Source organism: Enterobacter sichuanensis, from assembly GCF_002939185.1.
In the GTDB taxonomy this organism is placed as follows: domain Bacteria; phylum Pseudomonadota; class Gammaproteobacteria; order Enterobacterales; family Enterobacteriaceae; genus Enterobacter; species Enterobacter sichuanensis.
This window is the reverse complement of the sequence record NZ_POVL01000036.1, coordinates 1-53,677: the sequence shown is the minus strand read 5'-3', so window position 1 is coordinate 53,677 and position 53,677 is coordinate 1. Positions and strand designations below refer to the sequence as shown.

54 protein-coding genes are annotated in these 53,677 nt (G+C 57.8%); 34 read left to right on the top strand and 20 right to left on the bottom strand.

Annotated features, from left to right (window positions below; translation table 11 throughout):
- Positions 1–481: 481 nt before the first annotated feature.
- The 10 genes from C5687_RS16195 (at position 482) to C5687_RS16150 (ending at position 8,503) form a co-directional block, all read left to right on the top strand.
- Positions 482–1,258 carry a threonine/serine exporter family protein gene (locus C5687_RS16195; RefSeq protein WP_025757466.1) on the top strand — a complete coding sequence of 259 codons (777 nt, stop codon included), beginning with the start codon at positions 482–484 and terminating at the stop codon, positions 1,256–1,258.
- Positions 1,249–1,722, top strand: a complete 474-nt coding sequence (locus tag C5687_RS16190; protein WP_045286457.1) for a threonine/serine exporter — start codon at positions 1,249–1,251, stop codon at positions 1,720–1,722. The genes C5687_RS16195 and C5687_RS16190 overlap by 10 nt, the downstream gene beginning before the upstream one ends.
- A gap of 67 nt (positions 1,723–1,789) precedes the next feature.
- A complete protein-coding gene (locus C5687_RS16185) occupies positions 1,790–2,422 on the top strand; it encodes a TetR/AcrR family transcriptional regulator (RefSeq protein ID WP_104557362.1) in 633 nt (210 codons plus the stop codon).
- A gap of 41 nt (positions 2,423–2,463) precedes the next feature.
- Positions 2,464–2,916 carry a MarR family winged helix-turn-helix transcriptional regulator gene (locus C5687_RS16180; protein ID WP_045286455.1) on the top strand — a complete coding sequence of 151 codons (453 nt, stop codon included), beginning with the start codon at positions 2,464–2,466 and terminating at the stop codon, positions 2,914–2,916.
- An 84-nt stretch (positions 2,917–3,000) separates the two neighbouring features.
- The gene (locus C5687_RS16175; protein ID WP_008502092.1) at positions 3,001–3,429 is read left to right on the top strand and encodes an organic hydroperoxide resistance protein; all 429 of its coding nucleotides are present in this window, start codon (positions 3,001–3,003) and stop codon (positions 3,427–3,429) included.
- Positions 3,430–3,579: 150 nt separating this feature from the next.
- Positions 3,580–4,125 (top strand): primosomal protein DnaT, encoded by a 546-nt coding sequence (gene dnaT / locus C5687_RS16170; RefSeq protein ID WP_025757460.1) that lies wholly within the window; start codon positions 3,580–3,582, stop codon positions 4,123–4,125.
- Entirely contained in the window at positions 4,122–4,859 is a 738-nt protein-coding gene (dnaC, locus tag C5687_RS16165) for a replicative helicase loader DnaC (protein ID WP_014168503.1), read from the top strand. Before dnaT ends, dnaC begins: the two co-directional genes overlap by 4 nt.
- 84 nt (positions 4,860–4,943) lie before the next feature.
- A complete protein-coding gene (locus C5687_RS16160; RefSeq protein ID WP_047957701.1) occupies positions 4,944–5,426 on the top strand; it encodes a YjjA family protein in 483 nt (160 codons plus the stop codon).
- 270 nt (positions 5,427–5,696) lie between these two features.
- Positions 5,697–7,988, top strand: a complete 2,292-nt coding sequence (gene opgB, locus C5687_RS16155; RefSeq protein ID WP_146086287.1) for a phosphatidylglycerol--membrane-oligosaccharide glycerophosphotransferase — start codon at positions 5,697–5,699, stop codon at positions 7,986–7,988.
- Entirely contained in the window at positions 7,988–8,503 is a 516-nt protein-coding gene (locus C5687_RS16150; protein WP_104557360.1) for a GNAT family N-acetyltransferase, read from the top strand. Before opgB ends, C5687_RS16150 begins: the two co-directional genes overlap by 1 nt.
- A 76-nt stretch (positions 8,504–8,579) precedes the next feature.
- Here C5687_RS16150 and tsr read toward each other — a convergent pair whose 3' ends face one another.
- Together tsr and hpaR are read right to left on the bottom strand one after the other, a co-directional pair.
- Positions 8,580–10,244 carry a methyl-accepting chemotaxis protein gene (gene tsr, locus C5687_RS16145; RefSeq protein ID WP_025757452.1) on the bottom strand — a complete coding sequence of 555 codons (1,665 nt, stop codon included), beginning with the start codon at positions 10,242–10,244 and terminating at the stop codon, positions 8,580–8,582.
- Positions 10,245–10,327: 83 nt separating this feature from the next.
- A complete protein-coding gene (gene hpaR, locus C5687_RS16140; protein WP_025757450.1) occupies positions 10,328–10,768 on the bottom strand; it encodes a homoprotocatechuate degradation operon regulator HpaR in 441 nt (146 codons plus the stop codon).
- Between the two features lie 270 nt (positions 10,769–11,038).
- On the opposite strand from hpaR, the gene hpaG reads away from it, so the two are divergent.
- The 14 genes from hpaG (at position 11,039) to yjiA (ending at position 25,925) form a co-directional block, all read left to right on the top strand.
- Positions 11,039–12,316 carry a 4-hydroxyphenylacetate degradation bifunctional isomerase/decarboxylase gene (gene hpaG / locus C5687_RS16135; RefSeq protein WP_104557359.1) on the top strand — a complete coding sequence of 426 codons (1,278 nt, stop codon included), beginning with the start codon at positions 11,039–11,041 and terminating at the stop codon, positions 12,314–12,316.
- Positions 12,313–13,779: a 5-carboxymethyl-2-hydroxymuconate semialdehyde dehydrogenase gene (gene hpaE / locus C5687_RS16130; protein ID WP_104557358.1), complete on the top strand. Its 1,467-nt coding sequence runs from the start codon at positions 12,313–12,315 to the stop codon at positions 13,777–13,779. Before hpaG ends, hpaE begins: the two co-directional genes overlap by 4 nt.
- Before the next feature lie 2 nt (positions 13,780–13,781).
- Positions 13,782–14,633 (top strand): 3,4-dihydroxyphenylacetate 2,3-dioxygenase, encoded by an 852-nt coding sequence (gene hpaD, locus C5687_RS16125; RefSeq protein ID WP_014830538.1) that lies wholly within the window; start codon positions 13,782–13,784, stop codon positions 14,631–14,633.
- Between the two features lie 9 nt (positions 14,634–14,642).
- On the top strand, positions 14,643–15,023 hold the full coding sequence (locus tag C5687_RS16120; RefSeq protein ID WP_025757445.1) for a 5-carboxymethyl-2-hydroxymuconate Delta-isomerase: 381 nt from the start codon (positions 14,643–14,645) through the stop codon (positions 15,021–15,023).
- 78 nt (positions 15,024–15,101) lie between these two features.
- Positions 15,102–15,905 carry a 2-oxo-hept-4-ene-1,7-dioate hydratase gene (gene hpaH / locus C5687_RS16115; protein WP_025757444.1) on the top strand — a complete coding sequence of 268 codons (804 nt, stop codon included), beginning with the start codon at positions 15,102–15,104 and terminating at the stop codon, positions 15,903–15,905.
- Positions 15,906–15,914: 9 nt separating this feature from the next.
- Complete coding sequence (hpaI, locus tag C5687_RS16110) at positions 15,915–16,712, top strand: 4-hydroxy-2-oxoheptanedioate aldolase (RefSeq protein WP_095441756.1); 798 nt, start codon at positions 15,915–15,917, stop codon at positions 16,710–16,712.
- 21 nt (positions 16,713–16,733) lie between these two features.
- Positions 16,734–18,080, top strand: a complete 1,347-nt coding sequence (hpaX, locus tag C5687_RS16105; RefSeq protein ID WP_104557357.1) for a 4-hydroxyphenylacetate permease — start codon at positions 16,734–16,736, stop codon at positions 18,078–18,080.
- Positions 18,052–18,978, top strand: coding sequence for a 4-hydroxyphenylacetate catabolism regulatory protein HpaA (hpaA, locus tag C5687_RS16100; RefSeq protein WP_047957695.1), 927 nt, complete (start codon positions 18,052–18,054; stop codon positions 18,976–18,978). The genes hpaX and hpaA overlap by 29 nt, the downstream gene beginning before the upstream one ends.
- A gap of 184 nt (positions 18,979–19,162) precedes the next feature.
- The gene (gene hpaB, locus C5687_RS16095) at positions 19,163–20,725 is read left to right on the top strand and encodes a 4-hydroxyphenylacetate 3-monooxygenase, oxygenase component (RefSeq protein ID WP_025757441.1); all 1,563 of its coding nucleotides are present in this window, start codon (positions 19,163–19,165) and stop codon (positions 20,723–20,725) included.
- Between the two features lie 17 nt (positions 20,726–20,742).
- The gene (locus C5687_RS16090; RefSeq protein WP_025757440.1) at positions 20,743–21,252 is read left to right on the top strand and encodes a 4-hydroxyphenylacetate 3-monooxygenase reductase subunit; all 510 of its coding nucleotides are present in this window, start codon (positions 20,743–20,745) and stop codon (positions 21,250–21,252) included.
- 177 nt (positions 21,253–21,429) lie between these two features.
- Complete coding sequence (locus tag C5687_RS16085) at positions 21,430–22,347, top strand: helix-turn-helix transcriptional regulator (RefSeq protein WP_047957694.1); 918 nt, start codon at positions 21,430–21,432, stop codon at positions 22,345–22,347.
- Positions 22,348–22,538: 191 nt separating this feature from the next.
- Positions 22,539–24,692 carry a carbon starvation CstA family protein gene (locus C5687_RS16080; protein WP_025757437.1) on the top strand — a complete coding sequence of 718 codons (2,154 nt, stop codon included), beginning with the start codon at positions 22,539–22,541 and terminating at the stop codon, positions 24,690–24,692.
- A 65-nt stretch (positions 24,693–24,757) separates the two neighbouring features.
- On the top strand, positions 24,758–24,961 hold the full coding sequence (locus C5687_RS16075) for a YbdD/YjiX family protein (RefSeq protein ID WP_003856610.1): 204 nt from the start codon (positions 24,758–24,760) through the stop codon (positions 24,959–24,961).
- A gap of 10 nt (positions 24,962–24,971) precedes the next feature.
- Complete coding sequence (yjiA, locus tag C5687_RS16070; RefSeq protein ID WP_104557356.1) at positions 24,972–25,925, top strand: GTPase; 954 nt, start codon at positions 24,972–24,974, stop codon at positions 25,923–25,925.
- Between the two features lie 69 nt (positions 25,926–25,994).
- On the opposite strand, the gene C5687_RS16065 is transcribed toward yjiA, so the two are convergent.
- Positions 25,995–27,353 carry an esterase-like activity of phytase family protein gene (locus tag C5687_RS16065; RefSeq protein WP_146086286.1) on the bottom strand — a complete coding sequence of 453 codons (1,359 nt, stop codon included), beginning with the start codon at positions 27,351–27,353 and terminating at the stop codon, positions 25,995–25,997.
- A gap of 412 nt (positions 27,354–27,765) precedes the next feature.
- Here C5687_RS16065 and C5687_RS16060 point away from each other — a divergent pair, with 412 nt between their 5' ends.
- On the top strand, positions 27,766–28,311 hold the full coding sequence (locus C5687_RS16060; RefSeq protein ID WP_104557354.1) for a YfaZ family outer membrane protein: 546 nt from the start codon (positions 27,766–27,768) through the stop codon (positions 28,309–28,311).
- Positions 28,312–28,360: 49 nt separating this feature from the next.
- Here the strand turns inward: C5687_RS16060 and C5687_RS16055 are convergent, their stop codons facing one another.
- Complete coding sequence (locus C5687_RS16055) at positions 28,361–29,731, bottom strand: NAD-dependent succinate-semialdehyde dehydrogenase (protein ID WP_104557353.1); 1,371 nt, start codon at positions 29,729–29,731, stop codon at positions 28,361–28,363.
- A gap of 149 nt (positions 29,732–29,880) precedes the next feature.
- Between C5687_RS16055 and C5687_RS16050 the strand changes: the two genes are divergently transcribed.
- Both C5687_RS16050 and C5687_RS16045 read left to right on the top strand, forming a co-directional pair.
- Positions 29,881–30,624 carry an AraC family transcriptional regulator gene (locus tag C5687_RS16050; RefSeq protein ID WP_104557352.1) on the top strand — a complete coding sequence of 248 codons (744 nt, stop codon included), beginning with the start codon at positions 29,881–29,883 and terminating at the stop codon, positions 30,622–30,624.
- A gap of 48 nt (positions 30,625–30,672) precedes the next feature.
- Positions 30,673–31,299: a LysE family translocator gene (locus tag C5687_RS16045; RefSeq protein ID WP_104557351.1), complete on the top strand. Its 627-nt coding sequence runs from the start codon at positions 30,673–30,675 to the stop codon at positions 31,297–31,299.
- Between the two features lie 21 nt (positions 31,300–31,320).
- Here the strand turns inward: C5687_RS16045 and tssD are convergent, their stop codons facing one another.
- Positions 31,321–31,812, bottom strand: a complete 492-nt coding sequence (gene tssD / locus C5687_RS16040; RefSeq protein WP_104557350.1) for a type VI secretion system tube protein TssD — start codon at positions 31,810–31,812, stop codon at positions 31,321–31,323.
- Positions 31,813–32,325: a hypothetical protein gene (locus C5687_RS16035; protein WP_104557349.1), complete on the bottom strand. Its 513-nt coding sequence runs from the start codon at positions 32,323–32,325 to the stop codon at positions 31,813–31,815.
- Positions 32,326–32,929: 604 nt separating this feature from the next.
- On the opposite strand from C5687_RS16035, the gene C5687_RS16025 reads away from it, so the two are divergent.
- Positions 32,930–34,201: a DUF445 domain-containing protein gene (locus C5687_RS16025; RefSeq protein WP_104557348.1), complete on the top strand. Its 1,272-nt coding sequence runs from the start codon at positions 32,930–32,932 to the stop codon at positions 34,199–34,201.
- Here the strand turns inward: C5687_RS16025 and C5687_RS16020 are convergent.
- The 6 genes from C5687_RS16020 to C5687_RS15995 all read right to left on the bottom strand — a co-directional run bounded on the left by C5687_RS16020 (position 34,198) and on the right by C5687_RS15995 (position 39,621).
- Positions 34,198–35,274, bottom strand: a complete 1,077-nt coding sequence (locus tag C5687_RS16020) for a DUF2955 domain-containing protein (protein WP_104557347.1) — start codon at positions 35,272–35,274, stop codon at positions 34,198–34,200. The two genes, C5687_RS16025 and C5687_RS16020, sit on opposite strands and share 4 nt — an antisense overlap.
- The gene (locus C5687_RS16015; RefSeq protein WP_104557346.1) at positions 35,264–36,331 is read right to left on the bottom strand and encodes an HlyD family secretion protein; all 1,068 of its coding nucleotides are present in this window, start codon (positions 36,329–36,331) and stop codon (positions 35,264–35,266) included. Before C5687_RS16015 ends, C5687_RS16020 begins: the two co-directional genes overlap by 11 nt.
- Entirely contained in the window at positions 36,328–36,798 is a 471-nt protein-coding gene (locus C5687_RS16010; RefSeq protein ID WP_047957685.1) for a MarR family winged helix-turn-helix transcriptional regulator, read from the bottom strand. Before C5687_RS16010 ends, C5687_RS16015 begins: the two co-directional genes overlap by 4 nt.
- Before the next feature lie 146 nt (positions 36,799–36,944).
- A complete protein-coding gene (locus tag C5687_RS16005; protein WP_104557345.1) occupies positions 36,945–37,640 on the bottom strand; it encodes an ArsR/SmtB family transcription factor in 696 nt (231 codons plus the stop codon).
- Positions 37,641–37,729: 89 nt separating this feature from the next.
- A complete protein-coding gene (locus C5687_RS16000) occupies positions 37,730–38,053 on the bottom strand; it encodes an antibiotic biosynthesis monooxygenase family protein (protein WP_104557344.1) in 324 nt (107 codons plus the stop codon).
- 152 nt (positions 38,054–38,205) lie between these two features.
- Positions 38,206–39,621, bottom strand: a complete 1,416-nt coding sequence (locus C5687_RS15995; protein WP_104557343.1) for an aldehyde dehydrogenase family protein — start codon at positions 39,619–39,621, stop codon at positions 38,206–38,208.
- Positions 39,622–39,721: 100 nt separating this feature from the next.
- Between C5687_RS15995 and C5687_RS15990 the strand changes: the two genes are divergently transcribed.
- Positions 39,722–40,624, top strand: a complete 903-nt coding sequence (locus tag C5687_RS15990; protein ID WP_104557342.1) for a LysR family transcriptional regulator — start codon at positions 39,722–39,724, stop codon at positions 40,622–40,624.
- On the opposite strand, the gene C5687_RS15985 is transcribed toward C5687_RS15990, so the two are convergent.
- Complete coding sequence (locus C5687_RS15985) at positions 40,611–41,090, bottom strand: carboxymuconolactone decarboxylase family protein (RefSeq protein ID WP_014882392.1); 480 nt, start codon at positions 41,088–41,090, stop codon at positions 40,611–40,613. The genes C5687_RS15990 and C5687_RS15985 overlap by 14 nt on opposite strands.
- A gap of 102 nt (positions 41,091–41,192) precedes the next feature.
- Between C5687_RS15985 and pdxR the strand changes: the two genes are divergently transcribed.
- On the top strand, positions 41,193–42,581 hold the full coding sequence (pdxR, locus tag C5687_RS15980) for a MocR-like pyridoxine biosynthesis transcription factor PdxR (protein ID WP_104557341.1): 1,389 nt from the start codon (positions 41,193–41,195) through the stop codon (positions 42,579–42,581).
- A gap of 86 nt (positions 42,582–42,667) precedes the next feature.
- Here the strand turns inward: pdxR and C5687_RS15975 are convergent, their stop codons facing one another.
- Complete coding sequence (locus C5687_RS15975; RefSeq protein WP_059386776.1) at positions 42,668–42,829, bottom strand: DUF1127 domain-containing protein; 162 nt, start codon at positions 42,827–42,829, stop codon at positions 42,668–42,670.
- 176 nt (positions 42,830–43,005) lie between these two features.
- Here C5687_RS15975 and C5687_RS15970 point away from each other — a divergent pair, with 176 nt between their 5' ends.
- On the top strand, positions 43,006–44,424 hold the full coding sequence (locus C5687_RS15970) for an aminotransferase-like domain-containing protein (RefSeq protein ID WP_095441771.1): 1,419 nt from the start codon (positions 43,006–43,008) through the stop codon (positions 44,422–44,424).
- Positions 44,425–44,517: 93 nt separating this feature from the next.
- On the opposite strand, the gene C5687_RS15965 is transcribed toward C5687_RS15970, so the two are convergent.
- From C5687_RS15965 to C5687_RS15955, 3 genes are all read right to left on the bottom strand, one after another.
- Entirely contained in the window at positions 44,518–45,639 is a 1,122-nt protein-coding gene (locus C5687_RS15965; protein ID WP_104557340.1) for a ribosomal protein uL16 3-hydroxylase, read from the bottom strand.
- Positions 45,640–45,774: 135 nt separating this feature from the next.
- Positions 45,775–46,377 (bottom strand): ATP-dependent Clp protease proteolytic subunit, encoded by a 603-nt coding sequence (locus C5687_RS15960; protein WP_024909504.1) that lies wholly within the window; start codon positions 46,375–46,377, stop codon positions 45,775–45,777.
- A 63-nt stretch (positions 46,378–46,440) separates the two neighbouring features.
- Positions 46,441–47,211 carry a DeoR/GlpR family DNA-binding transcription regulator gene (locus C5687_RS15955; protein WP_104557339.1) on the bottom strand — a complete coding sequence of 257 codons (771 nt, stop codon included), beginning with the start codon at positions 47,209–47,211 and terminating at the stop codon, positions 46,441–46,443.
- 81 nt (positions 47,212–47,292) lie between these two features.
- On the opposite strand from C5687_RS15955, the gene C5687_RS15950 reads away from it, so the two are divergent.
- The gene (locus C5687_RS15950; protein WP_104557338.1) at positions 47,293–47,679 is read left to right on the top strand and encodes a VOC family protein; all 387 of its coding nucleotides are present in this window, start codon (positions 47,293–47,295) and stop codon (positions 47,677–47,679) included.
- A 33-nt stretch (positions 47,680–47,712) separates the two neighbouring features.
- Here the strand turns inward: C5687_RS15950 and C5687_RS15940 are convergent, their stop codons facing one another.
- Together C5687_RS15940 and C5687_RS15935 are read right to left on the bottom strand one after the other, a co-directional pair.
- Positions 47,713–49,107, bottom strand: coding sequence for an MFS transporter (locus tag C5687_RS15940; protein ID WP_104557336.1), 1,395 nt, complete (start codon positions 49,105–49,107; stop codon positions 47,713–47,715).
- A gap of 50 nt (positions 49,108–49,157) precedes the next feature.
- A complete protein-coding gene (locus C5687_RS15935; protein ID WP_104557335.1) occupies positions 49,158–50,246 on the bottom strand; it encodes a cellulase family glycosylhydrolase in 1,089 nt (362 codons plus the stop codon).
- A gap of 185 nt (positions 50,247–50,431) precedes the next feature.
- Here C5687_RS15935 and C5687_RS15930 point away from each other — a divergent pair, with 185 nt between their 5' ends.
- Positions 50,432–51,439, top strand: coding sequence for a LacI family DNA-binding transcriptional regulator (locus C5687_RS15930; protein ID WP_104557334.1), 1,008 nt, complete (start codon positions 50,432–50,434; stop codon positions 51,437–51,439).
- Here C5687_RS15930 and fosA read toward each other — a convergent pair.
- A complete protein-coding gene (fosA, locus tag C5687_RS15925) occupies positions 51,425–51,850 on the bottom strand; it encodes a FosA/FosA2 family fosfomycin resistance glutathione transferase (protein WP_104557333.1) in 426 nt (141 codons plus the stop codon). The genes C5687_RS15930 and fosA overlap by 15 nt on opposite strands.
- A gap of 199 nt (positions 51,851–52,049) precedes the next feature.
- Here fosA and trpS point away from each other — a divergent pair, with 199 nt between their 5' ends.
- Positions 52,050–53,054, top strand: a complete 1,005-nt coding sequence (gene trpS / locus C5687_RS15920; protein ID WP_104557332.1) for a tryptophan--tRNA ligase — start codon at positions 52,050–52,052, stop codon at positions 53,052–53,054.
- The last annotated feature ends 623 nt before the right edge of the window (positions 53,055–53,677 follow it).

The window sequence follows — 53,677 nt, the reverse complement described above, 5'->3', positions numbered from 1 at the left end:
CCTAACCCGTTTTGCATGACGGGTATCCGGCTAATAACCACGCCATGCTTACCATGCAATGACAACATAGACCCTCCGTGTCCATTTTTCATAGAATGTGTAACGTCAAAACACATCGCTCTATCACTATTTTCGTCCCTGAGTATAAAACCGATTAATACAAGCAGAAGATGAGATATGTTTTTTAGTTTAGGAAATGCCTAAAACAACGGTAATATCTCACAAAGCGCAAATAAATTTAATTCCGAACCCATTAAAATAATGACAATATAAAATTAGAATAACTAAATACAAAGTATTTATATCTCTATATAAAGAATTCACTGCATTAATAGATTAATCCCCCACCCTTCAGCGATACGGGTTGCCACTGTTTGCATAAACCTTGATCTGACCCACAGCAAGAGACACTGCACTTTGTGCTAAAAGTAATCATCGTGAGCTAAACGGCAACTCTCCATCATCATCTTCGGGACAATACATGCAGGCAGATCGGTCAACGCAGCGTGCTATCACGCGGCTCTGTATAAAGTGCGGACTTTTTTTGCTCCAGCACGGCGCGGAAAGCGCGCTGGTTGAGGAGCTTTCAACCCGGCTGGGGCTGGCTTTGGGTATGGATAGCGTTGAAAGCGCCATCTCATCCAACGCCATTGTGCTGACCACCATCAAAGACGGTCAGTGCCTGACCTCTACCCGCAAAAATCATGACCGTGGCATTAACATGCACGTCGTGACCGAAGTGCAACATATCGTCATTCTTGCTGAACATAAGCTTCTCGATCTCAATGAGATAGAAAAAAGGTTCAACCAGATTAAGCCATTACGTTATCCGCGCTGGCTGGTCGTATTGATGGTGGGGCTCTCGTGCGCCTGCTTTTGTAAGCTCAATAAAGGCGGCTGGGATGGGGCGATCGTCACCTTTTTTGCCAGCAGTATCGCCATGTATGTTCGCCAGCTGCTGACACACCGGCAGCTACACCCGCAAATTAACTTCTGCATTACCGCATTTGTCGCCACCACGGTGTCTGGCCTGCTCCTGCGTCTGCCGCAATTTGCCAGCACCCCGACGATCGCCATGGCCGCCAGTGTCCTTCTGCTGGTACCGGGCTTCCCGTTGATTAACGCCGTCGCCGACATGTTTAAAGGGCATATCAATACTGGCCTGGCACGCTGGGCTATCGCCAGTCTGCTGACCCTGGCGACCTGCATCGGCGTGGTCATGGCCATGACACTCTGGGGGTTACGCGGATGGGCGTGATAGATTTTCTGCTGGCGCTGGCTGAGGATATGGCCCTGGCCGCCATTCCTGCCGTCGGCTTTGCGATGGTATTTAACGTTCCGCAACGCGCTCTGCCATGGTGTGCACTGCTGGGCGCCATCGGTCATGGATCGCGCATGGTGATGATGACGGCGGGTTTTAACATCGAATGGTCGACCTTTATGGCCTCTATGCTGGTCGGCAGCATCGGTATCCAGTGGTCGCGCTGGTATCTGGCGCATCCGAAAGTCTTCACCGTCGCCGCCGTGATCCCGATGTTCCCCGGTATTTCGGCCTATACGGCGATGATTTCGGCGGTGAAAATTAGCCATTTTGGCTACACCGAACCGCAGATGATCCTTCTTCTCAGCAACTTTCTTAAGGCCTCATCCATTGTCGGCGCGCTCTCTATCGGATTGTCGATCCCCGGACTCTGGCTCTACCGTAAACGCCCACGCGTTTGATATTTGTATTATCCCGCTGCCATGGAGATAATCTTTCTGGTCCGTTTGGTGAACATAAGGAAAGGATGTGGCTAACCCTGGCAGCGAACTCCCTGAAGAATCCAGCCTGAAAGAGAAAATTTTTCAGAGCGCTATCGCGCTTTTTGCCGAATATGGGTTGAACGGCGCCCGCATGGAGCAGATCGCAGAGAAAGCTGGCACCACCAAGCGGATGGTGGTTTACCATTTTAAGAACAAAGAAAACCTGTATCTCCTCGTACTGGAATATGTTTACACCCAGATCCGCGCCAGTGAAAAAGCGCTTAGCCTCGCAGACATGTCACCGGTCGAAGCGCTGGTCGAACTGGTGGAAGCCACCTTTGACTACCACGCCGACCACCCGGATTACATCCGGATTATCTGCATGGAAAACATGCAGCGTGGCCGCTTTATGCAGCAGTCGAATTACCTTCGCCAGGTCAACCGTAGCGCGCTCGATCTGCTGGAAGGGATCCTGCGCCGGGGGAAAGAAAAACAGTTATTCAGCCAGACGGTTGACGCGCGCGATCTGCATCGTCTGATCAGCAGTTTCAGCTTTCATTACGTTGCCAACAGCTACACCTTTACGCTGCTGTTTGAAGAGGGTGCAGACGAAGAGGCGCAGCGCCAGCACTACCGTAAAATGGCCGTTCAGGTGGCCCTGCGTTATACCTGCCCATAAAATTGCTTGCAATTAAATCGTGCGCTACCTATATTTATCTCATGAACGCGAAAACACACGACGCAACCGCTGCGCTCAGGCTGGATAACCAGCTCTGCTTTGCCCTTTATTCGGCAAATCTGGCGCTAAATAAGCTGTACCGGCAACTGCTGGCACCGCTGAACCTGACCTACCCGCAATACCTGGTAATGCTGGTGCTGTGGGAGCAGGATGACATCACGGTGTCGGACATCGGTGAACGGCTGTTTCTGGATTCTGCCACCCTGACGCCGCTGTTAAAACGTCTGGAAAGCGCCGGGCTGATAAACCGTCAGCGCTCGCGCCAGGATGAACGTCAGGTCGCCGTTACCCTGAGTGACGCGGGACGTGAACTTCAGCAGCAGGCTGCAGGAATCCCCCATGCGGTGGGATGCGCAGCGCAGTGTGATACCGACACCCTGCTGTCTCTCAAGCAGCAGCTGGAGCTTTTGCGACAACATATTCAGCGCGCGTAAGGCTATACTTTACGTATCTTTATTTAACCATATATATCGCACGCTATTTAATAGCACACATTAAAGCAAGATGAGGAACCTGCCATGTCTTTAGAAAAAGTTGTTTATACCGCCAAAGCAAAAGCAACCGGTGGCCGTGACGGCCGCGCGACCTCTTCCGATGGTGTACTGGATGTCAAACTGGGTGTGCCAAAAGAGATGGGCGGCATGGGCGGAGACGTCACCAACCCTGAGCAGCTGTTTGCTGCAGGCTACTCCGCCTGCTTCCTGGGTGCGATGAAGTTCGTGGCCGCGCGCGACAAATTTACCCTGCCAAAAGACGCCTTTATTGAAGGTGAAGTGGGTATTGGTCCACTGCCAACCGGCTTTGGTATTGAAGCAAAGCTGAACATCCATGTTGAAGGTATGGATCCGGCGGAAGCCAAAAAGCTGGTGGATGCCGCGCACATTGTATGCCCGTACTCTAACGCGACCCGCGGCAACATCGACGTGACCCTGAATATCATCGCGTGATAAATGCCTGATGGCGCTGCGCTTATCAGTCCTGCCACTGTAGCCCCGGTAAGCGCAGCGCCACCGGGGAAATCCCCCTCCATTCCCTCATCCTCTCTGTGCTACCATAAGCCCATATCACGCCCGAAGTCATTCAGTAGAGAAAGCGTTATGTCCTCCAGAATCCTGACCACCAGCATTGCTGGTATTGATGCCTTTATGCGCGACCCACGCGGTGTGTTGACCCACGCCGAAGGTGGCACGGTTGCGGTTTTTGCCGACAACGCTCCGGCGTTTTACGCAATCACACCGGAACGTCTGGCACAGCTCCTGGAAACTGAAGCGCAATTGTCACGCCCGGCGAGTGATATCACGCTGGATAACCAGTTCTTCGATGAGCCGGTTAACGCGCCCGTGACCGTTCCGATGGGAAAATTTGCCCTCTACGCGGGCTGGCAACCGGATGCAGATTTTCAGCGCCAGGCCGCGCTGTGGGGCATTGCGTTAACCCAGCCAGCTACCGCTGAAGAGCTCGCCGCATTTACCGCCTGGTGGCAGGCGGAAGGTAAAGTCTTCACCCATATTCAGTGGCAGCAAAAGCTCGCGCGTCACCTGCAAATTACCCGCGCCAGCAACAATGGCCAGCCAAAACGCGATATCAACGCGTTTTCCGAACCGGATAAACAGATCCCGAGTGGATTCCGAGGTGCGAAATGAAGAATGTCGGCGACCTGATGAAACGACTGCAAAAAATGATGCCTGCCAACGTAAAGCCCGCTTTCACGACGGGGGAAGAGCTGCTGGCGTGGCAAAAAGAGCAGGGAAAGATCCGCGCCGCGGCCCTCGCCCGCGAAAACCGGGCGATGAAAATGCAGCGCACCTTCAACCGTTCCGGTATTCGTCCCCTGCACCAGAATTGCTCGTTTGATAACTATAAAATCGAGACCAACGGGCAGATGAACGCGCTCGCCGCCGCACGTCAGTATGTTGATGAATTCGACGGCAATATCGCCAGCTTCATCTTCAGCGGTAAGCCGGGAACCGGTAAAAACCATCTGGCCGCCGCCATTTGCAACGAACTGCTTCTGCGCGGGAAGTCGGTCCTTATCATCACTGTGGCCGATATCATGTCTGCGATGAAAGACACCTTCAGCAACCGGGAAACCAGCGAAGAGCAACTGCTTAACGATCTGAGTAATGTGGATTTGCTGGTCATCGATGAGATCGGGGTTCAGACCGAATCCCGTTATGAAAAGGTGATCATTAACCAGATTGTCGATCGCCGCTCCTCCTCCAAGCGCCCCACCGGCATGTTAACGAATCACAATATCGATGAGATGACCCGCTTGCTGGGGGAACGCGTCATGGACCGCATGAAGCTGGGTAACAGCCTGTATGTCATCTTCGACTGGGAAAGTTACCGCAGCCGCGTCACCGGCAAAGAGTATTAAGACAGTTCCAGGAATCGCCGACAGGGCGCAGGTATATACTGGAACCCCTTCCGGCCCAAAACGGACCTTTTTGAGAAAGCCAATATGAAAAAACAGATTGTTATCAGCACCTTTTTAGGCGCGCTGCTGGTTACCGGCGCAGCGCAGGCAGCCTCCTGGCAGGAGTCGTTGTCAAGCGCCGCAAACCAGTTGACCAAAGAGAGCGGCAGCTCTCAGGGCGGACTCTCCGCCTCTTCCCTCACCAGCCTGCTGGGCAACAGCAGCCAGAGCCTGAGCGCGGGCACGATGAACAACGCGGCGGGGATTCTGGAATATTGCGCGAAGCAAAAACTGGCCTCCGTGACCGACGCGCAAAACGTGAAAAACCAGGTGCTGGGTAAACTGGGTCTGGATACCCAGGAGCAGAAAGCGGATACCAACTATATGGACGGTATTCAGGGCCTGCTTAACGCGCAAAACGGCCAGCAGCTTAACCTGAGCACTCTCGGCAACTCGTCACTGGCAAAAGAGGTGAAAACCAAAGCCTGCGATCTGGTGCTGAAACAAGGCGTTAATTTCATCTCCTGATCGGCCCCATTTTCTGCCACAACACGCCGCGTTTAATGCGATAGTCTTGCAACGCGGCGCTAAACGAACATTTTCCCTACCAGACACCGTCAGAGCGTCCGTTTGTCAGGATGCGACACCCTTCATAAAAACGATTTTCTAAACCAAATCCTAACAACAGCACACTTTCGTGACACTAAAATTGCAGCTAAACGACATCGCAATTACAGTGTATGACCTAAAAAATAAACAGTTAGCCAGCGAAGCACCTGGCGTCATGAGGATAGGCTGTTGTCAGAATTAATGTCCCTTGCCCTTTTTCTGGCTTCTGTCGGCGTCTATGCCTGGAAAGCCGGCCGTAACACCTGGTGGTTTATCGCCACGCTGGTGGTGCTTGGCATTTTTATTATTTTAAACATTACTTTATACGCCAGCGATTACTTTACCGGTGACGGCATTAACGACGCGGTGCTCTACACGCTGACGAACAGCCTGACCGGCGCAGGCGTAGGTAAGTACATAATTCCGGGGCTCGGCCTCGTCGTCGCGCTGGTGACGATTTTTGGCGCGCTTGCCTGGGTCTTGCGTCGACGTCGCCATCATCCGCACCACCATGGTTACAGCCTGCTGGCGTTAGTCCTGGCGCTGGCCTCCGTCGACGCCAGCCCGGCGTTCCATCAGATCACCGAGCTGGTGAAATCCCAGTCGCGCGACGGCGACCCGGATTTTGTGGCCTACTACAAAGAACCGTCGAAAACGATCGCCAACCCGAAACTCAATCTGGTCTATATCTACGGTGAAAGCCTGGAGCGCACCTACTTTGATAATGACGCCTTCCCGAACCTGACGCCAGACCTGGGCGCACTGAAAAACGAAGGCCTCGATTTCAGCCACACCATGCAGTTACCCGGTACGGATTACACCATCGCCGGGATGGTCGCCTCCCAGTGCGGTATTCCGCTGTTCGCCCCTTTTGAAGGGAACGCCTCAGCCTCAATGTCGACGTTCTTCCCCCAGAATATTTGCCTCGGCGACATCCTGAAAAACTCCGGCTACGAAAACTATTTTATGCAGGGGGCAAACCTGCGCTTCGCCGGAAAAGATGTGTTCCTGAAATCCCACGGTTTTGACCACCTGTACGGCTCGGAAGAGTTAAAAACGACGGTGGCCGATCCGGGCTACCGTAACGACTGGGGCTTCTATGACGATACCGTGCTGGACGAAACCTGGAAGAAATTCGAGGAACTCTCCCGCGCGGGCAAGCGCTTCTCGCTCTTTGCCCTGACGGTGGATACGCATCATCCGGATGGGTTCGTCTCACGCACCTGTAAGCGCAAACGCTATGATGTCGATGGCAAAAACAACACCTCCTTCAGCGCCGTGACCTGTAGCCAGGAGCACATCGCCGCGCTGGTCGAGAAGATCAAAGCCTCGCCCTGGTTTAAAAACACCGTCATCGTCGTCTCGTCTGACCATCTGGCGATGAAAAACAGCGCCTGGGATCAGCTCAACAAGCAGGATCGCAGCAATCTGTTCTTTGTCCTGCGCGGCGACCAGCCGCGGCAGGAGGTGATCGCCACCAAACGCAACTCCATGGATAACGGGGCGACCGTGCTGGACATTCTGGGCGGAGATAACTTTATTGGCCTTGGCCGCAGCACGCTGTCGGGGCAATCCCTGTCGGAAGTGTTTCTCAACATGAAGGAGAAAATCCTCGCCTGGAAGCCAGACATCATCCGCCTGTGGAACTTCCCGAAAGAGATGAAAGACTTCACCATCGATCGCGATAAAAACACCATTGCCTTCTCGGGCAGCAACTTCCGCCTGCCGCTGCTGTTACGCGTGTCGGAGAGTCGCGTCGAGCCGCTGCCGGAAAGCGAATATTCCGCGCCGCTGCGTTATCAGCTCGCCGATTTTGCCCCGCGTGATAACTTCGTCTGGGTCGACAGATGCTACAAAATGGGCCAGCTCTGGTCCCAGCCGCTGGCACTCTCTACCGACTGGTGCGTCTCTCAGGGCCAGCTTGGCGGGGAGCAAACCGTTCAGCATGTGGATAAAGCGGTATGGAAAGGCAAAACCGCTTTCAAAGACGCGGTGATTGATACCGCGCGCTATCAGCGTAACGTCGACATGCTGAAAATCGTCGATAACGACATTCGCTACAAGGCGGACAGCTTTATCTTTAACGTGGCCGGCGCGCCGGAAGAGGTGAAACAGTTTAGCGGCATCTCCCGTCCGGAGTCCTGGGGGCGCTGGTCGAACGCGCAACTGGGCAACGAGGTGAAAATTGAGTATACCCATCCTCTGCCGGAACAATTTGATCTGGTGATCACGGCCCGAGCGTACGGCCCCAACGCCAACAAGCCCGTGCCAGTCCGCGTGGGCGATAGCGAGCAGACGCTGACGCTTGGAAACGACGTGACCACACACACGCTGCATTTTGACAATCCCTCACGCAGCAATACCCTGGTGATTGTGCCACCTGACCCGCAGGCGACGAATGAGGGGAATATCCTTGGACACTCACCGCGTGAGATTGGGATTGGCATGGTAGAGATCAAAATTGTGAGAACCGCAGGCTGATGGTTGACCTTCACATTACCGTTCGTCCCACACGCTCCGGCGATGTGGCCGCCCTGTCCGCTATTGAACGCGCGGCGGCCGGACGATTCCGTGACATCCCGGAATTCGCCTGGCTTGCTGACGGCGAGGTCATTACCGCAGAGCAACACCTCGGCTATGCCGAACGCGGGTTCAGCTGGCTGGCGCTGGCGAACGGCCGCCCCGTGGGGTTTATCCTTACCGAAGCGCACGCGTCGTCGCTGTTTATTGTGGAGATTTCGGTTGATCGGGCCTGGCAGGGAAAAGGGATAGGTCGACAACTCATCGCCTGTGCGGCTGACCATGCCCGCAAAATGGGGCTGACAGCGTTGACGTTGACGACATTTCGCGAGGTGCCATGGAATGCGCCGTTCTATGCGCGGCTGGGGTTTGAATACGTCACTGAACTCACGCCTGAGCTGCGTCAGAAGAGGGAAGAAGAGGCAGCGCACGGTCTGGCGTATGACGCTCGCTGCGCCATGCGCCTGCCTCTGTAATATCGCCCACCGGGCCTAAAAAACCTGAACCGTAGGCCGGGTAAGGCGAAGCCGCCACCCGGCACCACACACGGCGTTAGAAGGTTTCCCAGTTATCACCGGCATCGGCAGTCGCGGTTTTACGCGTCATCACCGGCGCGGACACCGTTTTTGCGGATGCAAACTCGCGCGCTTTCATCTGCTCCTGCTGAATGCGGAACACCGCCACAGCCTGCGTCAGGCGGCTCGCCTGCTCTTCCAGCGCGGCCGCAGCCGCGGCAGACTCTTCTACCAGCGAGGCGTTCTGCTGGGTCACACGATCCATCTCCGCCACCGCCAGACCCACCTGGTCGATACCGCGGCTCTGTTCGTCAGACGCAGAGGCGATCTCCCCCATGATGTCCGTTACGCGGGTGACCGCATTCACGATCTCACCCATGGTTTCACCGGCACTTTCCACCAGGGTTGAGCCCACTTCCACGCGGCCCACGGAGTCTTCGATCAGGCTCTTGATCTCACGTGCCGCCTGGGCGCTGCGCTGTGCCAGGTTACGCACTTCACCTGCCACCACCGCAAAACCACGACCCTGCTCGCCCGCACGCGCCGCTTCAACCGCCGCGTTCAGTGCCAGAATGTTGGTCTGGAAAGCAATACCGTCGATCACGCTGATAATGTCGGCAATTTTCTGCGAACTGCCCGCGATATCGCGCATGGTTTGCACCACGTTATCCACCACTTTACCGCCTTTCTGCGCGGTTTCAGAGGCGCTCAGCGCAAGATGGCTCGCCTGACGGGCGTTCTCGGCGTTCTGCTTAACGGTCGCCGTCAGCTGTTCCATACTGGCAGCGGTCTCTTCCAGGGAAGCCGCCTGCTGTTCAGTACGGGAGGAGAGGTCGTTATTGCCCATCGCGATTTCGCTCGCGCCGCTGTAGATAGCATTCGCGCCGTTACGCACGTCACCAACGGTCCGCACCAGCTCACTCTGCATATGACGCAGCGAGTCGGCCAGTTCACCCATCTCGTTAGCGCCTTGCACCTCAATGCGCTTCACCAGGTCGCCGCTGGCGATATGGCGAATGTTGTCGATCAGACGCGTCAGCGGGGAGATCAGCGCCTGCTTGATACCCAGCCAGACAGCCACGATCACCACCAGCACGGCAATCAGCACGCTTACCAGCACCCAGATAGCCTGGCTGAAGGAGCTGTTGCTGTCTTCAACCGCAATCTGGTACAGCTTGTCGTTCTGTTGCAGGTAGCTCACATACTGCTTCTCAAAACCGTCCTGGTAGCTCTGGGTCGGTTGATCGAAGAAGGCGTTGATTTTGCCTGCACCCAGCAGCTGAATCAGCTCCGCCAGCGCACCGTGGTAAATGTCATAGTTACGTTTGATCTCCATCGCTTCAGCGTCGTTTTGACGCGGATCGCGCGGCAGGGCTTCGTAGGCAGCCCAGTTTTTTTCCGCCTGTTTCAGAGACGCAGATGCAATTTGCATCAAATCGTTAACGGTCGCGCCGCTGCCGATATTGCTCTGATCCATCATATAGCGGATACCCGCACGGTTCAGGGTATTACGGGTTTGCAGCAACGCTACCCAGCTGGCGTTCAGCGTGGACTGTTGCTGACGAATGGTTTGCAGAACAGTGAAATTCTCTTTGTCATGCTTAAGGGCATTGAAGAAAAGACCACCGGATGTGAGTTGTAAAAGGCCAAATATCGCTAAAACCAGCATTAAACTGGTGACAATCTTGATACGGTTTAACATGTTTTCTCTTTCCTCAGACAGATACAGAATTTTCGGCCTGGAAAGAGAAAACTTTACGAAAATCATCCTGGAATTTGGGGTTTTTACTCTTCTTCCCGCGCTGCGTTATGCCGGTTTCCGAGCGCAATAAACTCTTCCAGCAGCGCGGTCAGCTGTTTCATCTTCTCCGGGGTATATTCCGCCTCAATCTGCTGATACGCCTCTTCCACCTGTGCCTGGGCGTGCTCATACAGCGCAGTGCCCTCTTTGGTGAGCGACACGTACAGCTTGCGCTGGTCGTTCACCGGCTTTAAGCGCAGCACCAGGCCGTCGCGCTCCATCCGCGTCAGAATGCCGGTCAGGCTCGGGCGCAAAATACAGGTACGAAACGCCAGATCGTGAAAATCCATCGACGGATGTTCAGCCAGCACGCGCACAATCCGCCACTGCTGCTCGGTCAGGTTATGGCGCTTCACAATCGGTCGGAAGTACGACATCGCCGCTTCCCGCGCCTGTAACAGCGCAATGGTTAATGAGTCATGCATAGCTCTCCCCTTCACATCATTAACAAGTAAACAATCACTAAAAGATGTTTTTATAAACAACGCATTTTCTGTCAAAAAGTCTAACAGAAACCCGTCAATTTTATTAACATGCTGATTTACTTTGAAATAATGATTGATATGTAAATTTATTGTTATTCCTATCACAAATTCTTCACTTCTGATTGCGAAATAAACAGCAAAAGCTTAAAACCAGATCATTAACATATTAATGAAATCACCACCTGGACCACCGGGGTGAGGAGTATGTGAATGAAAGGTACTGTTTTTGCCGTGGCGCTGAACCATCAAAGCCAGCGTGAAGCCTGGCGTGAGGCGTTCGAAAAAGCCCCCTACAACACCCCGCCAAAAACGGCGGTGTGGTTCATCAAGCCACATAACACCGTGATTCGCACCGGCGAGCCGATCCCCTTCCCGCAGGGGGAAACGGTATTAAGCGGTGCGACGGTCGCACTGGTGGTGGGCAAAACCGCCAGCAGGGTGCGCGTCGAGAATGCCGCGGAGTACATCGCAGGATATGCGCTGGCCAACGAGGTGAGCCTGCCGGAAGAGAGCTTCTACCGCCCGGCCATCAAGGCCAAATGCCGCGACGGATTCTGTCCGCTCGGCGAGCTGGCCGCCGTTGATAACGTGGATAACCTGACCATCATCACCGAGATCAACGGTCGCGAAGCGGACCACTGGAACACTGCCGATCTGCAGCGTAACGCCGCCGAACTGCTAAGTGCCCTGAGCGAGTTCGCCACCCTCAATCCGGGTGATGCCATTCTGCTCGGCACCCCACACTCCCGCGTCGCGCTGCAGCCGGGGGATCGCGTGCGCATTCTGGCGAAAGGATTTCCCCCGCTGGAAAACCCGGTGGTGGCTGAACGCGACGTGGCCATCGCTCACGGCGCGCATCCGCATCCCACGCTGTTTGCCCTCGGTCTGAACTACGCCGATCACGCCAGCGAGCTGGACTTCAAGCCGCCGACCGAGCCGCTGGTGTTTATCAAAGCGCCGAATACCTTTAACGGCGACAACCAGACCTCGGTACGCCCGAACAACGTTGAGTACATGCACTACGAGGCGGAGCTGGTGGTGGTTATCGGGAAAACCGCGCGCAAGGTCAGCGAAGCCGAGGCGATGGACTATGTCGCGGGGTATACGGTCTGCAACGACTACGCCATCCGCGACTACCTGGAAAACTACTACCGCCCGAATCTGCGGGTCAAAAGCCGCGACGGGCTGACGCCCATTTCCCCGAACATCGTGCCGAAAGCGGCCATTCCCGACCCGCACAACCTCACCCTGCGCACCTTAGTCAACGGCGAGCAGCGCCAGGAAGGGACCACGGCGGATCTGATCTTCAGCATCCCGTACCTGATTGCGTATCTGAGCGATTTTATGACCCTGCAGCCGGGCGACATGATTGCCACCGGCACGCCGAAAGGACTCTCCGACGTGGTGCCGGGCGATGAAGTGGTGGTGGAAGTGGAGGGCGTTGGACGCCTGGTGAACCGGATTGTGAATGAGGAGACGGCAAAATGAAACAAATTAACCACTGGATCAACGGCAAAAACGTGGCGGGAAGCGACTACTTCCACACTACCAACCCGGCTTCCGGCGAGGTACTGGCAGAAGTGGCCTCCGGCGGTGAAGCCGAAGTCCATCAGGCCGTGGCGGCTGCAAAAGAGGCCTTCCCGAAATGGGCCAATCTGCCAATGAAAGAGCGCGCACGCCTGATGCGTCGCCTGGGGGAACTGATCGACCAGAACGTCCCGGAGATCGCCGCCATGGAGACCGCCGATACCGGCCTGCCGATCCACCAGACCAAAAACGTCCTCATTCCGCGCGCCTCGCACAACTTCGAATTCTTCGCCGAGGTGTGCCAGCAGATGAACGGCAAAACCTACCCGGTTGACGACAAGATGCTCAACTACACCCTGGTGCAGCCGGTGGGCGTCTGCGCGCTGGTGTCGCCGTGGAACGTGCCGTTTATGACCGCCACCTGGAAGGTCGCCCCCTGCCTGGCGTTAGGCAATACCGCGGTGCTGAAGATGTCTGAACTCTCCCCGCTGACCGCCGATCGTCTGGGCGAGTTGGCGCTGGAGGCGGGTATTCCGGCGGGCGTGTTGAACGTGGTGCAGGGCTACGGCGCCACGGCGGGCGACGCGCTGGTGCGCCATCATGACGTGCGCGCCGTCTCTTTTACCGGCGGTACCGCCACCGGGCGCAACATCATGAAAAACGCCGGACTGAAGAAGTACTCCATGGAGCTGGGCGGCAAATCTCCGGTGCTGATTTTTGAGGATGCCGACATCGAGCGCGCCCTGGACGCCGCCCTGTTCACCATCTTCTCCATCAACGGCGAGCGCTGCACCGCCGGCTCACGCATCTTCATCCAGCAGAGCATCTACCCGGAATTCGTGAAGCGCTTTGCCGAGCGCGCCAACCGCCTGCGCGTGGGCGACCCGACGGATCCGAACACCCAGATTGGCGCGCTGATCAGCCAACAGCACTGGGAAAAAGTCTCGGGCTACATTCGCCTTGGCATTGAGGAAGGTGCGACCCTGCTGGCAGGTGGTCCGGACAAGCCGACCGACCTGCCTGCGCACCTGAAGGGCGGCAACTTCCTGCGCCCGACCGTGCTGGCGGATGTCGATAACCGTATGCGCGTGGCGCAGGAAGAGATCTTCGGGCCGGTGGCCTGCCTGCTGCCGTTTAAAGATGAAGCGGAAGGCCTGCGCCTGGCCAACGACGTGGAGTACGGCCTGGCGTCATACATCTGGACCCAGGACGTCAGCAAAGTGCTGCGTCTGGCGCGCAACATCGAAGCCGGCATGGTGTTCGTCAACACCCAGAACGTGCGTGACCTGCGCCAGCCGTTTGGCGGCGTCAAGGCCTCCGGCACCGGGCGCGAAGGCGGCGAATACAGCTTTGAAGTGTTCGCGGAGATGAAGAATGTCTGCATCTCCATGGGCGACCATCCGATTCCAAAGTGGGGGATCTGATCATGGGGAAACTGGCGTTAGCAGCAAAAATCACCCACGTACCGTCGATGTACCTCTCCGAGCTGCCGGGTAAAAACCACGGCTGCCGTCAGGGTGCCATCGACGGGCATAAAGAGATCAGCAAGCGCTGCCGCGAGCTGGGCGTGGACACTATCATCGTGTTTGACACCCACTGGCTGGTGAACAGCGCCTACCACATCAACTGTGCGGACCATTTCTCTGGCGTCTACACCAGCAACGAGCTGCCGCACTTTATCCGCGACATGACCTACGACTACGACGGCAACCCGGAACTTGGCCAGCTGATCGCCGACGAGGCGGTGAAGCTCGGCGTGCGCGCCAAAGCGCACAACATTCCGAGTCTCAAGCTGGAGTACGGCACGCTGGTGCCGATGCGCTACATGAACGCGGATAAGCACTTCAAAGTGGTCTCCATCTCGGCGTTCTGCACGGTTCACGACTTCGCCGATAGCCGCAGGCTGGGCGAGGCCATCGTCAGCGCCATCGAAAAATACGACGGTACCGTGGCGGTGCTCGCCAGCGGCTCGCTGTCGCACCGCTTTATTGACGACCAGCGCGCGGAGGAAGGGATGAACAGCTACACCCGCGAGTTCGACCGCCAGATGGACGAACGGGTGGTGAAGCTCTGGCGCGAGGGCCAGTTCAAAGAATTCTGCAGCATGCTGCCGGAGTATGCCGACTACTGCTACGGCGAGGGCAACATGCACGACACGGTGATGCTGCTGGGGATGCTCGGCTGGGACAAATACGACGGCAAGGTGGAGTTTCTCACCGAGCTGTTCGCCAGCTCCGGCACCGGCCAGGTTAACGCCGTTTTCCCCCTGCCCGCCTAAGGAGCCACCATGCCGCACTTTATTGCTGAATGCACCGACAACATCCGCGAGCAGGCCGACCTGCCGGGGCTTTTCGCCAAAGTCAACGAGGCGCTGGCCGCCACGGGCATCTTCCCGCTCGGCGGTATCCGCAGCCGCGCCCACTGGCTGGATACCTGGCAGATGGCCGACGGTAAACATGATTACGCCTTTGTCCATATGACGCTGAAGATAGGTGCCGGGCGCAGTCTGGAGAGCCGGGAAGAGGTGGGTGAAATGCTGTTTGCGCTGATCAAAACGCATTTTGCAGAGCTGATGGCGAGCCGCTATCTGGCGCTGTCGTTTGAGCTGGACGAACTGCACCCGACGCTCAATTACAAACAAAACAACGTGCACGCGTTGTTTAAATAGCGAGCGCACACCGCCCCGTACATCGTAGGCCGGGTAAGCGAAGCGCCACCCGGCAACAGCCGCATAAAGGATATCGCCATGCTCGACAAACACACCCACACCCTGATCGCCCATCGCCTGCATCAGGCGGAGCAGTCCCGGGAACAGATCCGCCAGATCTCCCTCGACTACCCGACGATCACCCTTGACGACGCCTACGCCGTTCAGCGCGAATGGGTCAGCCTGAAAATTGCCGAAGGCCGCGTGCTGAAGGGCCACAAGATCGGCCTTACCTCCAAAGCGATGCAGGCCAGCTCGCAGATTAGCGAACCGGACTACGGCGCACTGCTGGACGACATGTTCTTCCACGACGGCAGCGACATCCCCGTCGATCGGTTTATCGTCCCGCGCATCGAAGTAGAGCTGGCCTTCGTGCTGGCAAAACCGCTGCGCGGCCCGAACTGCACCCTCTTCGACGTCTACAACGCCACGGATTACGTCATCCCCGCGCTGGAGCTGATCGACGCCCGCTGCCACAACGTCGACCCGGAGACCCAGCGCCCGCGCAAGGTCTTCGACACCATCTCCGATAACGCCGCCAACGCGGGGGTGATCCTCGGTGGCCGCCCGATTAAGCCCGACGAGCTGGATCTGCGCTGGATCTCCGCCCTGCTTTACCGCAACGGCGTCATTGAAGAGACCGGCGTCGCCGCAGGCGTGCTTAACCACCCGGCCAACGGCGTGGCGTGGCTGGCAAACAAGCTCGCCCCGTATGACGTGCAGCTGGAGCCCGGGCAGATCATCCTCGGCGGCTCGTTTACCCGCCCGGTGACCGCCAGCCGGGGCGACACCTTCCACGTGGACTACGGCAACATGGGCGCCATCAGCTGCCGCTTTGTTTAGGAGAGAACGATGCAAAACGCATTCAAAGCGGCACTGCAGACAGGCCGCCCGCAAATTGGTTTATGGCTGGGGCTGACCAGCAGCTACAGCGCGGAATTACTGGCTGGCGCCGGCTTCGACTGGCTGCTGATCGACGGCGAACATGCGCCGAACAGCGTGCAGACCGTCTTAACCCAGCTGCAGGCCATCGCCCCTTATCCGAGCCAGCCGGTGGTCCGCCCGTCGTGGAACGATCCGGTGCAGATCAAACAGCTGCTGGATGTGGGGGCACAAACCCTGCTGGTGCCGATGGTGCAAAACGCCGACGAGGCCCGTCTGGCGGTACGCGCGACGCGCTATCCGCCCGCGGGCATTCGCGGGGTGGGCAGCGCTCTGGCGCGCGCCTCGCGCTGGAACCGCATTCCGGACTACCTGCAGCAGGCTAACGACGCCATGTGCGTGCTGGTGCAAATCGAAACCCGCGAAGCGCTGAAAAACCTGCCGCAGATCCTGGACGTGGACGGCGTCGACGGGGTGTTTATCGGCCCGGCGGATCTCAGCGCCGACATGGGTTTTGCCGGCAATCCACAGCATCCGGAAGTGCAGGCCGCCATCGAACAGGCGATCGCGCAGATCCTCAGCGCCGGTAAAGCCCCCGGCATTCTGATGGCCAACGAGGCGCTGGCAAAACGCTATCTCGATCTCGGCGCGCGGTTTGTTGCCGTCGGCGTTGACACCACCCTGCTCGCCCGCGGCGCGGAAGCGCTGGCGGCACGTTTTATCGAAAACCCGGTTACGTCAGTTAATAACAATAAATCCATCTACTAAACGTAAGATCTGGAGCGCATCATGACGACCTCTACCCTGCAAAATAATCACGCTGTTGAACAGCGCGCCATTAACAAACTGTTCCGGCGTTTGATCGTCTTTCTCTTTATCCTGTTTGTCTTCTCGTTTCTCGATCGCATCAACATCGGCTTTGCCGGGCTGACGATGGGTAAAGATCTGGGCCTGACCTCCACCATGTTTGGCCTGGCCGCGACGCTGTTTTACGTCACCTACGTGCTGTGCGGCATCCCGAGCAACATCATGCTGGCAAAGATCGGCGCACGTCGCTGGATCGCCGGGATCATGGTGGTATGGGGGATCGCCTCCACCTGCACCATGTTCGCCACCAGCCCGGAAACGCTCTACGTGCTGCGCATGCTGGTGGGCATTGCCGAAGCCGGTTTCCTGCCGGGGATCCTGGTGTATCTCACCTGGTGGTTCCCGGCGTATCACCGCGCCCGCGCCAACGCGCTGTTTATGATCGCCATGCCGGTGACCATGATGCTCGGCTCGATCCTCTCCGGCTACATTCTGGCGATGGACGGGCTGTGGAACCTGAAAGGCTGGCAGTGGTTATTCCTGCTGGAGGGGCTGCCGTCCGTGGTGCTCGGCGTGGTGACCTGGTTTTACCTCAACGACACGCCGGATCAGGCCAGCTGGCTGGATGATGACGAGAAACGGGCGCTGAAAACGATGATCGCCCGCGAGCAGGAGGTCGCCATTGCCCGCCCCGTCACGCCGAAATCAACGCTGCGCGAGGTGCTGACCCCGGCGGTGCTTCTCTACACGCTGGCCTATTTCTGCCTGACCAACACGCTGAGCGCGATCAACATCTGGACGCCGCAGATCCTGCAAAGCTTTAACACCGGCAGCAGCAATATCGTGATTGGCCTGCTGGCGGCGATCCCGCAATTTTGTACCATCCTCGGGATGATCTGGTGGAGCCGCCGTTCAGACAGGCTGAAAGAGCGAAAAAAGCACACCATCCTGCCGTACCTGTTTGCGGCGGCGGGATGGATGCTGGCCTCGGCCACCGATCACAGCCTGATCCAACTGCTTGGCATCATCATGGCCTCAACCGGATCGTTTACCGCCATGGCGATATTCTGGACCACGCCGGATCGGGTCATTAGCCTGCAGTCCCGCGCGGTGGCGCTGGCGGTGATCAACGCCATCGGCAACGTCGGTTCTGCCGTCAGCCCGCTGCTGATTGGCATCCTGCGCGACGCCACCGGCAGCTTCAGCTCCGGGTTGTGGTTTGTGGCCGGGCTGCTGGTGGTCGGCGCGCTGGTGCTGATGCGCATCCCGATGACGCTGCGGGATCAACAGAGGAACGATCATGTGCCAGAGCCCTATCGCCAACATTGATATCAGCAAGGAGTACGACGAAAGTCTGGGCACCGACGATGTGCACTACCAGTCTTTCGCCCGCATGGCGGCCTTTTTTGGCCGCGACATGCAGGCGCATCGTCACGACCAGTACTTTCAGATGCACTTTCTCGATACCGGGCAGATTGAGCTGCAGCTCGACGATCACCGCTATTCGGTGCAGGCCCCGCTGTTCGTCCTCACGCCGCCGTCGGTGCCGCACGCGTTTATCACCGAATCCGACAGTGACGGTCACGTCCTGACGGTGCGCGAGGATCTGATCTGGCCGCTGCTGGAAGTGCTCTACCCCGGCACGCGGGAGGCGTTTGGCCTGCCGGGGATCTGCCTCTCGCTGGCGGATAAGCCGGACGAGCTGGCGGCGCTCAGGCACTACTGGCAGCTGATTGCCCGGGAATCCACGGAGCAGCTGCCCGGTCGTGAGCATACCCTGGTCCTGCTGGCGCAGGCGGTTTTCACCCTGCTGCTGCGCAACGCGAAGCTCGACGACCACGCGTCAGGCGGCATGCGCGGCGAGTTAAAGCTGTTCCAGCGCTTTACCCAGCTGATTGATGCCCACTACCACCAGCACTGGACGGTGCCGGAATATGCCAGCGAGCTGCACCTGACCGAATCCCGCCTGACCGATATCTGCCGCCGCTTCGCCAACCGTCCGCCGAAGCGGCTGATCTTCGACCGGCAGCTGCGTGAAGCGAGGCGGCTGCTGCTCTTCTCCGACAGCGCGGTCAGCGAGATTGCCTGGCAGCTGGGGTTTAAGGATCCGGCCTATTTTGCCCGCTTTTTTAACCGCTTAGTGGGGTGCTCGCCAAGCGCGTACCGGGCGCAGAAAGTACCGGTTTCCCCTCACCCCGGCCCTCTCCCCATAGGGGAGAGGGTGTAATTGTTCCCTCTCCCCTATGGGGAGAGGGTTAGGGTGAGGGGACAACGATCACAAATCCCTTCTCCACCCGAAAAGTACCTGCCGTTGTCCCAAACGTCCCTTCACCTCCCGCCCCTCTCAGGCTTCAATTAAACAACAAAAACAAAACATAAATTTAACAACCCGATTCCGATACGAGGTCCCTATGAAGCCTGAAGAGTTCCGCGCTGACGCCAAACGCCCGTTAACCGGTGAAGAGTATTTAAAAAGCCTGCAGGACGGGCGCGAGATTTACATCTACGGCGAGCGCGTCAAAGACGTCACCACCCATCCGGCGTTTCGCAATGCGGCGGCGTCCATCGCACAAATGTACGACGCGCTGCACAAGCCGGAGATGCAGGACACGCTGTGCTGGGGCACCGACACCGGCAGCGGCGGCTACACCCATAAATTCTTCCGGGTGGCAAAAAGCGCCGACGATCTGCGCCAGCAGCGCGACGCCATTGCCGAGTGGTCACGCCTGAGCTACGGCTGGATGGGCCGCACGCCGGACTACAAGGCCGCGTTCGGCTGCGCCCTCGGCGCCAACCCAACCTTCTATGGCCAGTTCGAGCAGAACGCCCGCAACTGGTACACCCGCATTCAGGAAAGCGGCCTGTACTTCAACCACGCCATTGTTAACCCGCCCATCGACCGCCACAAACCGGCGGACGAGGTGAAAGACGTCTACATCAAGCTGGAGAAAGAGACCGATGCCGGGATCATCGTCAGCGGGGCGAAAGTGGTGGCCACCAACTCGGCGCTGACCCACTACAACATGATCGGCTTTGGCTCCGCGCAGGTGATGGGGGAAAACCCGGACTTCGCGCTGATGTTCGTCGCGCCGATGGATGCCGAGGGCGTGAAGCTGATCTCCCGCGCTTCTTACGAGATGGTGGCAGGCGCAACCGGCTCGCCGTATGACTACCCGCTCTCCAGCCGCTTCGACGAGAACGACGCGATCCTGGTGATGGATCACGTGCTGATCCCGTGGGAAAACGTGCTGATCTACCGCGATTTCGACCGCTGCCGTCGCTGGACAATGGAGGGCGGCTTTGCCCGCATGTACCCGCTGCAGGCCTGCGTGCGTCTGGCGGTAAAACTCGACTTCATCACCGCCCTGCTGAAGAAATCCCTGGAGTGCACCGGTACCCTGGAGTTCCGCGGCGTACAGGCGGATCTCGGCGAAGTGGTGGCCTGGCGCAACATGTTCTGGGCGCTGAGCGACTCCATGTGTTCCGAAGCCACCCCGTGGGTCAACGGCGCGTATCTGCCGGATCACGCCGCGCTGCAAACTTACCGCGTGATGGCGCCGATGGCCTACGCGAAGATCAAGAACATCATCGAGCGTAACGTGACGTCCGGGCTTATCTACCTGCCGTCCAGCGCGCGGGATCTGAACAACCCGCAGATCGACCAGTACCTGGCGAAATACGTGCGCGGCTCTAACGGCATGGATCACGTCGAACGCATCAAGATTTTGAAGCTGATGTGGGATGCCATCGGCAGCGAGTTTGGCGGCCGTCACGAGCTGTATGAGATCAACTACTCCGGTAGCCAGGATGAAATCCGCCTGCAGTGTCTGCGCCAGGCGCAGAGCTCCGGCAACATGGACAAGATGATGGCGATGGTCGACCGCTGCATGTCCGAGTACGACCAACACGGCTGGACGGTGCCGCACCTGCACAACAACAGCGATATCAACATGCTGGATAAGCTGCTGAAATAATGCAGCGGGAGGTTATCATGCAATCAGAACAACGCCTGCGTTTTCGCGACGCTATGGCCAGCCTGTCGGCCGCGGTCAATGTGGTGACCACCGAGGGTGAGGCAGGCCGCTGCGGCATTACCGCCACCGCCGTCTGCTCGGTCACGGACACCCCGCCGTCGGTGATGGTGTGCATCAACGCCAACAGCGCCATGAATCCGGTATTTCAGGGTAACGGCAGGCTGTGCGTTAACGTGCTGAACCATGAGCAGGAGATCATGGCTCGCCATTTCGCAGGGATGACCGGTATGGCGATGGAGGAGCGCTTTGCCCTCTCCTGCTGGCAAAAAGGCCCGCTGGCGCAGCCGGTGCTGAAGGGCGCGCTGGCAAGCCTGGAAGGCGAGATTAGCCAGGTGCAAACCATCGGCACGCATCTTGTTTATCTTGTTGAAATTAAAAACATCATTCTGAGTGACGCGGGACACGGCCTGATCTACTTCAGACGCCGTTTCCACCCGGTCATGCTGGAGACGGAAGTCGCCGTGTAATCCCCTTCGCGCTGGCCTTTTTACCGGCCAGCGCCGCTTTCTACAAAAACTCCTAAGGTTTCCGCTAAATCACGCCGTTATATAACCATAAGATAAATTTTCTGTGCCTGAATACTGACACCGCGTGTCAGTGCACCCGCATCATTCAGCGCATACCTCAATATACAGGAAGACCTTATGGCTAAAACGACGCGGAGCCGCTCGGCTGAACGTCTGGTCGATATTCTCCTTGAACTACATTTAAACGGTGTGGTAAATCGCAGTGCGCTAATGGAGAAATTTAATATTACCGAACGTACCGTCTACCGGGATTTAAATGCCCTTTCTCCGATTGTAGAACATACCGGTAATGGGCTATATCGACTGATCCACTCTGCACAATCGCCCGGCGGGCAAGGCTTACACCACACCCTTGCTAACTTCCTGAATGCTGACAGCTTTTTCCCTGACAGAAATACGGAGTTCTGGCAGAAGCTGGAAACGCGCGTCGACGAAAACCATATTCTTATTCTTGCAAATGAAGCCGAACACACGGTACAACGCGATATTCGCCGCCATTTAACGAAAATCGAGAAATCGATTAAAAACCATAATGTTTGCCAGATAGTTTATAAGGGTAAAACCCGGCTGATTAATCCCTATAAACTCATTAACAAAAAAAATATATGGTATTTACAGGCTACCGAAAATAGCCACCTGAAATCCTTCTCGTTGAGCCAGATTAGCTGGTTTGATATTCAGAAAACGACATTCACCCCGGAAGAAAATGTCCTTGAGCTGCTGGAGAAAAGCCCCGACCCCTGGGTATCTGAAGATACTTTCGCAGTGAAAATATTTATCAAAGATAATATTTCACATTACTTCCTGCGCCGGGATCTTCTCCCGGAACAGGAACTGCTGGAGGAGCAGCAGGACGGCGTCACGCTGCGCTGCCAGGCGGCGCACGAGAACCAGATCCTGCCGCTGCTGTTCTACTGGCTGCCCAATATTCAGATCCTGGAACCGAACTGGCTGAAGGAAAAACTGCTCAGAACGCTGGAGGGCTACCTGGCCGTGGAGCGTAACCCGAATAATCAAGTGATCTCAATCACATAATTTCGCCCACTGGCGGCGAGCTGGAACCGCTCGCCGCCCTCTTTGACCGCTCACCCGGCACTTTCTACCACTCATTCACTTACCCTCCCTTACGCGCGCGACGTTCTGGCACGATCGCTCCAGCATTAATCACCACCTCCTCACAACGAACCCTGACCCTTTTTTCGTTACATAAAAAACCAGGTCTTACTATGGATACTAAAAAACTACTGAAGCACGTGCCCTGGGCCTTACTCGGGATCCTCGGCGCTTTTTGTCTGGCGGTTGTCGCACTACGCCGGGGCGAACACGTAAGCGCCCTGTGGATCGTGGTCGCGTCGGTTTCCGTCTATCTTGTGGCTTATCGCTACTACAGCTTGTACATCGCGCAGAAGGTCATGAAGCTCGACCCGACGCGTGCCACCCCGGCGGTCATTAACAATGACGGCCTGAACTACGTACCCACCAACCGCTACGTGCTGTTTGGGCACCACTTTGCCGCTATCGCCGGCGCAGGTCCGCTCGTCGGTCCGGTGCTGGCCGCGCAGATGGGCTACCTGCCGGGCACCCTGTGGCTGCTCGCTGGCGTGGTGCTGGCCGGTGCGGTGCAGGACTTTATGGTGCTGTTTATCTCTTCGCGCCGTAACGGCGCCTCTCTGGGTGAGATGGTCAAAGAAGAGATGGGCCGCGTACCGGGGACTATCGCCCTGTTCGGCTGCTTCCTGATTATGATCATCATCCTTGCGGTGCTGGCGTTAATCGTGGTGAAAGCGCTGGCCGAAAGTCCGTGGGGGGTCTTCACCGTCTGCTCAACCGTGCCGATTGCGCTGTTCATGGGGATCTACATGCGCTTTATCCGTCCGGGCCGCGTGGGTGAAGTGTCGGTCATTGGTATTGTGCTGCTGGTCGCCTCCATCTACTTCGGCGGCGTGATTGCGCACGACCCTTACTGGGGCCCGGCGCTGACCTTCAAGGACACGACGATTACCTTCGCGCTGATTGGCTATGCGTTTATCTCCGCGCTGCTGCCGGTCTGGCTGATTCTGGCCCCGCGTGACTACCTGGCCACCTTCCTGAAAATCGGCGTGATCGTCGGTCTGGCTATCGGGATTGTGATCATCAACCCTGAACTGAAAATGCCAGCAGTGACGCAGTACATCGATGGTACCGGTCCGCTGTGGAAAGGCGCCCTGTTCCCGTTCCTGTTCATCACCATCGCCTGTGGTGCGGTCTCTGGCTTCCACGCCTTGATCTCATCCGGTACCACGCCTAAGCTGCTGGCGAACGAGAAAGACGCGCGTCTGATCGGCTACGGTGCCATGTTGATGGAGTCTTTCGTGGCGATCATGGCGCTGGTTGCCGCGTCCATCATCGAACCGGGTCTTTACTTCGCAATGAACACCCCGCCGGCGGGTCTGGGCATCACTATGCCAAACCTGCACGAGATGGGCGGTGACAACGCGGCGCTGATCATGGCGCAGCTGAAAGACGCCAGCGCACACGCGGCGGCGACCGTCAGCTCCTGGGGCTTTGTGATTTCGCCTGAGCAGATCATGCAGACCGCGAAAGACATCGGCGAACCGTCCGTGCTGAACCGCGCCGGTGGCGCACCAACGCTGGCAGTGGGGATCGCACACGTGTTCCACAAAGTGCTGCCGTGGGCGGACATGGGCTTCTGGTACCACTTCGGTATTCTGTTCGAAGCGCTGTTCATCCTGACCGCGCTGGACGCCGGTACCCGTGCGGGTCGCTTTATGCTGCAGGACCTGCTGGGTAACTTCGTGCCGTTCCTGAAGAAAACCGACTCTCTGGTGGCAGGCATTCTCGGTACCGCGGGCTGCGTCGGCCTGTGGGGCTACCTGCTGTACCAGGGCGTTGTCGACCCGCTCGGCGGCGTGAAGAGCCTGTGGCCGCTGTTCGGTATCTCTAACCAGATGCTGGCCGCCGTGGCGCTGGTACTCGGCACCGTGGTGCTGGTGAAGATGAAGCGCACCAAATACATCTGGGTCACCGTCGTCCCTGCGCTGTGGCTGCTGCTCTGCACCACCTGGGCGCTTGGCCTGAAGCTGTTCAGCGCCAACCCGCAGCTGGAAGGTTTCTTCTTCATGGCCAACCAGTACAAAGAGAAGATTGCCGCAGGCGGCGCGGATCTGACCGCGCAGCAGATTGCCAACATGAACCATATCGTGGTGAACAACTACACCAACGCGGGTCTGAGCATTCTGTTCCTGGTGGTGGTGTACAGCATCATCTTCTATGGCATCAAAACCTGGCTGAAGGTGCGTAACGCTGAAGGTCGTACGGATAAAGAAACCCCGTACGTGCCGGTGCCGGAAGGCGGCGTGAAGACCTCTTCACACCATTAATCCAGCCTGTAACCGTAGGCCCGGTAAGCGTAGCGCCACCGGGCTTTTTCTATCTGGAACCCACAATGTTTGGTAACTTAGGCGAAGCAAAAAAATACCTCGGTCAGGCGGCAAAAATGCTGATTGGTATTCCGGACTATGACAACTACGTTGAGCATATGAAGACCAACCATCCGGATAAGCCGTACATGACCTACACTGAATTCTTCCGCGAGCGGCAAGAAGCGCGCTACGGCGGAAGTGGAGAAGGCGGCGTCCGCTGCTGCTAAAGGAGAGACCATGACCCCGATTGCCGTCACCCTGTTGACCGGTTTCCTCGGCGCCGGTAAAACCACCCTGCTGCGCCACATTCTGAACGAGCAGCATGGCTTCAAAATCGCCGTCATCGAAAACGAGTTCGGCGAAGTCTCCGTTGATGACCAGCTGATTGGCGATCGCGCCACCCAGATCAAAACCCTGACCAACGGTTGTATCTGCTGCACCCGCTCTAACGAGCTGGAAGACGCCCTGCTGGATCTGCTCGACAGCCGCGATCGCGGGGAAATCGACTTCGACCGTCTGGTGATCGAGTGCACCGGCATGGCCGACCCGGGCCCGATTATTCAGACCTTTTTCTCCCACGACATTCTGTGCCAGCGCTACCTGCTGGACGGCGTGATTGCCCTGGTCGATGCGGTCCACGCCAACGACCAGATGAACCAGTTCACCATCGCCCAGTCTCAGGTGGGCTATGCCGACCGCATCCTGCTGACCAAAACCGACGTGGCCGGTGACAGCGAAAAACTTCGCGAACGCCTGGCGCGCATCAACTCCCGCGCGCCGGTTTACACCGTGACGCACGGCGATATCGATCTGTCTCTGCTGTTCAACACCAACGGCTTTATGCTGGAGGAGAACGTCACCGCGAAACCGCGCTTCCACTTTATGGGCGATAAGCAAAACGATGTGGCATCGATTGTGGTGGAGCTGGACTACCCGGTGGACATCAGCGAGGTCTCCCGCGTTATGGAGAACCTGCTGCTGTCGTTTGCCGACAAGCTGCTGCGCTACAAGGGAATGTTGTGGATTGAGGGCGAGCCGAACCGCCTGCTGTTCCAGGGCGTACAGCGCCTGTACAGCGCCGACTGGGACAGACCGTGGGGCGAAGAAGCGCCGCACAGCGTGATGGTGTTTATCGGTATACAGTTGCCGGAAGAGGAGATTCGGGCGGCTTTTGCGGGTCTGAAGAAATAGCCTCCCCCGCTTAACTATGCGCTCCGAACAATCCCCTCTCCCCTGTGGGGAGAGGGGTGAGCGGTAAACTTATTTCATCGCCTCCGGCAGCGTCACAATCCACAGCTCGCTGTCGGACTCCGGCTTCTTCAGCGGCTTCACGCTGAGCGTGGTTTCAACCGGTTTATCATCAAGCGTCAGCTTGCCTTCCGCGTTCACCCGATAATCCTTGAGCTTATTGCCTTCCACCGGGTTTTGCATCGCCACCTTCACGCCAAAGTCGTTATCGTTCGCCACCGCCAACGTTTTGCTGTCGATCAGCGCCAGCCCTTCAGCCTTTTCCTGCTGCCAGCCCAGGGCGCGGAGATCGACTACCTGCGTTTTTGCCGCAAGGGTAATGCCGCGCTGCGCCAGAGTTTTCTCATCATCAAACTCCGGGTACTCGCCCGGCTTGTCGAAGGTGGCCAGATCGCTTGCCTTGCTGAGATCCACCTTGTAAATCAGGTTACGCATCCCGTCGTTTTTATCACTGCCCTGCTCAATCAGCAGGATGTGCTGGTTATCGAGCGCCACGATGTCGCCGATTTTGGCGTCGCTGTTTTTGTCATAGGCCGCGCTGTCGATGGGGTAGCCGTACATCGCGGTTTTGCCGGTCGCCGGGTCGAAGCTCACCAGACGCGTAAACAGCGCCTGCTTTTTGCTCTTACCGTCGATATCCAGCGTGCTTTGTACGGCGGCGATAATCCGCCCGTCCGGCATCCGGGTCAGGCCTTCGAAGCCCCGGTTCGGCTGGCGCCATTTAATGATGTTTGGCAGACCGCCGGCGATGGATTTCTCCCCTTCAGCCGCCTGCGGCCCGTGGATCGCCAGGATCTTCCCTTTGCTGTCGACGTTAATCAGGAACGGGCCATACTCATCGCACAGCCAGTAGCCGCCTTTGCCGTCCGGCGTGATGCCTTCCGTATCCAGCCCGCGGTTGTCACCCTTGAGCGTCTTTAACGTGTCGCTGAATGCCACTTCATTGGTGGAGCCAATCACGCCGCTTTGTAGCGGCAGACCGTTAATCTCGCCTTTATCGTCATGCAGCGGGCGGGCATCAACAGCCTCCGCTTTGCCGTTCTGGACGCGAATGGTCATCAGCAGCGGCGCGAAATCCGGCGTGACAAATATTTTGGCTTCGTTTTTACCCATTTTTGGCGCATCGGCGTTGGGACCGCGATCGGTCACGGTCGCAAACGTCAGGGCATCACCCTGCTTGCCCGTAAACAGCAGGCCAGAACCAATCCCCACCGGGAGCCCGTTCGGGAATGCATCGGCAAACGCGCCGCTGTATTTCACATGTGAGCCGTCAGGGAAGCTGACGACGTAGCGCTCAGCGGTAGGCTGTGCCGCCAGGCCAGAGAAAGAGAGCGCACAACCGATAAGTGCAGGAATAATTTTTCTTTTCATATTGTTAGTGTCCAGTGAGTGAAGCCAACAACGTAAAGAATAAACGTGTCAGAAAAATGACATGGAAAGGCAACCGGCCTGCGCGAGGGAATGTATATTCATCGCCCGGAAATGTAAGATTGTGTTGTATTATGTTACATCAGAAATACTTCTGGAAATTATTAGAAACTCCATTAATTCACCTCTCATCACTTTCCCTTCCTCGTTCAGTTTGTGTTTAGTCAAAAAATTAAACGGTTCCTAAATGCCTGAACATCACGCGTTGACACCCTGACAACCAAACATCGATGCAACATTTCAAATAAAAAAAATTAACAACACCAGCATAAAAAATCGACCCTCGTCACATTTGCAGTCATAAACGTCACTTGTTAAGGTGCGCCCAGATTAATTTAATGACGAGGCATAAAACATGAAAAAACTGAATATCCTTCTTCTTTCTGCTCTGGCTGCCGTATCAGGTTCCGCACTGGCAATGGGCGGCACCGTTGAGCAGGGTAAAAACTTTACTAACCTCAATCTGGAAATGGGTAAATCCTCCTCCGGTGTTTATCTGGAAAGCAACTGGCTTAAAAACACCGCCGACGGTACCCAGACCGGCGGCGTTGGCGCAGGCTACAACCTGGAAGTGGGACCGGTGATGCTGAATGCGGGCGCGAAGGCAATCTACCTCGGCCCGAAAAAAGGCGATAACGGCGTGGCCTTCCCGATTGGCGGCGGCGTAAATGTTGCGCTGACCGACAGCATCCACGTGTATGGTGAAGGCTATGCTGCTCCAGAAGGGCTGAATAACAGCGTGAAAAACTACGTCGAAGCCAACGGCGGCGTAAACTGGACGCCGATCACGCCAGTGACTCTGAAAGTGGGTTACCGCCACGTGAGCGTTGATGGTAAAGACGGTCGTCCTGGCCACACGCTGATTGACGGCGCATATGTGGGCGGTGGAGTCACCTTCTAAGCCTGCGAAGAGACAAAAAAACCTGCCATCTGGCAGGTTTTTTGACCTCTTACTTACGCACGACCACCAGCTTCTGGTTCACAAACTCTTTGATTCCCAGATCCGACAGCTCGCGCCCATAGCCTGAACGCTTCACGCCGCCGAATGGCAGCTCTGGCGCGGTATCGGTGAGCCAGTTGATGTACACCATCCCGGTCTCAATCCGCGACGCCATGTTCTTCGCGCGCTCAATATCACGGCTGAACACCGCGCCGCCCAGGCCGTAGTGGGAGTCGTTCGCCAGCGCGACCGCCTCGTCATCGTTTTTCACCTCATACATCTGCGCAACCGGGCCAAAGAACTCCTCGAAGTACGCGGGATTATCACGCGAGATATTCGTCAGGATCGTCGGTTCGAAGAAGCACCCCTCACGCTGCACCGGCTTGCCGCCGTAGTGTAATGTGGCACCGTTTTTCACCGCCTCGTTAACCTGTCTGGTCAGCGTATCGAGCGCATCTTTAGACGACAGCGGGCCCAGCGTGGTGCTTTCGTCCAGCGGATCGCCAATCTTCACCTGCTTAAATGCCTCGGTGAATTTGCTCAGGAAGGCATCTGCAATTTTCTCGTGCAGGATAAAGCGCTTCGCCGCGGTACAGACCTGCCCGGCGTTGTTGAGCCGCGCATTCACACCGATCTTCACGGCTTTCTCCAGGTCCGCATCATCGAGCACCACGAAGACATCGTTGCCGCCCAGCTCAAGGGTGGATTTCTTGATGTGCTTCGCTGCCTGCGCGGCCACCACGCTGCCGGCTTTTTCGGAACCAGTTAGCGCCGCGCCCTGCACGCGATCGTCGGCGATGATGTTCGCCACCTGATCGGAAGTGATAAACAGGTTGGTCCATGCCCCTTCCGGCGCGCCCGCCTCGCGCACCAGGTGGGCAAAGGCCTCGGCACAGTGCGGCACGATGCTGGCGTGCTTAACCAGCACAGGGTTACCCGCCGCCAGGTTTGGCGCCAGGACGCGCATCAGCTGATAATAAGGGAAGTTCCACGGCTCAACGGCCATCAGCACACCGACAGGGTGATGCTCCACCCACGCTTCCCCAAGTTCAGAATCGTACTTCACCGGGGCCAAAAACTGCTTTGCATTGTCGGCGTAATAGCGGGCAATCTGCGCGCACAGCTTTACCTCACTGCGACTCTGTTCGATGAGCTTACCCATCTCCTGGCTGGCGATTTTCGCCAGCTCCTCGGTGCGCTCGTCGATCAGGTCAGCAAGCTTATGCAGCACCGGCAGGCGCTGGCTGATGTCGCCTTTCGCCCATTCTGAATGGTAAAGCGCATCGGCCGCCTTCAGCGCCGCTTCAATATCCGCATCGGTATGGGAGGGGTATTCTTTGATGAGCTGGTTAGTGGCAGGATTTACTGTCTGATAAGCCATGTCGAATCTCCTTGTTTTACCGCTTAGGGTATTAAGGGTAGTCAACATGACTGGCTCTGAAGGTAAAGTTCGGTATATCCGGAGGGTTCTTAATGAAGCGCTGCCCGACAGTTCGCGGCCGTGGTATAAAACCTCCAGAAGGAGCGCCTATGACCGATACCCGACACATCCGCCAGACTTTTCACCGCGTCTCAGGCCTTGAGCGGCGCAGCACGTGGCAGAGCACGCAGGCGTACAAACGTCACTGTCATCCTCAGCTCTCCATCGGCGCGATTGTGGAAGGCCAGACCTGCTGCGTGTGTCATGGCAAAGAGTACATTCTTCACCCCGGGGAGCTCATTGTGATCCCGGCCTCTGCGCCGCACAGCTGCAACCCCGTCGCCGGCAAGCCGCGCAGCTATCACATGCTGTATATCGACACCGATCTTCCCGTGGCATTTCAGGTCATTCGCGACCCTGCGCTCTTTAAGCACTACCTTGCTATTGTGGAGACGATGTCTCCTGCCGCCGTGGAGACGCTGCTTTCTGCCCTTCCCCGCAGTGCGGATAACGCAGAGACGCTTCGCTCAACCAGCCAGCAGGTTCAGCAGGCGTTTCTTGCCAACCTGGCCGCACCGCCTTCGCTTGATGAACTCGCCCGACGATTTTCGCTGCGCAAGGAGACGCTGATCCGCACCTTCAGGCAGGACACCGGCCTGACGCCGGGCAGCTTCCTCAATATATCCCGCGTGGAGTACGCCAAAGCGCGGCTGCGCGCCGGGGATAATATTGCTGATGTCGGCTACCAGAGCGGGTTTGCCGACCAGAGCCATTTTCACAAGACCTTTGTCAGCTATACCGCCGCCACGCCGCGCCAGTACGCCACGGGCCGATCAATATCCGACAATAAATAGGTTTTGCAGCCCCGTATTCTGACCTCAGCTTTTCACACTGAGGTTGCTATGGAACTGTTATTCCCTTCCGCTTTTCTCGCCCTGGCGCTGGCGCATTTTGTTGCCCTGTTAAGCCCGGGTCCGGATTTCTTCCTGCTGGTGGGCTACGCCGCGCGCTACCGTCTGCGCGGCAGCGCGGGGCTGTGCTTCGGCATCGCCGCAGGCAACGGGGTGTACATCCTGCTGGTGATTATCGGCTGGAGTGCGCTGCGCCAGTTTGCGTGGCTGTTTACGCTTATCGAGCTTTGCGGGGCGCTGTACCTGCTGTGGACAGGTTCGCATCTGGTGCGCAGCCGCCCTCAAGTGCTGGCACTGAATGAAACCCATCAGCGCTTTCCCCCGCTGCGCAAGCAGCTCCTGCTGGGGCTCGGCTCGGCGCTGCTTAACCCGAAGAATGCGCTGTTTTATCTGGCGCTGATGACGGCGTTGCTGGGGCCGGACGTCACGCTGCTTCAGCAGTCGGCCTGCGGTCTCTGGATGGTGATGGTGGTGCTGGTATGGGATCTGGCGCTGGTGTCGCTGATGGGGTTGCCCGCGGTGCAACAGAGGCTTAGCCGTTCGCTCTGGTGGATTGAGCGCACGGCAGGGATGGTGCTGATGGGGTTTGGGGGATGGGTGCTGTGGCGGCTGCTATGAAAGGATTTTAAAGGGCTCTTCTTAAACGCCTAACCGATAATCCCAGTCATCCGAATGAATAACATTACCGTCACGATAGTGCCAGGTAATCTTTTCATAACGAAGCAGAACAAGTTCAAGGTGCCCCTGTTTTTCATGATAAGTCTCTTTCACATCATGCATCAATGAAAACAACGTGACGACCTTCACCGCTTCCAGCGTTATCGTGAAATAGATTTCTTCCTGACCGGCATCGTTGATTCTGTAAAGGTCGATAATCGCTTTCCTGAGTGTCCTTCCAGTGCTCAACGCTTTGTATAGCAGAACGCTTGAAGCATCAATTTCTTTCTCAATGAGAAAAGGACGATGCTGGCGTTTGCTCAACGCTCTGCCATTATGCAGGTCAGAGTTATAGTTTACGTTATGATAAAGTCCCAAAACCTCAATCTGGTTTTCACGGTCTTTAACTTTCACATTCCCTTTTATGATATTACCCGCATCGTCAGTTAATGACATATATCCCGGAATAGCCATTTACATATCCTTATCGAATGGAACAGAGTTTTCCACGGTTGCGATCATAACGGCGAGACATCTTTGCCCCTCAGGGCTTTTTATTTTAAACATCTCCCTGATTGAATCGACAAAAAGCTTATTGCTCTCTGCTTCTGTCTGCGGAAAATTAGCGAAAGCGCAGATTTGTTCAATAGTGAGCAACGGTTTATCATCTTTTAAGATCGCCAAAACGCCTGCAGGATTATGTGGGATAGCTTTAGAAAGCGCCGCCTTGAGATCTTCAGCTGTACTGGCGTCCACTCCGGGCTCAAGGGCGCTCGCTACGGCTAACCATGCCTGAGTTCCTTTACCTATCTCTGGAATGACATGTTTCCACCATTCTGACTCACCGTTATCATTTGAATCCATTTCACTTACAACGACCCTGGCTCCTTTGTCGTTTATCATTTGCAATATCTGTTCAGGCGTGTGGTTTTTAGCAATTAAACCCACCGGTAAGCATAAGAAGAATAGCGAAATAACATATTTCATTATCGCACCACCAGAATTGTGTCACCCGAATCATAAATCATATGGCGCTTGTCCTGGCCGTTCATAATGATGCAACCAGCTGATGCTGATCCTGGTGGCTGACCTTTTTTATCACCATGAATTTGAAAATGATCCCTACCAAAGGTATTGGTCCCGGCTATAGGCTCAAGAATAATGGCCTCTGCACTTTTATGATTATTCCACCCGGCGATAAAATAAATACCTCAGGGAATGGGGCCTCTGTTTCGTTGACTTTCACACTCAGGCTTATCTTTCGATTCACCCGCACCGCTGTAGCAGTTAGCGACAAACACACCATTATGGCTCAATACCCCCGTCGAAACTTTATACTCCCATGTCATCAATACCGTCTCCTTTTATAAATAGTCCTTTATCTTATGGCTAATGAGAGCGTTAAAATGGCTACAACGGTCACAAAACATTACGTCCGAAAATAAATAAGCACAAAAAATATAGAAAAATTAATAATGGATAATTTAGATGTATATATTTTTTATATAGACGCCATTTATTCACGCTGAGAATGCGTCTCCCCCTTACACCAGTTTTGCACTTTTGGTTCACTTACCTCTATCCTTAACCCATGGAAAAAATAGCTGAACTCAAACGCGCCAAGCTGCTGGCGCTGTCGCTGCTGCTGGTTGCCGCCGCGGCGTTTATCACCACCCTGTTCCTGCCGCAGACCTTCTGGGTGCGCGGCGTGAAGGCCATTGCCGAGGCGGCGATGGTCGGCGCGCTGGCAGACTGGTTTGCCGTGGTCGCACTGTTCCGCCGGGTGCCCATTCCGTTTATTTCGCGCCATACGGCGATCATCCCGCGCAATAAAGATCGGATCGGCGACAATCTTGGCCAGTTCGTGAAGGAGAAGTTTCTGGATACCCAGTCGCTGGTGGCGTTGATTCGCCGCTATGAACCCGCACAGATGATCGGTGCCTGGTTCAGCAAGCCCGACAACGCCCAGCGCGTCGGGCTGCATCTGATGCAGGTGATGAGCGGTTTTCTCGAACTGACCGACGACGGGCGCATTCAGCGCCTGCTCAAACGCGCGGTGCATAAGGCCATCGACAAGGTCGACTTCACCGAAACCAGCGCCGTGATGCTGGAGAGCATGACCAAAAACAACCGTCACCAGGTGCTGCTGGACGCCATCATCAACCGCCTGATTACCCTGATTCAGCGGGAAAGCACGCGGGACTTTATTGCCGACCAGATTGTCCACTGGCTGAAGACCGAGCATCCCCGCAAGGCGATGGTGCTGCCCACCGAGTGGCTGGGCGATCAGAGTGCGGAGATGGTGTCGAACGCGGTGAACACGCTGCTGGACGACATCAGCCACGACCGCACGCACCAGATCCGCCAGGCGTTCGACCGCGCCACGCTGAAGCTTATCGACAACCTGAAAAACGACCCGGAGATGGCGGCAAAAGCCGACAACATCAAGCACTACCTGAAGAATGACGAGGCGTTTAACCGCTATCTGGGCGAGATGTGGGCCGACCTGCGCCAGTGGCTGAAGGCGGATATGCAGAGTGAGGACTCGCGCGTGAAGCAGCGCATCGCTAACGCCGGGCTGTGGTTTGGCGAAACGCTGACAAACGACGCCAGCCTGCGGGCGTCGCTGAACGAGCATCTGGAGCAGGCCGCGCATCGCCTCGCGCCGGATTTCGCGGCGTTCCTGACCCGCCACATCAGCGACACGGTCAAAAGCTGGGATGCCAAAGACATGTCCCGGCAGATTGAGCTCAACATCGGCAAAGATCTGCAGTTTATCCGCGTCAACGGCACGCTGGTGGGCGGGACGATTGGCCTGATCCTGTTTTTACTCTCGCAATTGCCCGCCGTGCTGGGGCATTAATCCGCGTTGGGTGGCGCGATGATATAGCGCGTCGCCTGGAAGCGGTTCAGGATCACATGCACCAGAAACACCATCGTCAGCGTCGCCACCAGCGAAAACGTTACGGAAGTGATGCGATAGAGATCGCTGAACACCAGGTCGCTGTCCGGGTGCATGTTCTGCCCGAACATAATGCCGATGGTGGTGATGCTGGAGAACCCCACGCCGGCCCCGACCTTCTCCATTACATGCAGGCGCGCGCCAAACGCCAGCCCGAGGCCGATCAGCGGCATCATCAGCAGCATATGGCTGCTGTGGTCGTAGAGGATAAGCTGGACGACCAAAATATAGAGGCAACCCAGCACCACGCCGACCACGCGCCAGATGGAGCTCATCACCGCGCCGCGATAGTGCATCGGGAACAGAATCAAAATCCCCGCCATCAGCGCCGAGAGCGAATCGCTTAAATCGCTAATCTGAAAAACAACGAAAATCAGCGTCGCGACGGTACCGGAGAGCAGCGACTCGTGGCGCACGCGGGCGTCGTCTTTCTCGATCAGCGGCGGCGGCTTGCGCGGCTCAACGTCCGGCAGAAGATAGTTCATCAGCGCGCTCAGGCACACCGCCATCACGCTGGCTTCAATGTTGGAAAACAGCAGCGTGTGCCAGTTGGTGGTGGGGTAGCTCATGAAATTGAGCATCACGCTCTGGCACACCACACCCATGGACCCGAACAGAAACAGCGGCCCCTTGCTCATAAAGCGAAAACGCATCACGTACAGAGCAAATACCACCAGCGTCATGATCACCGGCCATTGCGACAGATAGCCGATAATAATCACCATTTCCACGCAGTTCAGCGACGCGCTGAAGATAAACTGCTTCGCCACGTGGCGGTTAAACACCGGGACCAGCGAAAGCAGCATGATCGGGTAGACCACGAAAAAGACGCCGTAACTGGTGTTGTAAAAGCTGGAGATGCTGAGCGCAATCATCCCGGCAAAGACGATGCGCAGGGTCTGGCGAAAGTCATTTGCCGTATAGACGATGTTGCCGTGCGGGGTAAAGACCCGCGCCAGCGTATTAATAGACATAGTGCAGCAGGCTCACCAGGTGGATTTGCATCCCGGAGAAGAAGCGCGCAAACGGCCCTTCGCTGTTGTAAAGCTGAACGGTCGCCCGCGCACCAGTCGGCAGATGCTTCGGCAGGGGCTCATCCAGCGTCACGTGAATGCGCATCCGCTGTGCGTCACGTACCCAGCGGTTAGAGGTTTCCGGCTCGGAAAGCTGGCCATTAACGGCCTCCTGACCGGCGAGGATCCCCGCATCGCTGCTGGTCACGTGGGCGCGGAAAACATGCCCCGGGAAGGCGTCAAACACCACCGCGGCATCGGTGCCCTGATGGGTATGACGCAGGCTTTTTTCACGGAAATCAGCCACGATATCGGTCTGGTTGTTCACCAGCGCCAGCGCGGCCGAGCCGGAGGAGGCATAAAAGCCGGGGCTTAACTGCAGGTTACTGACCGTGCCGTCTGCCTGGGCGTAAACCTTCGTCCAGCCGAGGTTCAGCTCCGCGTCATCGAGCGCGTTACGGTATTTTTGTAGCGTCACGTTGTGCTGCTCATCCCGCTCGCCGCGCTGGATGCGCAGGTTCCGGATGTTGGCCTGAATCGTGCTGACGGACTGCTCGCTGCTCTGCCAGGTCGTGCGGACCTTATCCAGATCCGCCTGCGAGACGTTCTGTAACGTGCTCAGCTTCTGGTAGCGATCGAAGGTCACTTTGTCGTTACGCGCGGTCAGAACCGCGGTCTTCAGGCTGGCCTGCGCGGCGGCGAGCTGCGCGTCCAGCTGTTCGTTGGACAGGCGAGCCTGCTCGAGCGCGATTTGCGCCGCTTCCACTTTATTGCGAAACGGCGTGTCGTCGAGTTCAAACAGCAGATCGCCCCGCTTCACCTGGCTGTTGTTATGCACATGCACGGCCGCCACATAGCCGGACACGCGCGGAGACACCGGCGTCACCACGCGCATCACGGTGGAGTCCGGCGTCAGCGGGATCCAGATATCCGCGACGACAAAGTAGACAAACATCAGCAGGAAAGAGGCAATACTCACCCTTACCCAGCGGGCAAACTTTTGTTCAGGAGTCATTATTTTTCGGTCTTGTTATCTTCTTCGCGGATTGTCCGCAAATTGCAGGCGATTTGATTCAGGGTGGCGCTGAAAATATCGAGATGTTCCGGCGCGATGTTTTGCGATACGCGCGTCTGAAGCGTCTCAATGACCTGGGTGAGCCTTTGAAGGACAGCTTTTCCCTCAGGCGTCAGCGTCAGAAGCCGGATGCGCTTGTCATAAGGCGATGTGGTGCGCAACAGGTAACCCTGCTTTTCCAGCTGTGTCAGAGTGCGCATCAGCGGTGGCAGCTCAATGCCCTGCACCTCCGCAAGCTCACTCACCGAGACGTTATCCCCAAGTTGATGAAGCTGCATCATCACTGTCCAGCTCGACTGGGTTAACCCGGTATCGAGAATGGCATCGTCGATGACGGCACGCCACTGGCGCACGATCATCGCCATCCGCATGCCCATCGGCCTGCGGCAGAACAGTTCTTCTTCACTCATGGGGAAACCTCTCGAAACACGCAGCCACGATAATAGTTATCAGGGTAAGTATCAAGAAACGAGAGGCGAAAGCGCAGGAATTGCGAAAGGTGTTACTGGAGGCAATGTACACGTAGGCCCGGTAAGCGCAGCGCCACCGGGCGTTTTTAGCGGCTAAAAAGCCTCTTTACAGCGGCCTTCCCCGACGCCGTCACCACCACCTCCCTGTACCCCGCCACCCGCTGGATCCAGCCTTTACTTTCCATATGCGCGAGCAGCGCCGCGCCGGCCTCACCTCCCAGGTGAAACCGCCGCTCGCTCCAGTCCAGGCAGGCGCAGCAGGCCTTGCGACGAGGATGAACACTTAACGGAATGCCGAGCTTCAGGAACTGCTCCCGGCCATACAGCGTCAGCGCGGAACCGTCGGCCTCCAGCCAGCCTTCTGCCTGCATAAAATCATAGATCTGCACCGCCACCGTACCGCCAAGATGGTCGTAGCAGGTACGGGCTTCACGCATGGCTTTCGGCGCAGTGGTTTCCGGCGGGGTAATGCGGCTCCAGGAGAGCCCCATCATCTGCTCCACCAGCGCCGCGACGTCGGGCCCGGCAAGGCGATAATAGCGATGCCGCCCTTGCGACAGGCAGGTAATTAGCTTTCCTTCCACCAGCCGGGCGAGATGCCCGCTGGCGGTCGACGGTGCAACCTCTGCCGCCGCGCTCAGTTCGGTGGCCGTCCACGCCCGCCCGTCCATTAGCGCACAGAGCATCTTCACGCGCGACGGATCGGCCATTGCAGCCGCCACCGCGGCAATGGCCAGTTCCAGCGCCGCGCTGTTATCAGGGGGTAAGCTCGTTTTTAACATGGGTCGCCCAGGGTTCGGTGATCTCTGCGGCCAGCGCGGCCGCTCATTCGCCCGGCTCCCCGGGGATATCGCTAAAAAATACATAAATATTATAGATCGACATATTCTCCGGTTTCAGAGGTATATTCCCGCACTACCTGCGCCACCCGAAGGCGGTAGTACGCAAAAATCGACTCCCGCCCTTCGGCCTGCGCCGCCTGGTGAAAGACGTTCTGCTTCCAGCGGCGGACAGCCTCTTCATCCCGCCACCAGGAAAGAGACAGGATTTTGCCGTTGGTGGTCAGGCTCTGAAAACGTTCGATATCAATAAAGCCGTCAATCTCCGCCAGCAGCGGCTTGAGTTCGGCGGCCAGCTGCAGGTAGCGCGCCTGATGAGCGGGCTCGGCTTTGGCTTCAAAAAGGACTGCGATCATGGTTTTCTCTCCGTTGTGATGTTGGGGAGAGAATGCAGGAGGGAAAAACGCAATGCTTCGGCAAGAAGCGAAATGTTGTGCCGGATGGCGCTGCGTTTATCCGGCCTACGGGCGCATGTAGGCCCGGTAAGCGTAGCGCCACCGGGCGGGTTTTAGCTCACAATCGACCGCGGCTCCATAAACGCCCGGATCCCCCACTCGCCCATCTCGCGCCCTACGCCGGAGTGTTTGAACCCGCCAAACGGCGCTTTCGGCTCATGCGCCAGGGTGTTCACCAGCACGCGGCCGGAGACAATCTGCTGCGCCACGCGATGGGCCCGCTCTTCATCACGGCCCAGCACCATCGCGCTCAGGCCGTACTCGGTATCATTGGCGATGGCGATCGCCTCCGCCTCGTCCTGATAAGGGATCACGCACAGCACCGGGCCAAAAATCTCGTCACGGGCAATGGTCATCCGGTTGTTCACGTCGGCAAACAGCGTCGGACGCACGAACCAGCCGTCCCGCGTCCCGTCCGGCCGCCCTTCGCCACCCGCCAGCAGACGCGCACCTTCGTCGATCCCTTTGCGGATATATCCCTGTACCCGCTGCCACTGCTTCTCGCTGACCATCGGGCCAACCTCTGTCGCGCTATTGCGCGGGTCACCGGATTTCACCGCCGCCACGGCCTGCGCCAGCGCGGCTTCCATTTCTGTCTTGCGCGACTGCGGCACCAGAATGCGCGTCCCGGCCACGCACGCCTGTCCGCTGTTCATAAATCCGGCCTGAATCACCAGCGGGACGGCCTGTGCCAGATCCACATCCTCCAGCAGGATCGTCGGCGATTTACCGCCTAACTCCAGCGTCACGCGCTTAAAGCTTTCCGCCGCGTTACGCAGGATCGCCTTGCCGGTATGGGTCGAACCGGTAAACGAGATCTTCGCCACGTCCGGATGACGGCTGAGGGTTTCGCCCACCGTCTCGCCGCGTCCGGTGACGATATTAAACACTCCCGGCGGCAATTCAGCATCGCGCAGCGCTTCGGTAACGATCTGCGTTTGCAGGGCGCTCATTTCGCTCGGCTTGATCACCGCCGTGCAGCCCGCGGCGAGCGCGGCCGCCAGTTTGCCGCAGATAAACCCCGCATCGCTGTTCCACGGCGTGATCAGCCCGGCCACGCCAAGCGGCGTCATCTGTACCGTTGCGGCACCTGCGGTGCTGACAAACTCAAACGCCTCCAGTGCCGCAATGGCCTGAGCAATCACCTCCGCCGGGTAGCTTGCCATCCACGCCGAGCGCGAAGCCGGCGCGCCGTACTCCTCGACAATGGCGTCCAGCAGCGCATCGTGACGGGCAGCCACAGCGGCGTGCATCCGCTTCAGCGCGTCGATGCGCGTCTGCTTTGTGGTCCGGGACCATGCCGGAAACGCCGCTTTCGCCGCCGCGATAGCGCGTTCGGCGTCAACCTCATCCGCCAGGCGAACCTGACCCATAACCTGCGCCGTTGCCGGATTGTACAAGTCAAAACGTTCGGTACCGTGCGGGGTAACAAACTCGCCGTTGATAAAGATCTGTTCGATGATGTGCATATCACCCTCCTCAGGTTGTGTGGGTCCAGTCTGGCACGGCTTCTCCGTTGCGATAATCCACGCTATGCTGCAAGGGTTGTTTCGATTTTCAGGATAATCTATGCATCGTTCAGGTCTGACAGAGCTGGAAGTGGTGATGGCGGTGGTGCGGCGCGGCAGCTTTCGCGGCGCGGCGCAGGAGCTGGGGATGTCCGCCACCGCGGTCAGCAACGCCATCGCCGGGCTGGAGAGCCGCCTTGAAACGCGCCTTTTTAACCGCACCACCCGCAGCGTGGCCCTCACCGACGCCGGGCAACGCTATGTGGCGCGAATTGGCCCGGCCCTGCAGGAGATCCGTCTCGCCGGGGAAGAGATCCACAGCGACACCGGGGAACCTGCCGGGACGCTGCGCCTCAACGTGCCGAACAATATTGGCACCCTGTTTCTGGACCAGCTGCTGATCGACTTCATGATCCGCTACCCGAAAATGCGCGTGGAAACGGTGAGTGAAGCGAGGATGATCGATATCGTTGCGGAAGGCTATGACGCGGGGATCCGTCTTGAAGAGTCCGTCCCGCAGGACATGATCGCCGTGCCGCTAACCGGCGAGATCCGCCAGCTTGTCACCGCCACGCCGGACTACTTCGCCCGTCACGGCATACCCGAGACGCCGGACGATCTGCTGCAGCACCAGGGGATCGGCATGCGGATGGCCCACGGCGGGATCTACCGCTGGGAGCTGGCCCGTCGGGGTGAAACGTACGCGCTGGCCGTGCCGCCGCGCTTTGCCACCTCCGATCTCTTCGCCTCGATCCGCGCCGTGAAAGCAGGGCTAGGGGTTGGTTTTTTACCGGAACTCTATATCCGGGAAGAGCTGAAAAGCGGGGAGCTGGTGAGCGTTTTAAACGACTGGGCACAGCCGTTTGCCGGGCTGCGCCTGTACTATCCTGGCCATCGCCACGTCCCGCCGGGGTTGCGGGCGCTGGTGGCGATGATCCGCGAGCGCGGAATTATTCCAGGTTAGCCTTATTCAGCCCGTAAGCCGCGTCCAGCGAGCCCGGCGCCATGCGGGATGTGATCCCCAGACGGTTCCAGGCGTTGATCGCCACGATGGCAAAGTTCAGCTCTGAAATCTCTACGTCTGAGAAGTGCTCCGCCACGCTGCGGTAGAGCGCATCGCTCACGCCGTGAACGCCGATTTGGGTCAGCGCTTCGGTGAAGGCCAGCGCCGCTTTTTCACGGGCGCTGAACAGCGGAGACTCGCGCCATGCCGCCAGATGGTAGAGGCGCAGCTCGCGCTCGCCGGCGATTTTCGCCTCTTTCGAGTGCATATCCAGGCAGAACGTACAGCCGTTCAGCTGCGACACGCGAATGTCGATCAGGTGCTTCAGCGCCGGGTCGATGGAGGTTTTCGCCACCTCCATGCTCAGGGCAGACAGCGCGTTAGCGAGGGCAGGTGTGACTTTGTGATGGTTGACGCGAGTGCTCATGGTCTTTCCTCTGATTTACACGGTATGTGTGATGCGATGAGGCAAATCTACGCCGTTCATGACATAGTAAAAAGATACAAAAAGCTTGAAATGAGGTAGGACATGAAGCCGGGCTATTACGAGATTTATTCCCGCTATCGCGACAACATCACGCGCGGCGTGCTGAAGCCGGGCGATAAGGTGCCCGCCATCCGCGTGCTGGCGGAAGAGCTGAAGGTGGCGCGTAAAACCGTCGAAACGGCGTATGCCATTCTGACGGGGGAAGGGTATCTGGTAAGCCAGGGCGCGCGCGGCACGCGGGTCAACCCGGACCTCCTGCTGCCGGCCACTCCTGCGCCGACGGAACAGGCCACCGGCAGGCTTCCGGCCTCGCTTATCAGCCAGCGCGAGCGGGCAGGTTTTCTGCGTCCCGGCATCCCCTCCCTCGACAGCTTCCCCTATAAAAAGTGGCTGCTGCTGGCAGGCCAGGCGACGCGTTCCATGCGCCAGGAGGAGATGCTCAACCCGCCGGTGCTGGGCTGGTATCCGCTGCGTCAGGCCATCGCCCGCTATCTCAACATCTCACGCGGATTGTCCTGCACTGCCGAACAGGTGCTGATCACCGGCGGCTACAGCGGCAGCCTGCGCCTGATCCTCGACACCCTCGCCAGCCGCAGCGACAAGGTGGTATTTGAAGAGCCGGGCTATTTTATGGGCCAGCAGTTGCTCAAGCGGATCGTGCCGCGCCTGCACACCGTGCCGGTCGACCGCAACGGCATCGACACGGAATACCTGCTCCGTCACCATCGCGACGCCCGTTTTGCCATCGTGACCCCGTCGCACCAGAGTCCGCTGGCGGTCACGCTCTCTTTGCCGCGTAAACAGCAGTTGCTCGACTGGGCCAGCCAGAACGACGCATGGATTATCGAAGACGATTACGACGGGGAGTTTCACTACACCCGCAAGGTTCTGCCGTCGCTGAAAAGCCTCGATCGGCACGACCGGGTGATCTTTATGGGCACCTTCAGTAAAACCATTATGCCGTCGCTGCGCATGGGCTACGTGGTGATGCCCGCCAGCACCATCGGGGCCTTTACCGACTGCGCGGACATTACCACCAGCGGCCAGCCGGTGCTGACGCAAAAAATCCTCACCACCTTTCTCAATGAAGGCCATTTTTTCCGGCATCTGAAGAAGATGCGCGCCCTGTATCAGACCCGCCGGGAGTGGATGATTTCCGCCCTGCGCGAGGTGTATGGCGATCTGTTTTTCACCGAGCAAAACGATGGCGGGATGCATATCGTGGCATTTCTCACCAGAGGAAGCGCAGACCAGGACGTGGCGCGCTGCTGGCAGGAACAGCAGCTGCAGGTTAATGCGCTTTCGGAGTGGTATCGCGGGTCGGGCAAACGCTACGGGCTGGTGATGGGCTATAACAACGTGCGGTCGTATCAGGAGGCGGTTGAGCTGCTGGAAAGGCCGAAACGGCAGACGCTTGAGCTGTTGAGCTGAAAATCGCCCGGTGGCGCTACGCTTACCGGGCCTACGGGATCGAGTAGGCCGGGTAAGGCGCAGCCGCCACCCGGCGACGACGTGGATCACACATCATTACGCGACAACCCAACGTCCTTGAGCTGCTCGTCGCTCATCTGGCTCAGAATGCGACGGGTACGGTTGATGCGATACCAGTTACGCAGCGTTTTCGCGATCCAGACAAACACAATAAACGGACGTTTTGAACGATTTTCGTAGAATTCCATGATGCTCTCCTCGCTGTGCCAGTGGGCTTATCATCATGGAAAACGGCCTGTACAATACAGATTCAAAAACTGCTTTTGTTTACCATACAGATCCGCTAAAACGGTATCTGCATGGCATTTAGCCCATCAATCTGTACTGGTTTAATAATCTGTATGGTGAAAACAAAGGATACAGCATGACGCGCTACCAACATCTGGCCAATCTACTGGCAGAACGCATTGAACAAGGGCTGTATCGCAGCGGCGAACGTCTGCCGTCGGTACGCGCGCTGAGCCAGGAACACGGCGTGAGTATCAGCACCATACAGCAGGCCTATCAGATCCTCGAAAACCTCCAGCTGATCACCCCTCAGCCGCGCTCCGGCTATTTTGTCTCGCCGCGCAAGGCCCAGCCGCCCGTCCCGGCAATGACCCGCCCGGTACAGCGACCGGTGGAGGTTACCCAGTGGGATGAGGTGATGATGCTGCTGGATGCCCGCGCCGACAAAGAGATGATCTCCTTCGGCGGCGGTTCGCCGGACATTAACCAGCCGAGCCTGAAACCCCTGTGGCGCGAAATGAGCCGCATTGCGCAGCATAACCCGGGCGAGATGCTAAGCTATGACGTGCTGGACGGGCGTCTGGAGCTGCGCGAGCAGATTGCCCGCCTGATGCTGGACAGCGGCTCCACCGTATCGGCAAGCGACATTGTGATCACCAACGGCTGCCACGGCGCGCTGTCGATCGCCCTGCTCTCGGTATGCAAACCGGGGGATATCGTGGCGGTGGAGTCACCGTCGTTTCACGGCACCATGCAGATGCTGCGCGGCTTCGACATCAAGGCGATTGAAATACCCACCGATTCTGAAACCGGGATCAGCATCGAGGCGCTCGAGCTGGCGCTGGAGCAGTGGCCAATCAAGGCGGTGATTCTGGTGCCCAACTGCAACAATCCGCTCGGGTTTATCATGCCGGAAGCACGAAAAAAACAGGTCTTAGCCCTCGCCCAGCGGCACGATATCGTGATTGTTGAGGATGATATTTATGGCGAGCTGGCCGCAGAGTACCCGCGCCCGCGCACCATTCATTCGATGGATATCGACGGCCGCGTCCTTCTCTGCAGCTCGTTTACCAAAACCGTGGCGCCGGGCCTGCGCGTCGGCTGGATTGCTCCGGGACGCTACTACGACCGGGTGATGCACATGAAATACGCCGCGGGCGGGTTTAACGTGCCGGGCACGCAGATGGCGGTGGCGGCGTTTATCCGCGACGGCCATTATCATCGCCATGTGCGTCGTATGCGCCAGATTTATCAGCAGAATATGGAAACCTACACCTGCTGGGTGCGGCAGTATTTCCCGGCAGAGATTTGCGTCACGCGCCCGCAGGGGAGCTTCCTGCTGTGGGTTGAGTTACCGGAAAACGTGGATATGGTCTGCGTCAGCAAACAGCTGTGTCGGCTAAAGATCCAGGCTGCGGCCGGGTCGCTGTTTTCCGCCTCCGGGAAGTACCGCAACTGCCTGCGGATTAACGTGGCGCTGCCGCCAACGGATAAGCATCGCGAGGCATTGAAGAAGATGGGCGAGGCGATTGTGATTGCGATGGAGGAGGGCTAGTGCGGCCTGAACCCCGGCCCTCTCCCACAGGGAGAGGGAGAAAACCGCCGTTGTAGGCCCGGTAAGCGCAGCGCCACCGGGCGACAGACCGCACTACTCGTCGAAGTACCAGTACCCCTGGTTAATCAGCCCGGTGAGCTCCTCGACAAACGCCGGGTTGTTCATGGCATCCCCCAGTTCAGCCTGGCCGAGTTCGGTGTAGCGGCACAGCGCATCCGCCGCCTTCGCGTCTACCGTCTCCAGCTGCTCGCTATTGATAAAGAAGCTGCCGTTGATGTTCAGCACGCGCAGGCCGCTCAGGCGAGACAGCGTTTCGCCGCCCTGCAGCGCGTCCAGCACCTCTTCTGCAGAATACGGCGGTTCGGCGGCGGCGATATCCAGCTCGTGACGCGGCGTGGAGACAAAGCTGCCAAACCATTTTGTGAAATCATCCGGCTTGCTGATCATCTCGATCATCATCTGACGAATGCGATCGAGCTCGTACTGCTCCACGCGGCCCGGGTGTTCGCGACAGGTGAGATCCGGATCGCTGTAGTGCTCGCCCCCCAGATCGTTTTCCAGCGCGTAATCGGCGAAGCTGCTGATCAGATCCCGGCCGTTTGGCCCACGGAAGCCGACGGAGTAATTCAGCGCGGTCTCATGGGTAAAGCCGTCGTGCGGGAATCCAGGCGGAATGTAGAGGATATCGCCCGGGGCCAGATCTTCGTCGATGATTGGCTCGAACGGATCCACATGCAGCAGCGCCGGATGCGGGCAGAACTGGCGCATCGGCAGCTTGTCACCCACGCGCCAGCGGCGGCTGCCCATCCCCTGAATAATGAAAACATCGTACTGATCGATATGCGGGCCCACGCCGCCGCCGGGGACGGAGAAAGAGATCATCAGGTCATCCAGACGCCAGTCCGGCAGGACGCGGAATGGACGCACCAGCTCCGCCGCAGGCATATGCCAGTGGTTCACCGCCTGCGCCAGCAGCGACCAGCCCGTTTCGCCCAGATCGTCAAAGTGCTCAAACGGACCATTGCTGGCCTGCCACTTGCCGTTGAAATGGCTCACCAGGCGGCTATCGACTTCCGGCTCCATCGCCAGGCCTGTCAGCTCGTCCGGGGTAATCGGGTCGACAAAATTCGGGAAGGCATTTTTCAGTACAACGGGTTGTTTTTGCCAGTATTTCTCAAGAAATTCCGGCCAGTTCAGGTTCAGTTGATACGCCATGGATAGCACCAGTGAGAGGGGAAACAGGCGCGATTATAGGCAAGAAGGCAGAGGGGGAACTTGTCATGGGTCAAACGAGGGCGTGTAGGTCGGGTAACGCGTAGCCGCCACCCGACACATACACGGCGCGAAAACTTAATCCAGCTTCAGCTCGTCATAATGGGTAATCAGTTTGCCCACAATGCCGTAGTCCAGCGCTTCTGCCGGAGACATCCAGAAGTTGCGGTCGGTGTCTTTTTTCACTTTTTCCAGCGGCTGGCCGGTAGCATCCGCGATCAGCTTATTCACGCGATCCAGCATGCGGATGATTTCGCGCGCTTCGATCTCAATATCCGTCGCCTGACCGCGCACGCCGCCCAGCGGCTGGTGGATCATAAAACGGGTATTGGGCAGCGAGTAGCGGTGCTCTTTTTTCGCCGCCAGGAAGATGGTGATCCCGGCGCTTGCCACCCAGCCGGTGCCGATAACGTGGACTTCCGGGCGGATGAATTTGATAAAGTCGTGGATGGTATCGCCCGCTTCCACGTGACCGCCCTGGCTGTTGATGTAGAGCTTGATCGGATCGTTGCTAACGCTTTGCAGCAGGATCATCTGGGTGATCACTTTCTGCGCCAGCTCCTGGTTAATCTCACCGGAGATCACAATCGAACGGGACTCCAGCAGTTTTTGCTGCAGAGCGCCCGCGCCGTTTGACCCTTCCGCTTTTTCCTTGTCGCTCTCTTTCAGTGTGTAGTGCATTGTTATGTCCTCAGCAATTAGCGCTCAAAACCAGAGTGTAGCCTTTTTTACCCGTGAAAGTCCTCAGGCGCACACAATGCGAACGTCCTGCGCCGCAAACGCATCGAGAACGCCCTTTTCCATTCTCTCTTCCACCACCAGCACGTCGATGTCGCGGCTCGTCGCCACCACATAGCGCGCCACGCCGGGAAGCTTGTTGGCGGTCAGGGCCACGATGGTCTGGTTACTCTGGGCGATCACGACTTTTTTGAACGCGCAGTCGGCGAAATCAAACCCGGTAAGCCCCATCTCCGGGTCCATCGCGCAGCCGCCGATAAACGCCTGGTCGAAGATAATCCCCTGGATCTGGCTTGCCGCCGTGGCGTCCACCGCGCCGCCGGAGGTTCGCTGGACCTGCCCGCCAGTGACGATCACCTCGCACAGCGGATGTTGCAGCAGCTCCGCGGCAATCGCCGGGGAGTTGGTAACAACCGTAACGCGGAGATCCGCCGGAAGGGCCTTCGCCAGCGCCAGGTTGGTCGTGCCCGCGTCGATAAAAATACAGCCGCCTGGCATAACCAGTGCTGCTGCTTTCTGCGCGATTGTGTTCTTTTCTGCACTTATTTTCTGTTCGCGGCTGAAAAAACTCCCGGCATCCGGCAGCTGAAGCACCGCTCCGCCGTAGACCTTTTTACAGATCCCTTCTTTGCAAAGCTCATGTAAATCCCGGCGAATGGTGTGCTCGGACACGTTCATCTGGCTCGCCAGCTCGGTACAGACCACCCTTCCACTCTCCTGAAGGATCTGGCGGATCCGCGCTTGTCGTTGTTCCGGAAAAGCAGCATAATCGAGCATAATAAGTCCCTGACAAAGTCTAATCGAGTATCAATGCGCATAATGTTGCATAACCGCGCACTACACACAACGAGGGTTATTATGAATATTGCACATGTCGCACTCTGGACCCGCAGCCTTGAGGCACAGGTTCAGTTCTGGGAAACGGCGTTTGGCGGCCGCAGCAATGAACGCTACGTCAGTCAAAACCGCCCGGGGTTTGAATCCCACTTTATTACGCTGGATGACGGGCCGACCATTGAACTGATGACGCTGCCGGACCTGCCCGGCGCCCCTGCGCACCCGGAGTTTATCGGCTGGGCGCATATCGCCATTAACGTCGGCAGCAGGGCGCAGGTAGACAGCATGGCAGAGCGGGCGCGGGCAAATGGCACGCTGCTCAGCGCCCCGCGCATGACCGGGGACGGGTTCTATGAAGCGGTGATTGCTGACCCGGACGGCAACCGCATTGAGCTGGTCGGTGCATAAAAGCGAAGCCTGATGGTGCTTCGCTTATCAGGCCTACAAGGGCTGGTCCTGTAGGCCGGGTAAGGCGCAGCCGCCACCCGGCGCTTTCGCAGACGCGTTCCGCTCCGCCAGCAGCCGACAAATCTCCGCATGCTTCTCCTCGGTAAAGGTAAAGCGCGACATAAAGCCCATGCGGATCAGCGACCCTATCGCCGGCAGCAGGCAAATCCCGAAGAACAACCCCGACAGCACGCCTTCACTCTGGAGTTGCGCCTGCGGCACGTAGCCGATCATCGTCAGAAACACACCGATTAACCCGCCGCCCACCGCCACCGACATCTTGCCGGTAAAGGTCTGCCCGGAGAAAGTGATCGCCGCGCAGCGCTTGTGGGTGTGGTACTCCGCGTACTCGATGGTGTCGGCAATCATCGACGAGGTAAGAATGTTGGTCATCATCACGAACAGCGTGCTCAGGCCGAGGAGAATAAACAGCATTGTCACCTGCTGATAGCCGACAAACCACATCACCACGCGCACCGCCACGTCCAGCCCGCAGAGGATCATAAACAGCTTCCGCTTCTGCATCCGGCGCGTCAGCATCGGCGCGACCAGGCACAGCACCGCCGCCACGATCCCCATCACGCCAATCGCCATCTGCAGGCTGCCGTCGCCCAGGTTGTTGATAAAGAAGTAGATGTAGAGCCCACCCGCCACGTTGTGGAACACGCAGAAGAAGAACGACAGCAGGACGATAAACAGCGGCTTGTTCTGGCGCAGGTTGTGGAAGGTGTCGCGGATGGTCACCTTTTCCGGGCTCGGCGGCACGCGCTCTTTGATCTGCATAAAGCCGTTAAGCATCAGCGGCAGGCCCACCAGCATCATCACCAGCGCCGCCATAAAGTAGCCTTTGTCGTTGCTGTACTGGGCGAAGAACCCCGCCAGCTTCGGGAAGAAGATGTTGGCGCAGGCAATCCCGGCGTTCACCCCGAGCATCGCCGCCGTCACCGCGCGGGTGCGCTGCCCGGAGTCGTTGGTCATCACCGACGACATCGACCAGAACGGGATATCGGAGATGGCGTACAGCGTCCCCCATAGAATATACGTCACCCCGGCGTAGAGGATTTTGGTGGTCATGTCCGCTTCGATTTTATAGAACGACAGCAGCGTGACGCCGGTGATCAGCAGCGGCGCAATCAGCAAAAAGTGGCGAAACTTGCCGAACCGGCTGTTAATGGTGTCCATAATGCTGGCAAAAAGCGGATCGTGAACCGCGTCCCACGCGCGGGCAATCAGGAAGATGGTGCTCGCCGCCAGCGCCGAGATCCCCAGCACGTCGGTGTAAAAATAGTTAATAAACGAACCCACTAAACCAAAGCTAAAACACTGACCTAAACCATAACCAAAATAAGACCACAACTCGCGAGACGGTATTTTCATTGTCGTTGCCATTGTTATATGCCTGCCTGGTTGCCCGGCGGTGGACCGCCGGGTCGATATTATTAGTCCTGCGCCTGCGGGGCGATCTTGCGCAACTGCTGCATCAGGGCGATTTCACGGCGCGAGAACGGAATGCCGTTCTCCTCAAACACGTCGTGGAACCAGAGGCGGCAGTAGTCCGTGGACTCCTTCATCACCACCGGCCACGGCAGCCACGTCTGGGTTTTGCCGCGCACCAGACCCCACTGGTACGGTGCGACCTTCGCCGCGTACATCAGCGGAAGCTGCTCTTCGATGGTGCTGCCCACGTGGCGCGCCAGCCATTCGGTGCAGAACAGCGGACGACCAAGCTTTTGCAGTTGCTGAATAATCGCCGTCATGCGCCCGGTGTGGGTGTAGGCGTGGAAGCTCACCACGTCCGAGAGCGCCAGCGCGGTCTGGTCCAGCGGATGCTGAAAGAACGTCTCGCCCTCCTCTTCCGGCGACAGACGCCACGCGCAGACGGTGAGCGGCTGAGTCGGATCTTCTTCACGCACCCACTGGAACGCCAGCTTCATCAGCGCGTGGGCGCAGGTCTCCAGCTTCGCGTCGTACTGCACTTCCTGCGTGCCGGTGGCGAAAATGCCGCGGTTGCCCGGCTCGTTGTAGAGATCCCACAGCAGCACGCGCCTGTCGTCGCGAAACTGGCGGATAACGTCGCGGATATAGCGCTCAATCTGCGGCCAGCAGTCGGGATCGCACACCTTGTCGCGCCCCGGGCTCGCCGCAGCCTGGCTGTTGTGCTTGCCCGGCACGGGCGGCTTTTGCGGGCCGAGGTACGGCTCGTCGCCGGAGAAGCCGCAGTCGTCCATCAGGGTCAGCATGGTGCTGAAACCGCGGCCGTCGGCAATCGTCAAAAAGCGGTCGATGCGCGCCATCAGCCCGTCGCGGTCGTGCTCCCAGACGATAAACGGCAGGTTGATGCGCAAGGTGTTGTAACCCGCATCCGCCGCCCAGCCCAGCTCGCGCTCGATGGTTTCGGCATCGAAGGTCTCTGCCTGCCAGATATCGGTCCAGTTCACCGCCGTCGACGGCAGATAGTTAAACCCGCACAGCCAGCCTTTTTGCTGATACCACGCCTGTGCCTGCTCCCTGCTCCACTGCTCTTTCATTACGCGTCCTCTTACTGATAATATTTAGCTAATAAATATTAGCTGCAGGATAAATGCGCAAATCACGGCGATAAGAAAAGCGACGCCCCTCACAAAGTTCACGCTTCGATGAATGAGAAACGTGATCGACGGCGCGTAAGCGTGCGGTTAGGGTATGATGCGAATTCGCAAAAGGGAGAGGACGGATGAAGCGAAAAACGAAAGTGACGATGAACGATATTGCGCGGGCGGCAGGGGTGTCGCAGGCGACGGTATCGCTGGTGCTTAACCAGTCCCGCAACATCAAGCTCAGCGACGATACCCGCCAGCGGGTGATTAATGTGGCTACCGAGCTCGGCTACGACCGCCTCCCCGCCGTTCACGCCCCGCGCAACCAGGAAGAGATCGCCCTGCTGGTGAGCTCCATGCAAAGCTTCGACCCGTTTATCGACGCCATCAGCCAGGCGCGGGAAGCGGCGTGGCGCAACGAGACCCTGCTCACCGTTTACGACTACGGCGACGACATCGAGCTGGCGCTGAACATCATCCGCCAGCTGGAGAAGCGCAACTGCATCGGGATTGTCCTCGCCTCACCGGTCACCACGCTGGTGGACATGACGGCATTCCAGGACTGCACCCGCATCCCGCTGGTGCTGCTCAACCAGCGCGACCCCGGCTCGCCGCTGCTGCCGTCGTTTATCCCGGACGACTACGCCAACGCCTTCCAGGTGACTAAACACCTCATCGCCTGCGGGGCGACACGCATCGCCCACATCACCGGCGAGAGCTGGATGGAGGCCTCGCGCCAGCGTCTGGCAGGCTACCAGGCGGCGCTGCAGCAGGCCGGACTCGCGTGCGACGACGACCTGGTGCGCCAGACCAACTGGCAGTTCAGCGAGTCCTTTACCGCCACCACTGCCCTGCTGGAGCTGGGCGAGCGCCCGGACGCCATCTTCTGCGCCAGCGACTGGCTGGCGATTGGCTGCTATCAGGCGCTGGCGGTGAACGGCGTGAGCATCCCGCAGGACATGCTGCTGGCGGGCTACGACGACCAGAAGATCTCCGAGCAGCTCACCCCGCCGCTGACCAGTATCCAGCTGCCTTACAGCGAGCTGGGACGGCTGGCGGTGGAGTACCTGTGCAATCAGGAAGATGCCGCCACGCACGTGACGCTGGCGGGCAGGCTGAAGGTACGCGCCTCAAGCCCCGTCTGAGGTAAACACCATCCCCGCGTAGGGCTTCTCGCGGCACGCCGCCAGCCGCGCGGCGAGGCTGCCCACGTGCAGCTCCAGCTTGTGCCCGTCCGGGTCGAGAAAATAGAACGACGCCCCCTCGCTTTTGTTCTGCTTCCAGACGGTGACGCCCGCCTGCTCAAGCCTGTGCGAGAACGGTTCAAAATCCGCTTCCGCCACGGTAAACGCGTAGTGGGTGTAGTCGCTCTCCTGCGGCGGCACGTACTGGCGCGCCTCGTCGTACGACAGGCAGACCCACAGATCGCCACAGGTGAGATAGGCCCCGGTATTCCAGCGGGCGTGCAGCGTAAGCCCCAGCAGCTCGTGCCAGAAGGTGACGCTTTTTTGCAGGTCGCTGACCGCGAGGGTCAGATGGTTGAGTGATTGCAGCATGACGTGCCCTTTTGTTTTTCGCGCCGGACGTGGTACGGTAAAGAGATGAACATAAACCACGCCGTGCTCACCGTAAACCGCTGGTGGCTGCCTTCTTAAAGGCGGCACGGAGTAGTTTTTCCCATTTTCAGATAGCCGCCGAAAGGCGGCTTTCACATTTCTAAGACCCCTTTCGGCAACTGCACATTAAGGAGTCTTTATGAACATACCAACCATCCTCACCGGCGACCGTCCAACCGGCCCGCTGCACCTCGGCCACTTCGTCGGATCGCTGCGCCAGCGCGTGGCGCTGCAGCAGACGCACAACCAGTTTGTGCTGATTGCCGACCTGCAGGGGCTAACCGACAACGGCAGCAACCCGCAGAAGATCCGCGACAACATCCCCGAAGTGCTGGCCGACTACCTCGCCGCGGGCATCGACCCGAACCTGACCACGATCTGCCTGCAGTCCGCCCTGCCCGCCCTCGCCGAGCTGACGATGCTGTATATGAACATCGTCACCGTCGCCCGCGTGGAGCGTAACCCGACGGTGAAGAACGAGATTGCGCAGAAAGGCTTTGCCCGCTCGCTGCCGGTCGGGTTTATGGCCTACCCCATCAGCCAGGCGGCGGACATCACCGCGTTTAAGGCCGAGTGCGTGCCCGTCGGCGACGACCAGCTGCCGATGATTGAGCAGACCAACGAGATTGTGCACAAGATGAATAGCCTGCTGCCCGCCCCGGTGCTGCGCCACTGTAAGGCGATGCTGAGCGATACCAGCCGCCTGCCCGGCATCGACGGCAGCGCCAAGATGTCGAAATCGCTGGGCAACACGCTGCACCTTTCGGCCAGCGAAGAGACGATTCACCGTGCGGTGAGTGCGATGTACACCGACCCGAACCACCTGAAGGTGAGCGACCCGGGGCAGATTGAGGGGAACGTGGTGTTTACGTACCTCGACGCGTTTCATCCGGACAAGGAGAAAGTGGCGGCGATGAAGGCGCACTATCAGGCAGGCGGGCTGGGTGACCGGGCGTGCAAGAACGAGCTGGAGGCGTGCCTGCAGGAGCTGATTGCGCCGATGCGGGAGCGGAGGGCGATGTATATGCGTGACAGGGGCGAGTTGATGGCGATGCTGAAGCGCGGGACCGAACGGGCGCAGGGGGTGACGCAGGAGACGTTGCGGGAGGTGAAGGTGGGGCTGGGGGTGCCGGTGTTTAGTTAAAGTCGATTTAGCGGTGGAGTGCGTGTAATTAGCATGAAGCCGCTAACTTGATTATTGCGGAAATAAGCGAGGAGCAAAAATTCTTAAATGCATTATTAGTCATCGTCGTTTGTCATTCTGTTAAGAGCGCTATATTCATAGACTCTTTATTTTTCAACCGTCTCGGCAAATGCTATGAGCAAGTTTATCATTTACATGTTAAATATATTATTTTGTGGTTATGTACTGGCTACATGCCTCATTTGTTTGATAAGTTTTGATAACTGTGAGGATCGCACAATCGCAATAATGCTCATATTGGGTAGTGCATAGCTTATAGCGACATTACTTAATCGGGTACTGCCTCATAAGTTACATATTTTAGGGGGGATAGCTCAACGAGTAGAAAGTCCGCTATTAGTGATTGGCGCAATTGTGCGTCTGAATGTGTTTGAACCCTGGCCAATCAAGATTATTGGGATGTTTGCGTGGGTTATTTTTATGATGTTTAGGCCATCATTTACGAAAAGAGATTAGTTATGATAATTCCTGCCCGCGCATACGAAACGCTGGCGGGCAAGTTCAATATAACGTTAAGCAGCAGAGCCAGAGGTTGGACGTTCATTCCACGCATCATGCGCTAA

Bases quoted from the DNA above. Each gene is read 5' to 3' on its own strand.
- hpaX (WP_104557357.1), top strand. From the start codon at position 16,734: ATGACGACCTCTACCCTGCAAAATAATCACGCTGTTGAACAGCGCGCC.
- hpaI (WP_095441756.1), top strand. From the start codon at position 15,915: ATGCAAAACGCATTCAAAGCGGCACTGCAGACAGGCCGCCCGCAAATT.
- hpaG (WP_104557359.1), top strand. From the start codon at position 11,039: ATGAAAGGTACTGTTTTTGCCGTGGCGCTGAACCATCAAAGCCAGCGT.
- C5687_RS16120 (WP_025757445.1), top strand. From the start codon at position 14,643: ATGCCGCACTTTATTGCTGAATGCACCGACAACATCCGCGAGCAGGCC.
- C5687_RS15940 (WP_104557336.1), bottom strand. From the start codon at position 49,107: ATGGCAACGACAATGAAAATACCGTCTCGCGAGTTGTGGTCTTATTTT.
- hpaB (WP_025757441.1), top strand. From the start codon at position 19,163: ATGAAGCCTGAAGAGTTCCGCGCTGACGCCAAACGCCCGTTAACCGGT.
- C5687_RS16090 (WP_025757440.1), top strand. From the start codon at position 20,743: ATGCAATCAGAACAACGCCTGCGTTTTCGCGACGCTATGGCCAGCCTG.
- hpaR (WP_025757450.1), bottom strand. From the start codon at position 10,768: ATGCATGACTCATTAACCATTGCGCTGTTACAGGCGCGGGAAGCGGCG.
- C5687_RS15950 (WP_104557338.1), top strand. From the start codon at position 47,293: ATGAATATTGCACATGTCGCACTCTGGACCCGCAGCCTTGAGGCACAG.
- C5687_RS15990 (WP_104557342.1), top strand. From the start codon at position 39,722: ATGCATCGTTCAGGTCTGACAGAGCTGGAAGTGGTGATGGCGGTGGTG.
- trpS (WP_104557332.1), top strand. From the start codon at position 52,050: ATGAACATACCAACCATCCTCACCGGCGACCGTCCAACCGGCCCGCTG.
- C5687_RS16150 (WP_104557360.1), top strand. From the start codon at position 7,988: ATGGTTGACCTTCACATTACCGTTCGTCCCACACGCTCCGGCGATGTG.
- C5687_RS15935 (WP_104557335.1), bottom strand. From the start codon at position 50,246: ATGAAAGAGCAGTGGAGCAGGGAGCAGGCACAGGCGTGGTATCAGCAA.
- hpaH (WP_025757444.1), top strand. From the start codon at position 15,102: ATGCTCGACAAACACACCCACACCCTGATCGCCCATCGCCTGCATCAG.
- hpaE (WP_104557358.1), top strand. From the start codon at position 12,313: ATGAAACAAATTAACCACTGGATCAACGGCAAAAACGTGGCGGGAAGC.
- C5687_RS16195 (WP_025757466.1), top strand. From the start codon at position 482: ATGCAGGCAGATCGGTCAACGCAGCGTGCTATCACGCGGCTCTGTATA.
- C5687_RS16035 (WP_104557349.1), bottom strand. From the start codon at position 32,325: ATGAAATATGTTATTTCGCTATTCTTCTTATGCTTACCGGTGGGTTTA.
- C5687_RS15955 (WP_104557339.1), bottom strand. From the start codon at position 47,211: ATGCTCGATTATGCTGCTTTTCCGGAACAACGACAAGCGCGGATCCGC.
- C5687_RS16065 (WP_146086286.1), bottom strand. From the start codon at position 27,353: ATGAAAAGAAAAATTATTCCTGCACTTATCGGTTGTGCGCTCTCTTTC.
- C5687_RS15995 (WP_104557343.1), bottom strand. From the start codon at position 39,621: ATGCACATCATCGAACAGATCTTTATCAACGGCGAGTTTGTTACCCCG.
- hpaA (WP_047957695.1), top strand. From the start codon at position 18,052: ATGTGCCAGAGCCCTATCGCCAACATTGATATCAGCAAGGAGTACGAC.
- yjiA (WP_104557356.1), top strand. From the start codon at position 24,972: ATGACCCCGATTGCCGTCACCCTGTTGACCGGTTTCCTCGGCGCCGGT.
- C5687_RS16175 (WP_008502092.1), top strand. From the start codon at position 3,001: ATGTCTTTAGAAAAAGTTGTTTATACCGCCAAAGCAAAAGCAACCGGT.
- tsr (WP_025757452.1), bottom strand. From the start codon at position 10,244: ATGTTAAACCGTATCAAGATTGTCACCAGTTTAATGCTGGTTTTAGCG.
- C5687_RS15975 (WP_059386776.1), bottom strand. From the start codon at position 42,829: ATGGAATTCTACGAAAATCGTTCAAAACGTCCGTTTATTGTGTTTGTC.
- dnaT (WP_025757460.1), top strand. From the start codon at position 3,580: ATGTCCTCCAGAATCCTGACCACCAGCATTGCTGGTATTGATGCCTTT.
- C5687_RS16060 (WP_104557354.1), top strand. From the start codon at position 27,766: ATGAAAAAACTGAATATCCTTCTTCTTTCTGCTCTGGCTGCCGTATCA.
- C5687_RS16075 (WP_003856610.1), top strand. From the start codon at position 24,758: ATGTTTGGTAACTTAGGCGAAGCAAAAAAATACCTCGGTCAGGCGGCA.
- C5687_RS16180 (WP_045286455.1), top strand. From the start codon at position 2,464: ATGAACGCGAAAACACACGACGCAACCGCTGCGCTCAGGCTGGATAAC.
- C5687_RS16045 (WP_104557351.1), top strand. From the start codon at position 30,673: ATGGAACTGTTATTCCCTTCCGCTTTTCTCGCCCTGGCGCTGGCGCAT.
- C5687_RS16020 (WP_104557347.1), bottom strand. From the start codon at position 35,274: ATGTCTATTAATACGCTGGCGCGGGTCTTTACCCCGCACGGCAACATC.
- C5687_RS16190 (WP_045286457.1), top strand. From the start codon at position 1,249: ATGGGCGTGATAGATTTTCTGCTGGCGCTGGCTGAGGATATGGCCCTG.
- pdxR (WP_104557341.1), top strand. From the start codon at position 41,193: ATGAAGCCGGGCTATTACGAGATTTATTCCCGCTATCGCGACAACATC.
- C5687_RS16025 (WP_104557348.1), top strand. From the start codon at position 32,930: ATGGAAAAAATAGCTGAACTCAAACGCGCCAAGCTGCTGGCGCTGTCG.
- C5687_RS15970 (WP_095441771.1), top strand. From the start codon at position 43,006: ATGACGCGCTACCAACATCTGGCCAATCTACTGGCAGAACGCATTGAA.
- hpaD (WP_014830538.1), top strand. From the start codon at position 13,782: ATGGGGAAACTGGCGTTAGCAGCAAAAATCACCCACGTACCGTCGATG.
- C5687_RS15965 (WP_104557340.1), bottom strand. From the start codon at position 45,639: ATGGCGTATCAACTGAACCTGAACTGGCCGGAATTTCTTGAGAAATAC.
- dnaC (WP_014168503.1), top strand. From the start codon at position 4,122: ATGAAGAATGTCGGCGACCTGATGAAACGACTGCAAAAAATGATGCCT.
- C5687_RS16080 (WP_025757437.1), top strand. From the start codon at position 22,539: ATGGATACTAAAAAACTACTGAAGCACGTGCCCTGGGCCTTACTCGGG.
- C5687_RS16085 (WP_047957694.1), top strand. From the start codon at position 21,430: ATGGCTAAAACGACGCGGAGCCGCTCGGCTGAACGTCTGGTCGATATT.
- C5687_RS15930 (WP_104557334.1), top strand. From the start codon at position 50,432: ATGAAGCGAAAAACGAAAGTGACGATGAACGATATTGCGCGGGCGGCA.
- C5687_RS16000 (WP_104557344.1), bottom strand. From the start codon at position 38,053: ATGATCGCAGTCCTTTTTGAAGCCAAAGCCGAGCCCGCTCATCAGGCG.
- C5687_RS15960 (WP_024909504.1), bottom strand. From the start codon at position 46,377: ATGCACTACACACTGAAAGAGAGCGACAAGGAAAAAGCGGAAGGGTCA.
- C5687_RS16010 (WP_047957685.1), bottom strand. From the start codon at position 36,798: ATGAGTGAAGAAGAACTGTTCTGCCGCAGGCCGATGGGCATGCGGATG.
- C5687_RS16005 (WP_104557345.1), bottom strand. From the start codon at position 37,640: ATGTTAAAAACGAGCTTACCCCCTGATAACAGCGCGGCGCTGGAACTG.
- C5687_RS16055 (WP_104557353.1), bottom strand. From the start codon at position 29,731: ATGGCTTATCAGACAGTAAATCCTGCCACTAACCAGCTCATCAAAGAA.
- C5687_RS16160 (WP_047957701.1), top strand. From the start codon at position 4,944: ATGAAAAAACAGATTGTTATCAGCACCTTTTTAGGCGCGCTGCTGGTT.
- tssD (WP_104557350.1), bottom strand. From the start codon at position 31,812: ATGGCTATTCCGGGATATATGTCATTAACTGACGATGCGGGTAATATC.
- fosA (WP_104557333.1), bottom strand. From the start codon at position 51,850: ATGCTGCAATCACTCAACCATCTGACCCTCGCGGTCAGCGACCTGCAA.
- C5687_RS15985 (WP_014882392.1), bottom strand. From the start codon at position 41,090: ATGAGCACTCGCGTCAACCATCACAAAGTCACACCTGCCCTCGCTAAC.
- C5687_RS16050 (WP_104557352.1), top strand. From the start codon at position 29,881: ATGACCGATACCCGACACATCCGCCAGACTTTTCACCGCGTCTCAGGC.